This window comes from Cryobacterium sp., from assembly GCF_025463825.1.
Lineage (GTDB): Bacteria > Actinomycetota > Actinomycetes > Actinomycetales > Microbacteriaceae > Cryobacterium.
The window spans coordinates 1-56,918 of record NZ_JAODBG010000064.1 but is presented as its reverse complement, the minus strand read 5'-3'; the positions used below and the strand labels follow the sequence as shown (position 1 = coordinate 56,918).

General features: G+C 68.1%; 50 protein-coding genes (1 of these 50 running past the window's edge). 17 read left to right on the top strand and 33 right to left on the bottom strand.

Annotation, left to right across the window (positions count from 1 at the left end; translation table 11 throughout):
• The 7 genes from chvE to JWP54_RS08295 form a co-directional block, all read right to left on the bottom strand.
• Nucleotides 1–220 carry the 5' end (the start) of a multiple monosaccharide ABC transporter substrate-binding protein gene (gene chvE, locus JWP54_RS08325; RefSeq protein ID WP_297370194.1) on the bottom strand. The gene continues 911 nt to the left of window position 1, outside the view, so only the first 220 of its 1,131 coding nucleotides appear in the window; its start codon is at nt 218–220; its stop codon lies beyond the left edge, outside the window.
• Nucleotides 221–430: 210 nt separating this feature from the next.
• On the bottom strand, nt 431–1,141 hold the full coding sequence (locus tag JWP54_RS08320; protein ID WP_297370192.1) for an L-ribulose-5-phosphate 4-epimerase: 711 nt from the start codon (nt 1,139–1,141) through the stop codon (nt 431–433).
• A gap of 225 nt (nt 1,142–1,366) precedes the next feature.
• On the bottom strand, nt 1,367–2,386 hold the full coding sequence (locus JWP54_RS08315) for a LacI family DNA-binding transcriptional regulator (RefSeq protein WP_297370189.1): 1,020 nt from the start codon (nt 2,384–2,386) through the stop codon (nt 1,367–1,369).
• Nucleotides 2,387–2,523: 137 nt separating this feature from the next.
• Nucleotides 2,524–3,540: a LacI family DNA-binding transcriptional regulator gene (locus JWP54_RS08310; protein ID WP_297370186.1), complete on the bottom strand. Its 1,017-nt coding sequence runs from the start codon at nt 3,538–3,540 to the stop codon at nt 2,524–2,526.
• A 19-nt stretch (nt 3,541–3,559) separates the two neighbouring features.
• On the bottom strand, nt 3,560–4,465 hold the full coding sequence (locus tag JWP54_RS08305; protein WP_297370183.1) for a carbohydrate ABC transporter permease: 906 nt from the start codon (nt 4,463–4,465) through the stop codon (nt 3,560–3,562).
• Between the two features lie 3 nt (nt 4,466–4,468).
• Nucleotides 4,469–5,338 (bottom strand): carbohydrate ABC transporter permease, encoded by an 870-nt coding sequence (locus JWP54_RS08300; RefSeq protein WP_297370257.1) that lies wholly within the window; start codon nt 5,336–5,338, stop codon nt 4,469–4,471.
• Between the two features lie 183 nt (nt 5,339–5,521).
• Entirely contained in the window at nt 5,522–6,823 is a 1,302-nt protein-coding gene (locus JWP54_RS08295; protein ID WP_297370180.1) for an ABC transporter substrate-binding protein, read from the bottom strand.
• Nucleotides 6,824–7,057: 234 nt separating this feature from the next.
• Here JWP54_RS08295 and JWP54_RS08290 point away from each other — a divergent pair, with 234 nt between their 5' ends.
• Nucleotides 7,058–9,049 (top strand): beta-galactosidase, encoded by a 1,992-nt coding sequence (locus tag JWP54_RS08290; RefSeq protein ID WP_297370253.1) that lies wholly within the window; start codon nt 7,058–7,060, stop codon nt 9,047–9,049.
• A gap of 99 nt (nt 9,050–9,148) precedes the next feature.
• Here JWP54_RS08290 and JWP54_RS08285 read toward each other — a convergent pair whose 3' ends face one another.
• From JWP54_RS08285 to JWP54_RS08275, 3 genes are all read right to left on the bottom strand, one after another.
• Nucleotides 9,149–9,817, bottom strand: a complete 669-nt coding sequence (locus JWP54_RS08285; protein ID WP_297370177.1) for a cyclase family protein — start codon at nt 9,815–9,817, stop codon at nt 9,149–9,151.
• Between the two features lie 114 nt (nt 9,818–9,931).
• Nucleotides 9,932–11,092 carry a cystathionine gamma-synthase gene (locus JWP54_RS08280; protein WP_297370174.1) on the bottom strand — a complete coding sequence of 387 codons (1,161 nt, stop codon included), beginning with the start codon at nt 11,090–11,092 and terminating at the stop codon, nt 9,932–9,934.
• Between the two features lie 70 nt (nt 11,093–11,162).
• The gene (locus JWP54_RS08275) at nt 11,163–12,527 is read right to left on the bottom strand and encodes a cystathionine beta-synthase (protein ID WP_297370172.1); all 1,365 of its coding nucleotides are present in this window, start codon (nt 12,525–12,527) and stop codon (nt 11,163–11,165) included.
• 275 nt (nt 12,528–12,802) lie between these two features.
• Between JWP54_RS08275 and JWP54_RS08270 the strand changes: the two genes are divergently transcribed.
• Both JWP54_RS08270 and JWP54_RS08265 read left to right on the top strand, forming a co-directional pair.
• Nucleotides 12,803–13,489 (top strand): DUF3105 domain-containing protein, encoded by a 687-nt coding sequence (locus JWP54_RS08270; RefSeq protein WP_297370169.1) that lies wholly within the window; start codon nt 12,803–12,805, stop codon nt 13,487–13,489.
• The gene (locus tag JWP54_RS08265; protein ID WP_297370166.1) at nt 13,470–14,126 is read left to right on the top strand and encodes a DUF305 domain-containing protein; all 657 of its coding nucleotides are present in this window, start codon (nt 13,470–13,472) and stop codon (nt 14,124–14,126) included. The genes JWP54_RS08270 and JWP54_RS08265 overlap by 20 nt, the downstream gene beginning before the upstream one ends.
• A gap of 9 nt (nt 14,127–14,135) precedes the next feature.
• Here JWP54_RS08265 and JWP54_RS08260 read toward each other — a convergent pair whose 3' ends face one another.
• The 4 genes from JWP54_RS08260 to JWP54_RS08245 form a co-directional block, all read right to left on the bottom strand.
• Nucleotides 14,136–15,995, bottom strand: coding sequence for an ABC transporter ATP-binding protein (locus JWP54_RS08260; RefSeq protein WP_297370249.1), 1,860 nt, complete (start codon nt 15,993–15,995; stop codon nt 14,136–14,138).
• Between the two features lie 79 nt (nt 15,996–16,074).
• Nucleotides 16,075–16,986 carry a carbohydrate ABC transporter permease gene (locus JWP54_RS08255; RefSeq protein ID WP_297370246.1) on the bottom strand — a complete coding sequence of 304 codons (912 nt, stop codon included), beginning with the start codon at nt 16,984–16,986 and terminating at the stop codon, nt 16,075–16,077.
• Between the two features lie 68 nt (nt 16,987–17,054).
• On the bottom strand, nt 17,055–18,026 hold the full coding sequence (locus JWP54_RS08250; RefSeq protein WP_297370163.1) for a carbohydrate ABC transporter permease: 972 nt from the start codon (nt 18,024–18,026) through the stop codon (nt 17,055–17,057).
• A 103-nt stretch (nt 18,027–18,129) separates the two neighbouring features.
• Nucleotides 18,130–19,491: an ABC transporter substrate-binding protein gene (locus JWP54_RS08245; protein WP_297370160.1), complete on the bottom strand. Its 1,362-nt coding sequence runs from the start codon at nt 19,489–19,491 to the stop codon at nt 18,130–18,132.
• A gap of 307 nt (nt 19,492–19,798) precedes the next feature.
• On the opposite strand from JWP54_RS08245, the gene JWP54_RS08240 reads away from it, so the two are divergent.
• Together JWP54_RS08240 and JWP54_RS08235 are read left to right on the top strand one after the other, a co-directional pair.
• The gene (locus JWP54_RS08240) at nt 19,799–20,809 is read left to right on the top strand and encodes a LacI family DNA-binding transcriptional regulator (RefSeq protein WP_297370157.1); all 1,011 of its coding nucleotides are present in this window, start codon (nt 19,799–19,801) and stop codon (nt 20,807–20,809) included.
• Between the two features lie 89 nt (nt 20,810–20,898).
• Nucleotides 20,899–21,816, top strand: coding sequence for a DNA-3-methyladenine glycosylase 2 family protein (locus JWP54_RS08235; protein ID WP_297370155.1), 918 nt, complete (start codon nt 20,899–20,901; stop codon nt 21,814–21,816).
• 1 nt (nt 21,817) lies between these two features.
• On the opposite strand, the gene JWP54_RS08230 is transcribed toward JWP54_RS08235, so the two are convergent.
• From JWP54_RS08230 to rplJ, 7 genes are all read right to left on the bottom strand, one after another.
• Entirely contained in the window at nt 21,818–22,747 is a 930-nt protein-coding gene (locus JWP54_RS08230) for a carbohydrate ABC transporter permease (RefSeq protein ID WP_297370153.1), read from the bottom strand.
• On the bottom strand, nt 22,744–24,117 hold the full coding sequence (locus JWP54_RS08225) for an ABC transporter permease subunit (RefSeq protein WP_297370148.1): 1,374 nt from the start codon (nt 24,115–24,117) through the stop codon (nt 22,744–22,746). The genes JWP54_RS08230 and JWP54_RS08225 overlap by 4 nt, the downstream gene beginning before the upstream one ends.
• A gap of 29 nt (nt 24,118–24,146) precedes the next feature.
• A complete protein-coding gene (locus JWP54_RS08220; RefSeq protein WP_297370145.1) occupies nt 24,147–25,460 on the bottom strand; it encodes an ABC transporter substrate-binding protein in 1,314 nt (437 codons plus the stop codon).
• Between the two features lie 167 nt (nt 25,461–25,627).
• The gene (locus JWP54_RS08215) at nt 25,628–26,899 is read right to left on the bottom strand and encodes an MFS transporter (protein WP_297370142.1); all 1,272 of its coding nucleotides are present in this window, start codon (nt 26,897–26,899) and stop codon (nt 25,628–25,630) included.
• The gene (locus JWP54_RS08210; protein WP_297370139.1) at nt 26,896–27,393 is read right to left on the bottom strand and encodes a MarR family transcriptional regulator; all 498 of its coding nucleotides are present in this window, start codon (nt 27,391–27,393) and stop codon (nt 26,896–26,898) included. Before JWP54_RS08210 ends, JWP54_RS08215 begins: the two co-directional genes overlap by 4 nt.
• Before the next feature lie 240 nt (nt 27,394–27,633).
• Nucleotides 27,634–28,017, bottom strand: coding sequence for a 50S ribosomal protein L7/L12 (gene rplL / locus JWP54_RS08205; protein WP_297370136.1), 384 nt, complete (start codon nt 28,015–28,017; stop codon nt 27,634–27,636).
• Between the two features lie 51 nt (nt 28,018–28,068).
• Nucleotides 28,069–28,584, bottom strand: coding sequence for a 50S ribosomal protein L10 (gene rplJ / locus JWP54_RS08200; RefSeq protein WP_297370133.1), 516 nt, complete (start codon nt 28,582–28,584; stop codon nt 28,069–28,071).
• A 375-nt stretch (nt 28,585–28,959) separates the two neighbouring features.
• Here rplJ and JWP54_RS08195 point away from each other — a divergent pair, with 375 nt between their 5' ends.
• From JWP54_RS08195 to JWP54_RS08185, 3 genes are all read left to right on the top strand, one after another.
• On the top strand, nt 28,960–30,672 hold the full coding sequence (locus tag JWP54_RS08195) for an MDR family MFS transporter (protein ID WP_297370243.1): 1,713 nt from the start codon (nt 28,960–28,962) through the stop codon (nt 30,670–30,672).
• A 10-nt stretch (nt 30,673–30,682) separates the two neighbouring features.
• Nucleotides 30,683–31,144 carry a MarR family winged helix-turn-helix transcriptional regulator gene (locus JWP54_RS08190; protein WP_297370131.1) on the top strand — a complete coding sequence of 154 codons (462 nt, stop codon included), beginning with the start codon at nt 30,683–30,685 and terminating at the stop codon, nt 31,142–31,144.
• A gap of 89 nt (nt 31,145–31,233) precedes the next feature.
• Nucleotides 31,234–33,084 (top strand): glycoside hydrolase family 2 protein, encoded by a 1,851-nt coding sequence (locus JWP54_RS08185; RefSeq protein ID WP_297370128.1) that lies wholly within the window; start codon nt 31,234–31,236, stop codon nt 33,082–33,084.
• A 6-nt stretch (nt 33,085–33,090) separates the two neighbouring features.
• On the opposite strand, the gene JWP54_RS08180 is transcribed toward JWP54_RS08185, so the two are convergent.
• Both JWP54_RS08180 and JWP54_RS08175 read right to left on the bottom strand, forming a co-directional pair.
• A complete protein-coding gene (locus JWP54_RS08180) occupies nt 33,091–34,617 on the bottom strand; it encodes a HAMP domain-containing sensor histidine kinase (protein ID WP_297370124.1) in 1,527 nt (508 codons plus the stop codon).
• Nucleotides 34,617–35,363 (bottom strand): response regulator transcription factor, encoded by a 747-nt coding sequence (locus JWP54_RS08175; protein WP_297370121.1) that lies wholly within the window; start codon nt 35,361–35,363, stop codon nt 34,617–34,619. The genes JWP54_RS08180 and JWP54_RS08175 overlap by 1 nt, the downstream gene beginning before the upstream one ends.
• 178 nt (nt 35,364–35,541) lie before the next feature.
• On the opposite strand from JWP54_RS08175, the gene JWP54_RS08170 reads away from it, so the two are divergent.
• Nucleotides 35,542–37,014 (top strand): ABC transporter permease, encoded by a 1,473-nt coding sequence (locus JWP54_RS08170; RefSeq protein WP_297370118.1) that lies wholly within the window; start codon nt 35,542–35,544, stop codon nt 37,012–37,014.
• A gap of 46 nt (nt 37,015–37,060) precedes the next feature.
• Nucleotides 37,061–37,732, top strand: a complete 672-nt coding sequence (locus JWP54_RS08165; protein WP_297370114.1) for an ABC transporter ATP-binding protein — start codon at nt 37,061–37,063, stop codon at nt 37,730–37,732.
• Nucleotides 37,733–37,816: 84 nt separating this feature from the next.
• On the opposite strand, the gene JWP54_RS08160 is transcribed toward JWP54_RS08165, so the two are convergent.
• Nucleotides 37,817–37,969: a hypothetical protein gene (locus JWP54_RS08160; RefSeq protein WP_297370112.1), complete on the bottom strand. Its 153-nt coding sequence runs from the start codon at nt 37,967–37,969 to the stop codon at nt 37,817–37,819.
• Between the two features lie 170 nt (nt 37,970–38,139).
• Between JWP54_RS08160 and JWP54_RS08155 the strand changes: the two genes are divergently transcribed.
• Both JWP54_RS08155 and JWP54_RS08150 read left to right on the top strand, forming a co-directional pair.
• Nucleotides 38,140–38,790, top strand: a complete 651-nt coding sequence (locus JWP54_RS08155; RefSeq protein ID WP_297370239.1) for a YqaJ viral recombinase family protein — start codon at nt 38,140–38,142, stop codon at nt 38,788–38,790.
• Between the two features lie 66 nt (nt 38,791–38,856).
• Nucleotides 38,857–40,071, top strand: a complete 1,215-nt coding sequence (locus JWP54_RS08150; RefSeq protein ID WP_297370109.1) for an ROK family transcriptional regulator — start codon at nt 38,857–38,859, stop codon at nt 40,069–40,071.
• 11 nt (nt 40,072–40,082) lie between these two features.
• Here the strand turns inward: JWP54_RS08150 and JWP54_RS08145 are convergent, their stop codons facing one another.
• The 3 genes from JWP54_RS08145 to JWP54_RS08135 form a co-directional block, all read right to left on the bottom strand.
• Nucleotides 40,083–41,084, bottom strand: coding sequence for a sugar phosphate isomerase/epimerase (locus JWP54_RS08145; protein ID WP_297370106.1), 1,002 nt, complete (start codon nt 41,082–41,084; stop codon nt 40,083–40,085).
• Between the two features lie 27 nt (nt 41,085–41,111).
• Complete coding sequence (locus JWP54_RS08140) at nt 41,112–42,290, bottom strand: Gfo/Idh/MocA family oxidoreductase (protein ID WP_297370236.1); 1,179 nt, start codon at nt 42,288–42,290, stop codon at nt 41,112–41,114.
• A 107-nt stretch (nt 42,291–42,397) separates the two neighbouring features.
• A complete protein-coding gene (locus tag JWP54_RS08135; RefSeq protein WP_297370103.1) occupies nt 42,398–43,447 on the bottom strand; it encodes a substrate-binding domain-containing protein in 1,050 nt (349 codons plus the stop codon).
• A 174-nt stretch (nt 43,448–43,621) separates the two neighbouring features.
• Here JWP54_RS08135 and JWP54_RS08130 point away from each other — a divergent pair, with 174 nt between their 5' ends.
• The 4 genes from JWP54_RS08130 to JWP54_RS08115 all read left to right on the top strand — a co-directional run bounded on the left by JWP54_RS08130 (nt 43,622) and on the right by JWP54_RS08115 (nt 48,734).
• Nucleotides 43,622–45,142 carry a sugar ABC transporter ATP-binding protein gene (locus JWP54_RS08130; protein WP_297370100.1) on the top strand — a complete coding sequence of 507 codons (1,521 nt, stop codon included), beginning with the start codon at nt 43,622–43,624 and terminating at the stop codon, nt 45,140–45,142.
• Nucleotides 45,143–45,225: 83 nt separating this feature from the next.
• Nucleotides 45,226–46,185, top strand: coding sequence for an ABC transporter permease (locus tag JWP54_RS08125; protein ID WP_297370233.1), 960 nt, complete (start codon nt 45,226–45,228; stop codon nt 46,183–46,185).
• A 66-nt stretch (nt 46,186–46,251) separates the two neighbouring features.
• Nucleotides 46,252–47,304, top strand: a complete 1,053-nt coding sequence (locus tag JWP54_RS08120; protein WP_297370097.1) for an NADP-dependent oxidoreductase — start codon at nt 46,252–46,254, stop codon at nt 47,302–47,304.
• Complete coding sequence (locus JWP54_RS08115) at nt 47,301–48,734, top strand: deoxyribodipyrimidine photo-lyase (RefSeq protein WP_297370094.1); 1,434 nt, start codon at nt 47,301–47,303, stop codon at nt 48,732–48,734. The genes JWP54_RS08120 and JWP54_RS08115 overlap by 4 nt, the downstream gene beginning before the upstream one ends.
• Before the next feature lie 87 nt (nt 48,735–48,821).
• Here the strand turns inward: JWP54_RS08115 and JWP54_RS08110 are convergent, their stop codons facing one another.
• The 3 genes from JWP54_RS08110 to aceA form a co-directional block, all read right to left on the bottom strand.
• Nucleotides 48,822–49,385, bottom strand: a complete 564-nt coding sequence (locus JWP54_RS08110) for a GNAT family N-acetyltransferase (protein ID WP_297370091.1) — start codon at nt 49,383–49,385, stop codon at nt 48,822–48,824.
• Between the two features lie 82 nt (nt 49,386–49,467).
• Nucleotides 49,468–51,216, bottom strand: a complete 1,749-nt coding sequence (gene aceB, locus JWP54_RS08105) for a malate synthase A (RefSeq protein ID WP_297370087.1) — start codon at nt 51,214–51,216, stop codon at nt 49,468–49,470.
• Between the two features lie 46 nt (nt 51,217–51,262).
• A complete protein-coding gene (gene aceA, locus JWP54_RS08100) occupies nt 51,263–52,609 on the bottom strand; it encodes an isocitrate lyase (protein WP_297370084.1) in 1,347 nt (448 codons plus the stop codon).
• 186 nt (nt 52,610–52,795) lie between these two features.
• On the opposite strand from aceA, the gene JWP54_RS08095 reads away from it, so the two are divergent.
• Nucleotides 52,796–54,310, top strand: coding sequence for a helix-turn-helix transcriptional regulator (locus JWP54_RS08095; RefSeq protein WP_297370081.1), 1,515 nt, complete (start codon nt 52,796–52,798; stop codon nt 54,308–54,310).
• A 134-nt stretch (nt 54,311–54,444) separates the two neighbouring features.
• Here JWP54_RS08095 and JWP54_RS08090 read toward each other — a convergent pair whose 3' ends face one another.
• From JWP54_RS08090 to JWP54_RS08080, 3 genes are all read right to left on the bottom strand, one after another.
• The gene (locus JWP54_RS08090; RefSeq protein ID WP_297370078.1) at nt 54,445–54,906 is read right to left on the bottom strand and encodes a MarR family transcriptional regulator; all 462 of its coding nucleotides are present in this window, start codon (nt 54,904–54,906) and stop codon (nt 54,445–54,447) included.
• 89 nt (nt 54,907–54,995) lie between these two features.
• Nucleotides 54,996–55,838, bottom strand: a complete 843-nt coding sequence (locus tag JWP54_RS08085; protein ID WP_297370076.1) for a transglutaminase family protein — start codon at nt 55,836–55,838, stop codon at nt 54,996–54,998.
• Nucleotides 55,835–56,764 (bottom strand): alpha-E domain-containing protein, encoded by a 930-nt coding sequence (locus JWP54_RS08080; RefSeq protein ID WP_297370073.1) that lies wholly within the window; start codon nt 56,762–56,764, stop codon nt 55,835–55,837. Before JWP54_RS08080 ends, JWP54_RS08085 begins: the two co-directional genes overlap by 4 nt.
• Nucleotides 56,765–56,918: the final 154 nt, after the last annotated feature.

Here is a 56,918-nt window from a genome sequence, read left to right as displayed (position 1 = left end):
GGTCGACCTTGAAGCCCTCGGCTTCGAGCTGCTCCTTGACGGCGTTACCGTCGTTGATCCAGCGCTCGGAGGACTTGGTGGGCATCGCGACGCCGACCAGTCCGCCGTCGCCGGCGCCGGCGCCGGCGCCGTCTGCGGAGTCTCCGCCGCTGGAGCATGCTGCCAGGGACACAACCATGGCTCCGGCAGCCAGTGTCGCGAGGAATGCTTTCTTCTTCACTGTGGTTCCTTTCGTATTTTCAATCGACTTTGATGTCAAATCTGTGAATCGGGGGTGGTGCGTGTGATTACAGGCCGTGCACCAGGCGGCGATGCGCCTGGGTCCAATGCACTCCGTGGGTGGATGCCCGCGGGGTGGTGGTCTTCTCGGTCACGAGACCGGTGCGAGCGGCTCGTGCGAAATCGTGGGGACGTGCGCCGGCGGGCGCCACTACTTCAGGGCTCCCTGCGGGGCTTGTCCGTAAACGTTCTGGTAACGGTTGAAGAGGCTGTCGATCGCTTCCTGCGGGATGGGTAGGAGGTCCCCGCCCTGACGGGCGATCTGCACGGTGCGGGCGACGTCTTCGACCATGACCGCGGCCTTGACGGCGTCGCGGGCGTCGGAGCCGATGGTGAAAGGTCCGTGGTTCTGCATCAGCACCGCTCGGGAGCGGTGTCCGGAAAGGGCCTCGACGATGCCCTGGCCGATGGTGTCGTCCCCGATGATCGCGAACCGGCCGACCGGGATCGGACCGCCGAACTCGTCCGCCATGGCCGTGATGACGCAGGGAATCTCTTCGCCGCGGGCAGCCCACGCGGTGGCATAGGTGGAGTGGGTGTGCACGACGCCGCCGACCTCCGGCATGTGCCGGTACACGTAGGCGTGCGCGGCGGTGTCGCTGGACGGTGACCGGTCGGATCCGGGTGTCTCCGGGATGACGCGGCCGTCGAGGTCGCACAGGATCATGTTCTCGGGCGCGAGGGCGGCGTAGTCGACGCCGGAGGGCTTGATCACGAACAGGTCGGCACCCGGCACGCGGCCGGAGACGTTGCCTCCGGTCCAGACGACCAGGCCGTTGCTGGTCAATTCGCCGTGCAGGCGGGCGATGTCGGCGCGAACCCGGGCGATGGCGACCTCGATCTGCGGGCCGAAGGTGCTCATGCGCGTACCGGCACAGTCATGGCGTCGGCGCTGGGCTGCGCGGTCATCATGCTCACAGATCGACTTCCTTGTCTGAGGTGCTGCGGTTGGTGCAGAAGGAGAAATTAATGTGAACGGTCACATTGTCCTCATGTTAGCCGCATCCGGCAAACTTCTGTCAAGTCCGGTTTGTCACTTTTGGGTAACGCCGCCGCGAAGCTCCTGCTGGAGGGGTCCCGTCGCGAATCAGAAAGCGGGCGGACCCGTGGAGGCGCGCACGATGAGCGCGGGAATGATGGGGCTGCGGTCGTGGGCCGGACCGGCGGCGATGTCATCGAGCAGCAGGGCCATGCAGCGCCGGCCGAGTTCGGCGAAGTCCTGGCGCACCGTGGTCAGAGGCGGCCAGAAGTGTGCCGACTCCGGGATGTCGTCGTAGCCGACCACGCTGATGTCGCCGGGGATGTCCAGCCCGGCGTCCCGGATGGCATGCATCAGGCCCAGCGCCATCTGGTCGTTGGAACAGAAGATCGCGGTGAAGTCCCGCACCCGGAGGAGTTCCCGGCCGGCGTAGTAACCGAAGTCAGCGGTCCAGTCGCCCAGAATGGGTGCCGTCGTCGGCACGTCCATGGCACTCATTTCGTCGAGGAAGCCGCGCATCCGCGCCTCGGCCTCGATCCAGTCCTGGGGCCCGGCAAGGTGATAGATATCGCGGTGCCCGAGGTCGATCAGGTGCCGGGTCGCCAGCCGGGCGCCGGCGATCTGGTCGACCGAGAGCCCGTGGTCGGTCATTCCCCCGGTGGATTGCAGGGCCACGTACGGCACGGAGATCGACAGCGACTCGAGGACCTCGAAGACCCGGGCCTGCGGAGCGATCACGACGATGCCCTCCACGGACTGCAGCATTAGGTGGTCGAGGGCCGCTTCGATGGAGTCGGGGTCGGCCGAGGTGATGTTGGCTGTGTTCACGTAGTAGCCGGCGTCCCGCGCCGCATCCTGGATGGCCGCGATGCTGCTGGCCGGGCCGTACTGCGAACTGGATGCCGAGAGCACGCCGATCGTGCGCGAGGTGCCGCGGGAGAGTGCCCTGGCCGCGCGGTTGGGCCGATATTGTAGCTCCTCCATCACCTGCTGCACCCGGGCCTTGGTGGACTCGCGAATGCTGGGGTGGTTGTTCAGCACCCGGGAGACGGTCTGGTGCGACACCCCGGCAAGGCGCGCCACATCCCGGATGCTGGGTGCGCGACTCTTGGGCAATTCAGCTGACACGGGGATGGCCTCGATCGGATGTGCACGGTCACAATTGGGGCCGCAGGTCAATTATGCACACACCGTGTGACTGTCACATCCCCCGATCACGCGAATGTGACTGTCACATGCCGGGGCGGATGACGGCCACCGATCTCTCAGGCGCTGTCGCGCACCACGAGGTCGGTGGGCAGCACGACGGCAGCCGGACGCTCGCCGTCGATGACCTGCAGCAGCAACCGCACCATTTCCTCGCTGATCCGCTCGAACGGCTGGTGCATGGTGGTCAGCGCCGGCGTGGTGGTGGTCGCCACCGGCGCGTCGTCGAAGCCGCCGACCGCCACGTCCTCGGGCACGCGGCGGCCGGAGGCCAGCAGCACGTCGATGGCTCCGGCGGCCATCACGTCGTTCGCTGCGAAGACGGCGTCCAGGTCGGGATGCCGCGCCAGCAGTTCGGTCATGGCCGCGGCGCCGCTCCCGCGGCTGTAGTCGCCGCGGGCCACGTAGCTCTCGTCCAGAGCATCGCCGAGCGCGTCCGCATAGGCCTGGTAGCGACGCATGCCGCCCGAGGTATCTTCCGGGCCGGCAATGGTGGCCACCCGGGACCGGCCGAGTCCCTGCAGGTAGCGCAGCATCTCCCGGGCACCGTCGTAGTCATCCGCCGCCACGTAGCCCATCTTGCGTTCGAATCCCAGGGGCACCCCGCAGGCGATGGCGGGAACCCCGGCTGCGATGATCTCGGAGATCAGGCCGCGGCGACCGCTGTGCGAGGAGACCAGCAGCACGCCGTCGACGTGACCGGCGGTGATGAACTCCGTCGCCCGCCGCTGTTCGTCTTCGTTGCCCGCCATGATCAGCACCAGGGAAATGTCGTGAGCCGACAACGCCCGCGACGCTCCACGCATCAGCACCGCGAAGTTCGGGTCTTCGAACAGTCGGTCATGGGACTCGGTGAGCAGAAAGGCGACCGAGTTTGCCCGACTGGTGGCCAGACTGCGCGCGTGCGGGTTGACCCGGTAACCGGTCTTCTTGATGGCGGTGTTCACCGAGGCCAGGGAGTCCGGACTCACCCAGTGGCCGCCGTTGAGCACCCGGGACACCGTGCCGCGGGACACGCCGGCGGCAGCGGCGACATCATCGATTGTCGGCCGGCGCTTGGCTGGGGGCGGGGTCACGAGTGAATCCTAGCGACCGTCAGGCCTTGACCGCACCGGCTGCCAGGTCGACCTTCCAGTACCGCTGCAGCACGAGGAACATGATGATGAGGGGGATGATCGACAGCAGCGCGCCCGTGATCACCAGTGTGTACATCGACGGTGCGCTGGCGCCCTGGTTGAGCAGGCCGCTCAGGCCGACCGTCACCGGGAAAAGCTGGTCGTCGCCGAGCATGATGTAGGGAAGCATGAAGTTGTTCCAGACCGCGACGAACTGGAACAGGAAGATCGTCACCAGGCCCGGCCCCATCATCGGCAGGGCGATGCGGTTGAAGATGTACAGCTCTCCGGCACCCTCGGTGCGGGACGCCTCGATGACCTCGGTGGGAACTGAAGCCGCCGCGTAGATGCGGGCGAGGTAGATGCCGTACGGGCTGATGATCTGGGGCAGCAGCACCGACCACATGGTGTTAGTCAGTCCCACTTCGGCCAGCAGGAAGTACTGCGGGATGGCGAGGATGACGCCGGGGACCAGCACGCCCATCAGCAGGATCGAGAAGACGATCTTCTTGCCGGGGAACTCGAACTTGGCCAGCACGTAACCGCAGATAGCCGAGATCCAGGTGGACGCCAAGGCGCCGACACCGGCGTAAATCGCCGTGTTGAGCACCCAGCGCCAGAACAGACCGTCCCGGTACTGGCTGAGCTCGATGATGTTGTCCCACAGGTGGGTGCTGGGCATCAGGGTGAAGGTGGAGAACAGCTCGGAACTATCCTTGCTCGACGCCATCAGCACCCAGAAGACCGGGAACAGGCAGTAGATGGCGCCGATGATGAGGATGCCGGTGGAGACCGGGCTGGCCTTCTGCCGGAAGACGCGGGCGGAGTCGCGGGCGGCTTTGCGCTGGGCGCGGTCCGGCCGGATAAGAGTGGTGGCGATGCTCATGGGTCAGTCCTCCTGGCCGAAGGCACGTTTCTGCACGACGCGCAGGAACAGGAATGAGAAGGCGAAGGTCACCAGGGCGATGACGATCGAGGTGGCGGCGGCCGAGTAGATGTCGTCGCGGGTGAAGGCATCCCGGTAGACGAGCATCAGCGGCGACCAGCTGGTGGACAGCGAGTTGGTCAGCGGGCGCAGGGTGGTCGGTTCGGCGAAGACCTGCAGGGTGGCGACCATCGAGAACAGCGCCGTCATCACGATCGCCGGGGCGATGATGGGGACCTTGATGCGCAACGCGATCTGCACCTCACTGGCGCCGTCGAGCTTGGCCGCCTCGTAGATGTCGGAGGGCACCGACTTGAGCGAGGTGTACATCACGATCATGTTGAAGCCCACGCCGCCCCAGAGGGCGATGTTTGCGATGGCGAAGGTGACTCCGCCGGCCGAAAGCAGCGAAGGCACGTCCCAGCCGAGCGTGTCGAACACGAAGTAGAACGGGCTGACGGCCGGCAGGTACAGGAAGCCCCAGAGCAGCGAGCTGATCACGGCCGGCACGGCGTACGGCAGGAAGATCGCGGTGCGGGAGAATCCGGCGGCGCGGGTGCGCCGGGAGTCAAGCAGCAATGCGAAGAGCAGCGCGAGGCCGAGCATCAGTGGGATCAGGATGAAGCCGTAGAGGAGCACGCGGCCGACGCTGGCTCCGAACTCGGTGTTCGTGAGGGTGGTGACGTAATTGTCGATCCCGGCGAAAACGGTGCTGCGGGCGCCGGCGCCCAGACCGAGGCCGGACACCTTGGTCTTCTGGAAGCTTAGGAAGAGCGTGTACACGATGGGCGCGGCCATGAAGGCCACGAAGAGGATGATGCCGGGCGCGAGCATGGCGTACGGCACGAGCACCCTCGTGCGAAAGGTGCCGCGTCCCCGGCGAACCGGCGGCGTGCTGCTCCTGGTGGCCACGGGGGCCTCTGTCACTGTCACGGGTTGTCCTCAATCGACGCGAGTGTGGTGGGGGGAATTGGACCGCTCGGGGGCGTCGGCCAGCAGGCCGACGCCCCGTTGGTGCTACTTGACGGTGAATCCGCTCTTCTTCATGTCGGCGGTGGTGATCTCCTGCATGGCTTCGACGGCAGCCAGGAACGCGCTCTGCGTCTTGGCCTCTGCGGCCTTGGCGAACTCGTCGTTGTAGGCGCTGTAGGCGACGTTCACGTTCGGGCCATAGGTGAACGGGCTCACCGTTGCGGCCACGTCGGCGGCGATGTCGTAGAACTCCGGCTGGTTGCTGAAGAACTCCGGCGGAGCGGTGAGGACAGCCTTGGCCTGTGCGGCGTCGGCGGGGTAGATGCCCGAGGTGGTGACCAAGGCCTGTACGGCTTCCTCGTCCGTGTTCAGCCAGGTGGCGAACTCGGTGGCGGCCTCCTGGTGCTTGGACTGAGTGGTGACGGCGGTGGACGAGCCACCCCAGTTGCCGGTTGCGGGAGCGTCGACGTCCCACTGGGGCATGGGCGCGGCCTTCCAGAGGCCCGTGGTGTCGGCGGCGTTGCCGCCGAGTACGCCGGGAGCCCAGACGGCACTCAACCAGCCGACCTGCTCGCCGTTGTTGAGTCCGGCGTTCCACTCCGGGGTGTACATCGGCTTGTTGTCGATGACGCCCTCTTCAACCAGTCCGCCCCAGTAGCCCGCGACGGTCTCGGTGGGGGTCTGGGCGATGTCGACGCTCCAGGCCTCGCCGTCGATGCCCCACCAGGAGGCACCGGCCTGCTGCGCCATGCCGGTGAACCAGCCGGCGTCGTTCGAGGAGAACGTGCCGAGATACTTGGCCGGGTCGGCGGCGTGCACCGCACGGGCGACCTCGGCGTACTCGTCCCAGGTGGTGGGCACGGCGAGGCCGAGCTCCTCGAAGATGTCGGCACGGTAGTAGAACATCATGGGGCCGCTGTCCTGCGGGATGGCGTAAATCGCGTCGGAGCCGAGGGTGACGGAATCCCAGACACCGGCAGCGAACGAATCCTCGATGTCATCGGCGCCGTACTCGGACAGGTCGGCGAGAGCGTCGGAGGACACCAGGGTGGGGATCTTCTGGTACTCGGCCTGGATCAGGTCGGGGGCACCGCTGCCGGCCTTGATGGCAGTGAGAAGCTTCGTGATGGCGGGGTCGCCACCATCCTGCTTTTGTACCGTCACCTGGATGTCGGGGTTTTTTTCGTTCCAGATGTCGACGACCTTTTCGAGGTTCGGCGCCCACGCCCAGTAGTTCAGCTTCACCGGTCCGTCGTCACCTCCGCCCGCAGTTGCCGAACAACCTGACATGAGCAGGGTGGCGGCAGTGGCCATGGCCAGTGCCCCGACTCGAATCGACGTGCGCATCTCGTCCTCCTTGATGAATGCTGGTGCTGTGAGTGGCGTCCCCGGCAGTCTCGTCGCGGTATTCGCATCGGCAACTGGGAGCGGTACTAGTAATCCATACATCAATTGCTTTGTCAACATGGGACATTCGTCTGGCGAGTGTGGTTTTACTGTGTTAGAACTGGGAGCGCACACAGTAAAAGGAGCCTTTGACCAATGCCGATCCAGACCCCACTTCCCGCCGATTCCCCCGCGATGCAGCGGCTGCTGCACGGAACCACCGGAATCCGCTACGGCGGCGACTACAACCCCGAACAGTGGCCGCGTGCCACCTGGGTCGAAGACATCGAGCTGATGAAACAGGCCGGGATCAACCTGGTCAGTGTCGCCATCTTCGCCTGGGGCCTCCTGGAACCGCGCGAGGGCGAATACGACTTCCGTCAACTGGACGACATCATCGACCTGCTGCACAAGGCCGGCATCGACGTCGACCTTGCGACCCCCACCGCCGCCCCGCCGGCCTGGTTCTGGAAGAAGTACCCGGATTCCCGCCCCGTCACCCGGGACGGAATCACCCTGGGCAACGGCTCCCGCGGCATGGTCAGCCCATCGAGCCCCGACTACCGCCGCGCCGCCGCCGCGATCACCGAGCAACTCGCCCGCCGGTACGCCAACCACCCCGCGCTGGTGCTGTGGCACGTGCACAACGAATACGGCGCACCGATCAGCGACTCCTACGACGACGACTCCGTCGCCGCGTTCCGGGTCTGGCTGCAGAACCGCTATGGCACCCTCGACACCCTCAACGAGAAGTGGGGCACGACCTTCTGGGGCCAGGTTTACGGCGAATGGGACGAGATCGACGCGCCCCGCCAGTCGGCCTCGGTGACCAACCAGGCGCAGCGCCTGGATTTCCACCGGTTCACCTCCGACGCGCTGCTGGAGTGCTATATCAACGAGCGCGACGTCATCCGGCGCTTCACCCCGGACATCCCCGTCACCACGAACTTTATGGCCACCAACTGCCTCTCAGCCGACTACTGGCGCTGGAGCCAGGAGGTGGACGTCGTCGCCAACGACCACTATCTCGTGGCCGAACGCGCCGACAACCACGTGCTCCTGGCACTGGATGCCGACCTCACCCGGTCGCTGGCCGGCGGGGCGCCGTGGATCCTGATGGAGCACTCCACCGGTGCGGTCAACTGGCAGCCGCGCAACATCGCCAAGCGCCCCGGCGAACTGGCCCGCAACTCGCTCTCCCACCTCGCCAGGGGCGCTGACGGAATCCTGTTCTTCCAGTTCCGCGCCTCGCGGTTCGGGGTGGAGAAGTTCCACTCGGCGATGCTGCCCCACGCCGGCGCCGAGACGCGCATCTGGCGCGAGGTCGTCGCGCTCGGCCAGTCCCTCGGATCACTTGCGCCCGTGCGTTCCTCTCGGGTCACGGCCTGCGTGGCGCTGGTCTGGGACACCGAATCGTTCTGGGCGCAGGACTTCGAGTGGCGTCCGAGCGCGGAGCTTGGTCACCGGGAACGCATCGAGGCCTTTTACACGGTGCTCTGGAATCGCAACGTGACGGTGGACTTCGTGCACCCCACCAGTGAGCTCAGCGGGTACGAGCTGGTCATCGCGCCCAGCCTGTATCTCGCCGGGCCGGCCGCATCGGAGAACCTCACCGGGTTCGTGCGGGACGGCGGCCATCTGTTGGTCTCCTACTTCTCCGGCATCGTCGACCTGAACGATACCGTCTACCCCGGTGCGGCGCCCGGCGCCCTGCGTGAGGTCCTTGGCCTCACCATCCCCGAGTTCCTACCCCTGCACGAGGCCGAGACGGTCACCCTCAGCGACTCCCGCACCGGTACCGCCTGGACCGACGACATCGAGGTGTCGACAGCCGAGGTCCTGGCCAGGTACGTCGACGGCCCCGCAGTGAACGGGCCGGCCATCACCCGCAATTCCTTCGGCGCCGGCACGGCCTGGTACGTCTCCACCAAGCTCGACGGCGACGACCTGGACTCCCTGCTCCTGGACGTGCTCAACACGGCCGGCATCGACGCGGCCCGCGGCGTGACCGGGGTGGAGGCCATCACCCGCTCCACCGATACCGACGACTTCCTCTTCTTGATCAACCACACGGATGCCGAGCAGGCCATGTCCGCCACCGGCACCGAGTTGCTCACGAACACCGCTGTCGACGGCACCGTGCTCGTGCCCGCCGGTCTCACCCGGGTCGTGCACTCCGCCCGCTGACGCGACCAACTGGATCCCGTGCGGACAACTGGTCCCGGCACACCGGGTGCACTTGTCCGCACGGGCGACAGTTGGCGGGCCGGGCCGGCGGGCCGGGCGTCAGGGCAGCCGGGCGTAGGCGCGCACCGGGAAAGTGCCGAAGTCGCGCACGCGCGGCGGCACCGCGCTGAAGGAGGCTCCGCGGTCGGGAAGCCCGCCCAGCCCGGTGAGGTGCTCGACCACCGGGATGCCGGCGGCCAGCAGGATCGAATGGGCCGGCCGCGTACCGCCGGACTCCGTGTCGTCGATGTTGAGCGAGTCGATGCCCACCAGCGTCACCCCCGCGGCCACCAGCACCTGGGCGCCGGCCTCGGTGAGGAACGGCGCGCCCGCGACATAGGCGGAGGTGCCGAAATGCCGGTCCCAGCCGGTGTGCAGCAGCACCGCCGTGCCGGCGAGATCCTGGCCGGTGAACGCCTCGGCACCGATCCCCCGCTCGAACGACTGGTGGAAGAGGCGGGCGGGAAGGTCCACGAGGATTTCCAGCGGTAACGCCGCCAGGTCGGCGCCGCCCTGGTAGCGGTGGAACGGGCTGTCGAGGTAGGTTCCGGTGTTGCCGATCATCGTGATGGTGTCCAGCGCGAATTCGGTGCCGGCCGCGTAGTGGCTGCGAGACTCCGCCCGGCTGAGGTGCGGGGTGATCACCGGGGCGGGCAGGCCGGGGTAGGTCACCAGTCCCGCACTGATCTCGTGGCTGAGTTCGACCAGGCGGGAGGTGGGAGCGAGCATGCGGGTTCTCTTTTCGGCAGCGGACGGCTGGGGACACTCTCATCGTGCCCGTACCGAGAACCCGGCGGGGTGGCAGAAACGACATTGTCTGTCGCATTACTGCCATCTCACGGGTCAGCTGGTGGGCAGGGCCTGATCGAGGTCGGCGAGCAGGTCGTCGATGTCTTCGATGCCCACCGACAGCCGCACGATGTTCGTGGCGACCTCCAGTTCGGTGCCGCGCACCGAAGCGTGCGTCATCTCGGACGGGTAGTTCACCAGGGATTCGACACCGCCGAGCGATTCCGCCAGCTGGAAGAGGTGCATCGACTCGGCGAACCGGCGGGCGGCGGTCTCTCCGCCCGAGAACGCGACCGACAGCATCCCGCCGAAGGCGCTCATCTGCGCCTTGGCCAATTCGTGGCCCGGGTGGCTTTCCAGACCGGGGTAGTAGACGGTCTCGATAGCCGGGTGGGAGTCGAGGAACCGGGCGATGGTGAGGGCGTTGCTGCTGTGCCGTTCCATGCGCACGGCGAGGGTCTTGATGCCGCGCACGGTCAGCCAGGCGTCCAACGGCGCGGAGACCGGTCCGGCTGCGAACTGGATGAATGCGGTCTTCTCGGCGAGCTCGTCGTCGTTGATGACCAGTCCGCCGCCGATGACGTCGGAGTGGCCGCCGAGGTATTTGGTGGTCGAGTGCACGATGACGTCGGCGCCGAGGGAGAGGGGCTGCTGCAGGGCGGGCGACGCGAAGGTGTTGTCCACGACCACGATCACCCCGTGCCGGTGGCCGATCTCGACCAGACCCGCGATGTCGCTGATCTTCATCAACGGGTTGCTGGGCGTCTCCACCCAGAGGATCTTCGTTTCCCCTGGCAGGATCGCCGCTTCGACGGCGGCGAGATCGCTCATCTCCACGGTGGTGTTGCGCACGCCCCAGGCGCCGTGCACCCGGTTGATCAGCCGGTGGGTGCCGCCGTAGACGTCGTTGCCGAGCACCACGTGGTCGCCGGGCACCAGGATCGCGCGCAGCAGGCTGTCTTCGGCGGCGAGGCCGCTGGCGAACGACAGACCGTGCTTGCCGCCCTCGAGCGCGGCGAGCATGGTCTCCAGAGACGTGCGGGTGGGGTTGCCGCCGCGGCTGTACTCGTAGCCGCCGCGGAGGTTGCCGATGCCGTCCTGCACGTAGGTGGAGGTCTGGTAGATCGGCGGGATGACCGCGCCGGTGGTCGGGTCGAACTCCTGGCCGGCGTGGATGGCGATGGTGCTGAACTTCTGGTTCTCGGTCGTGCTCATGATGCGGTCTCTTTCGGAAGAAGTCGTGCGGGGGACCCTGCGGGGCGGCCGCGCGGGCCGGCGGGCAGGGCTAAACGCTCAGGTAGGTGAGGAGGTCGTGGCGGGTGATCACACCGAGCGGCTTGCCACCGTCGGTGACGAGCAGGGCGTCGTGATCTGCGAACGCGGCGCGGGCGGAGCCGACCGGCTCGTTCACGCCGATCAACGCCAGCGCGTGGCCGATGATGGAGCCGACCTTGTCGGTGAGCTTGGTCTCGCCGGAGAACACCCGGCCCATCAGGCTGCGCTCGTCGAGCGCGCCGAGCACCTCGCCCATCACGACGGGCGGCTTGGCCGCGAGCACCAACAGCTGCGACACACTGGCTGCCGTCATCGTCTCGATCGCGTCGCGCACGGTGTCATTGGGGTGCACGTAGACGAACGCCGGGAGTGCCCCGGTCTTCGACTGCAGCAGGTCGGCGACTGTGTGGCCGGCGGGAGCGTTGGAGAACCCGTAGCTTCGCATCCAGCCGTCGTTGAAGATCTTGCCCAGATAACCGCGGCCGCCGTCGGGCAGCAGCACCACCACGACGGCGTCGGCTGGCAGGTCCTTCGCGGCCCGGAGGGCCGCGACGACGGCCATTCCGCTGGAGCCGCCCACGAGGATTCCCTCTTCGAGTGCGAGGCGGCGGGTCATGGCAAAGGAGTCCGCGTCGGAGACGGCGATGATCTCGTGCGGCACGGCCGGGTCGTAGGCGGTCGGCCAGAAGTCCTCGCCGACCCCCTCGACGAGGTATGGGCGGCCGGTACCGCCCGAGTACACCGATCCTTCGGGGTCCGCGCCGATGATGCGCACGGCGTCGTTCGACACCTCGCGCAGGTAGCGGCCGGTGCCGGTGATGGTGCCGCCGGTGCCGACGCCGGCGACGAAATGGGTGACGGTGCCGTCGGTGTCGCGCCAGATTTCCGGGCCGGTGGTCTCGTAGTGGCTGAGCGGCCCGTTGATGTTGGCGTACTGGTTGGGCTTGAACGCGCCGGGAATCTCGCGGGCCAGCCGGTCCGAGACGCTGTAGTAGGACTCCGGGTCGTCCGGCGCCACGGAGGTCGGCGTCACGACGATCTCGGCGCCGTAGGCGGTGAGCACGTTGCGCTTGTCTTCGCCCACCTTGTCCGGCAGCACGAACACGCACCTGTAGCCCCGCTGCTGAGCCACGAGGGCCAGGCCGACTCCGGTGTTTCCCGACGTGGGTTCGACGATGGTGCCGCCAGGCAACAACTGCCCCTCACGCTCGGCGGCATCGATGATGTTGACCGCGATGCGGTCCTTGGCCGAGCCGCCCGGGTTGAGGTACTCGAGCTTGACCAAGACGGTGGCGGAGAGGCCGTCGGTGACCTTGTGCAGCTTGACCAGGGGCGTGTTGCCGATGAGGTCGAGGATGGTGTCAGCGATTTTCATGATGATCCTTCGTCTGGGAGACGTGCTGCGGCCCGGGGCGAGTGGTGCCGCTGTGTGGGGTGGACGGTCCTGGAACCGAAAAGGAAGGCGTGTGCGAGTCGGCTAGTGAAAGCAGCAACAGGGACACGGCGTCAGGATGATCACACCCTCACTCTAGTCCGCGGTCGGGGAACGGGGCCAGAGCCTGTGAACCAACTGTGAAACCGGGTTGCGGGGAAGAGTCCATTCATCTCCATACGTTCGAATAAGAGAACAGCAACTGAAAGAGGCCCTCGTTGACCCCTGCCCCGCCCACCGGTCCGTCCGGATCGTCCTCGGCCAAGCCCGGTGTGAAACAACAGCGTGCCCAGCAGCGCGCCCAGAAGCTCGAGCAGTACCACCGAGAGCAGAAGCGCAGCGCCCGCAACCGGCGGATCGGCCTCATCGCGGGGATCACGGCCGGAGTCGCTGTCGTCGGCATCCTGGTCACCTCCATTGTGCTCACCCCGCAGAGCGTGAGTTACTCCGCAGGCGGCGACGGCACCTCGATCGATGGCGTGGAGACGTTCGAGAACGCCTCCCTGCACGTCGAGACACCGGTGACGTATCCGCAGACGCCACCGGCCGGCGGCGAGCACAACCCCACCTGGCTCAACTGCGGCGTGTACACGGAAGCGGTGCCGAACGAGAACGCGGTCCATTCCCTCGAGCACGGCGCCCTCTGGGTCACCTATGACCCGGCCATCTCCGACGCCGAGCTCGCCACCCTCAAGGCGGTGCTGCCCTCCACCTACCTGATCCTGTCGCCCTTCGAGGGCCTGCCCTCCCCCATCGTCGTGAGCGGCTGGAACACCCAGCTGCAGGTCGAGTCGGCCGACGACGAGCGCGTGGCCGCGTTCATCGAGGAGTATTGGAAGAGCAACGACGTGCCCGAACCCGGCGCACTGTGCACCGGCGCCTACGATGCCCCTGGCAAGGTCTAGCCTGGGCGCCCGCCGCGTTGCACTGATCCTCGCCGCGGCCGTCGCGGCCATCGCGGTGGGGGTCGTCGGGTTCTCGGTTGGCCGGCTGAGTACCCTGGACGACCCTGCCCCCACGTCGACGAGCGCTGAGGCCGGGTTCGCCCGGGATATGCAGGTGCACCACCTGCAGGGCGTCGAACTGGCCATGATCATCCGGGACCGCACCGATGACGAGGCCGTGCGCCTGCTCGGCTACGACATCGCCACCACCCAGGCGCAGCAGGCCGGCCAGCTGTACGGCTGGCTCACCGAGTGGGACCTGTCCCAGGCCGGCCCCGAGCCGTCGATGACCTGGATGACCCGGCCCGGCCGTACGGATGACGCGCACACGCACACCGACGGCGCGCACACGCCGGGCGAGCCCATGCCGGGCCTGGCCACGGATGCGCAGATCGCCGCGCTCACCGCCGCGACCGGTGTGGCTGCCGAGCGCCAGTTCCTCACCCTGATGATTGCGCACCACCTGGGCGCCGTCGAGATGGCCGAGGCCGTGCAGGACCGGGCTGTGAACACGTCGGTGCTGGGCTTCGCGAACTCGGTGATCATCTCCCAGGAGGCCGAGATCACCCTGATGGAAGACATGCTCGCTGCCCGCTGACCGGTCGACCTAGGGGAGCTGTTCGGCGTACAGCTCGGCGTAGGTGCCGCCGGCGGCGAGGAGCTCCAGGTGGGTGCCCCGCTCCACCACGCGGCCGCCGTCGACCACGAAGATGACGTCGGCGGTCACGATGGTCGATAGCCGATGCGCGATCGCGATGGTCGTGCGCCCTCGGGATGCCGTGTCCAGGGCCGCCTGCACCACCCGCTCCGAGATGACGTCGAGGGCGCTGGTGGCCTCGTCGAGGATCAGCACCTCGGGATCCTTCAGCAGGACCCGGGCGATCGCCACGCGCTGTTTCTCGCCGCCGGAGAGCCGGTAACCGCGTTCGCCGACCACGGTGTCGTACCCGTCCGGGAACGAGGCGATGGTGTCGTGGATGTTGGCGGCGCGCGCGGCGGCCTCGAGCTGGGCGGCCGTGGCCTCCGGTTTTGCGTACCGGAGGTTCTCGGCGATGGTCGCGTGGAAGAGGTAGGTCTCCTGGCTGACGATACCGATGTGCGAGACCAGGGATTCCTGGGCCAGGTCGCGCACGTCGATGCCGGAGAACAGCACCCGGCCGCCGGACGCCTCGTAGAACCGCGGGATCAGGTACGACACCGTGGTCTTGCCCGCGCCGCTCGGCCCGACGAAGGCGGCGAACTCGCCCGGTTCGATCACGAAGGAGACGGCGTCGAGGGTCGGCCGGGCGTCGGCCGGGGCGTCCGGGTAGGCGAAGGTGACCGCGTCGAACTGCACCCGGCCGGTCACGTCGGGAACCGGCCTGGCGCCCGGTGCATTCCTGATCGCCGGGACCAGGTCGAGGTATTGGAAGATCCGGGCGAACAGGGCGCTGGAGGTCTGCAGGTCCAGCGCCACCCGCATGAGGCCCAGCAGTGGGAACAGCAACCGCGCCTGCACCGTGGTGAAGGCCACCACGGTGCCCGCGGTGATGTCAGTGGCTCCGTTGGTGAGCAGCACGCCGGCGACGAGGTACACGATCGCCGGGATGCTGGAGAGGAAGATGCTGACCATGGCGAAGAACCACTGCCCACTCATCTGCTGGCTGACCTGCAGCCGCACCTGGTTGTCGTTCTCGTCCGAGTAGCGGGCGATCTCGGTGCGCTGCCGGGTGAAGCTCTTCGACAACAGGATGCCCGACACGCTGAGCGTCTCCTGCGTGATCGCTGTCATGTCCGAGAGCGATTCCTGCGTCTTGGCCGCGATGCGCGCGCGCACCTGGCCCACCCGTCTCTGCGCGAAGACCAGGATGGGCATCAGGATCACCGCCACGATCGCCAGCTGCCAGTTGAGCAGCACCATGGCCACGAACGCGGCGATCACGGTGACGGAGTTGCCGAGCACGCTGGAGACGGTGTTGGTGAGCACGTTGGCGACCCCGCCGACGTCGTTCTGCAGCCGGGACTGGATCACGCCGGTCTTGGTGCGGGTGAAGAAGCTCAGCTCCATGGCCTGCAGGTGGGTGAACAGCCGCACCCGCAGGGCGCCCATCACCGAGTTGCCCACGGTGGCGGTGAGCCAGGTCTGCCACACGCCCAGCAGCGCGGTTGTGAGGTACGCGGCGATCATCAGCCCCACCAGAACGGCCAGGGCGGGCAGGTTGGGGCCGCCGGATGGGGGGAACAGCCCATCGTCGAACGCCCGCTGGATCAGCAGCGGGGGCAGCACCGACAACCCGGCGGAGAGGAGCACCAGGATGACCGTGACGGTGAGCTTGCGGCCGTGGGGCGCGAACAAACCCCGGATGCGGCGGAGCAAGTTGGGAATCTCCGGCGCTTCGGCGTTCTGTGCCCGCTGGGCCTCCGTGTCGCCGGACCGGATGCGGCCACCCCGGAACTGTTCTACGGGGCGGGCTCCCCCGCCGTGCATTCCGCTCATTGTTTCACTCTAAGACAGCGGGCCGACCCCACAACTCCGGGGCCGGTCCGTCAGCGTCTGTCGTCAGGAGTCAACCCTTGGTGGACCCGGCCAGCAGGCCGCGCACGAAGTAACGCTGCAGGCTGAAGAACACGATCAACGGAACGACCAGCGACACGAACGCGGCAGCGGTCAGGCGTTGCCAGTCCTGGCCCCTGGTGCCGGTGAGCTCGGCCAATCGCTGGGTCAACGGCGCGACGTCCTGGGTGCCGCCGGAGAAGATCAGGGCCACCAGCAGGTCGTTCCAGACCCAGAGGAACTGGAAGATCGCGAAGGACGCCAGCGCGGGAACCGCCAGCGGCAGGACGATCCGGAAGAAGACCTGGCCGTGGCTGGCCCCATCCACGCGGGCCGCTTCGATGACCTCGCCGGGGATCTCCGAGATGAAGTTGTGCAGCAGGAAGATCGCCAGCGGCAGGGCGAAGATCGTGTGCGCAATCCAGACCGGCAGGTAACCCTGCTCCGGGATCATCGGGATGATGCTGTGGACCCATTCCTGGCCGGGGCGCAGCAGTTGGGTGAACATCTGCAGCAGCGGGATCAGGGCGAGCTGCAACGGCACGATCTGCAGTGCGAAGATCAGCACGAACAGGGCGCCGCTGCCCTTGAACTTGATCCACGCGAAGGCGTACGCGGCCATCGCGGCGATCACCAGCGGGAACAGGGTGGCCGGGATGGCGATGGCCAGCGAGTTCACGAAGTAGGCGCCCAGCTGCGGCGAGGACTGCGAGGTGCTGAACAGCACTTCCTGGTAGTTGCCCAGGGTGAAGCCGGGGTTCTGGAAGATCGTCCACCAGCCGGTGGTGCTGATCAGGCCCGCCGGTCGAAACGACGAGATGAAGAGCCCGAACGTCGGCAGAGTCCACAGAACCGCGATGACCAGGGCCACCACCGTCGCCGTGCGGGACGTCAGCCGCCGTTTCACCCGGGTGGCCTTGCCCATCACCTCGGCGGTGGTGTCGGTCTTCGACGTCTTGATACCCGGAACGGGCAGGTCGACAACATTGTCGCTCATCGGATCTCCCTCTGCTGGCGCAGGATACGTACGTTGTAGATGACGATCGGCAGCACCAGGAGGAACAGCACGATCGCCAGTGCGGCGCCTCGACCCTGCTCACCGGCCCGGAAGGCCTGCGTGTACATTTCGTTGGCGATGACGCTGGTGTTGAAGTTTCCGGCGGTCATGGTGCGCACGATGTCGAACACCTTGAGGGTGGCGATGGAGATGGTGGTGATCACCACGACCAGCGACCCACGGATGCCCGGCAGGGTCACGTTGGTGAACCGCTGCCACGGGTTGGTGCCGTCCAGCTGCGCGGCCTCGATCTGCTCGGTGGGCACGCCCTTGATCGCGGCGGAGCAGATGACCATGGCGAACCCGGTCTGGATCCAGATCATCACGATGATCAGCAGGAACGTGTTGATCGGTGAGGTCTGCAGCCACTGCACGGGTTCGGCGCCGACCCAGACCAGGATCTGGTTGAGCAGGCCGATCTGCGCGTTGTCGCCGGACTTGTAGTCGTAGACGAAGCGCCAGATGATGCCGGCCCCCACGAACGAGATCGCCATGGGCATGAAGACCAGCGCCTTGAAGTACTTCTCGCCGCGGGACTTGTCGATGAACAGCGCGTAGGTCAGGCCGATGATGGTGGAGAGGATCGGCACGACGACGACCCAGATCACGGTGTTGCCGAGGGTGACGAGCGCCGCCGGCTGGGTGAACATCCAGACGAAGTTCTCTCCGCCCACCCATTCGCCCGAGCTGTTGCTGAAGGCCAGCAGCGAGGTGCGGAACGCCGGGTAGATGAGTCCGACCAGCAGCAACAGCACCGCCGGAAGGAGGAAGAAGGCGAGTTGCCAGTAGTCGCGCCCACGCTTGGGCGCCTTGTCGATCAGGAAGAGCACTAGCCCGATCACGAGCGAGAAGGCGGCGAGTGCCGCCACCACCTGAATTATCTTGCCGAGTAGATCCGCGGTCGTCATTGGCCGGACCCTTCTATGGTCTCGAGAGGGGGTGGTACAAAAAGTTGGGGGGGTACTGCGGGGTGGGCCCGCCTCGCGGCGGACCCACCCGGTGGTGCGGTTGCTAGCTCTTCGGCCAGCTGGACTCGATGGTGTCGACGACCTTCTGGGTGTCGTCGCCACTGAGCCAGTTCACGACGCCCTTCCAGAAGGAGTCGGTGCCCACGGCACCCGGCATCAGGTCAGAGCCGTCGAAACGGAAGACCGTGTTCGGGTCCTGCAGGATCTCGACGCTCTGCTTCAGGATGTCGCTCGAGGCGAGCGAGGCGTCCAGGCCGGTGTTGGCGCTGATGACGCCGCCCAGCTCCACGCGGTTGTTCGCCCAGGTGTCGCTGGAGAGGTAGCTGAGCACTGCGGTGATTTCGTCGCTCTCGGCGAAGGCACCAACCAGCTCGCCACCGCCGGTGACGGCCTGCTCTCCGCCGACCTCGGCGGGCGGCAGCAGGAAGGCGTAAACATCGCCGTCGGGAGCAACGGTGACCTTGGACTCGTCCGCGTTCTTCCAGAAGCCCTCGTAGAACGAGGCCTGGTGGTGCAGGGAGCAGCTTCCGTCGAGGATCGGCAGTCCGGCGTCACCGAACTCCGTGGAGATGATCGACGACACGTCGCCGAGACCGGCGTTGACGAATTCGGGGTTCTTCAGGATCTCGCCGACCGAGTCGAACGCGCTGACGATGGCCGGGTCGTTGAACGGGATTTCGTGGCTGACCCACTTGTCGTAGGTTTCCGCGCCGGCCTGGCGAAGGACGTAGTCCTCAACCCAGTCCGTTCCCGGCCAACCGGTGGCGTCACCGGAGCCGATGCCGACACACCACGGCACGTTGCCGTCGGCGACGATCTGCTCGCTGAGCTCGGTCAGTTCACCGAGGGATTCGGGGATCGCGTAGCCCTGTTCTTCGAACCCTGCCGGGGAGTACCACACGTAGCCCTTGATGCTGGCCATCAGCGGTGCGGCGTAGAAGGTGCCGTCGGCAGCGGTGCCGTAGCCCTTCCAGTCGGTGGACCACCACGTGTCGACGTTGGCCTCGACGGCCTCGGGGGCGGCCTTGAGGAAGCCGGCGTCGGCTAGCTTGTTGAACAGTCCGGGCTGCGGGATGATGCCGATGTCCGGAGCGCTGCCGCCCTCGGCGAGAACGGCGATCTGGGCCTCGAACTCTTTGGTTCCCGTGTAGTTCACGGTGATGCCGGTGCAGGCCTGGAAGTCCGCCCAGGAGGAAACGAGGCGGTCGGCCTCGTCGTCCTGGATGGTGCCGCCGATGCTGACCTCGGGGTTGCCCTCGAAGGTGCCGTAGTCGGTGTAGTCCGCGCAGTCGGTGTCTTCCGCGGTCTGGGCGGCGATGTCGCCGGTGCAGCCAGTCAGGGCCAGTCCCAGCACTGCGGCTGCAGCGACCGGGACAAAGAGCCGGCGGTGCTGTTTCACGCTCATGCAAATCCTCCTCGTTGAGTGTTGCTGGTGGCCGTTCGCGGTGTGCCGCTGCGGCCGGAAATGTGATGCTGGTGCTCATGGTGACGGTGCTGGAAACGGTTGCATAAGGAACCGGTTCCACAGCACAAATTACGGCACAGAACCGTTCGCCACAACCCTGAATGATCACAGATTGACAAAAATCGCGCTCTCACGCACTGCGTTCTTCGACGAGGTCACGCTCAGGTCCCAATTTCGGGAACCGGTTCCACTCCGGAAGTAGGCAGCGCTAGGGTGTCTTCAGCGGTTCCAAGGACGGGAGGCTGGCATGAGCGCGATTGCGGATGTCGCACGCCTTGCCGGCGTGGCGAAGGCCACGGCGTCCCGCGCCCTCAGCGGCCGCGGCTATGTCTCCGAGGAAACCCGGCGCAGGGTCGTCGAAGCGGCGGCCCGGATCGGCTACGTCGCCTCCCCCAACGCGGCCAGCCTGGTCACCGGGCGCACCCAGAGTGTCGGCGTCATCATCCCCTTCATCAGTCGGTGGTTCTTTGCGGAGGTTCTCGAAAGCCTCGAGCAGGCGCTGCTCGCCCAGGGCTATGACATGACCCTGTACAACCTGCCAGCGGTCTCCGATGAGCGGGAACGCATTTTCGACTTCTTCCTGGCCCGCAAGCGGTTCGACGGCGTCATCTCGGTCGGTGTCGAGCTCACCGACGCCGAGGTCGACCTGCTGCACCGCCTGGGCCGACCCCTGGTCGGCATCGGCGGCGACATCCCCGGCGCGCGCACCATCGCCATCGACGACGTCGGCGCCGCGCGGCTGGCCACCGAGCACCTGCTGAGCCTGGGCCACACCGACATCCGCCACATCGGCGGCGACCAGGCCGACCAGATGGACTTCGCCGTGCACACCCAGCGCCTCACCGGCTTCAACCGCGCCATGCAGGCGGCCGGACTGCCCATCGACGGCTGCTTCACCCCGTGCGCGTTCACGATCCCCGGCGGCTACGAGGCCGGCCTGGCTCTCTTCGGAGATCCGCGGCGCCGGCCGACGGCGGTGTTCGCGGCGAGCGACGAGATCGCCATCGGCCTGATCATCGCGGCGCGGGACCTCGGCATCCAGGTGCCGAGCGAGCTGTCGGTGATCGGCATCGACGGGCATCCGTACGCCGAGATGTTCCGGCTCACCACCATTGAACAGCACCCGAGGAACCAGGCCCGGATGGCGGTGGAATCCCTGCTGGCCGCGCTGGCGCCCGATGCGGACCCGGCCATGCTTGGCTTGAGGCGCGCACCGACCAACCTGGTCATGCGCTCCAGCACCAGCGCGCCCCGGTAGCCCAGGCCGCGTTGCCCCGGCCGCCGTGACCAGCGCCGGGCACGAACCCGGCCAGCGAGCGCGCTCCTTCCCGGGTTAACCTCTAGGGCATGATTTCCGTTCCCGCCGCGGCTGCCACCCGTTACACGCCGCGACACGCCCTCGACCTGGCGGCCACGATGGCTCCGCACCGCCGCGGCGTCGGCGACCCTACTTTCCGCGTCGACGCCACCGGCCTCTGGCGCGTTCAGGTCACGCCGCTGGGGCCGGTGACCCTGCTGCTGCGGCAAGTGGTCGACGGCAGCGTCGACGCACAGGCCTGGGGGCCGGGAGCCGCGTGGGCCATCGAGCAGGTTCCGGCGCTGCTGGGCCGGCACGATGACTGGTCCGGGCTCGACCTCGGCGCGCACCCCGCCCTGGCGGAGGTGCGCCGTCGCGCGCCCGGCGTTCGGCTGGGCAGCTCCGGTCTGGTCTTCGAGTCGCTGCTCCCGGCCGTCCTCGAGCAGAAGGTCACCATCCTGGAGGCGCACCGCGCCTGGTACCGGTTGATCCGCCGCCATGGTGAGAGCCCGCCGGGACCGGCGCCGGAAGGGATGCTGGTGCCGCCCGGCCCCGAGCGCTGGCGGCTGGTGCCGTCGTGGGGGTGGCACCGGGCCGGCGTCGACCCCCGCCGCTCCCGCACCGCCGTCACGGTGGCCGCCGTCGCCACCTCCCTCGACCGCCCGGTCGACGTGGCCGTGACCGCGCGCCGGCTGCAGTCGCTACCGGGCGTGGGCCGTTGGACTGCCGCCGAGGTGACCCAGCGTTCGCACGGCGACCCGGATTCGGTGAGCGTGGGCGACTATCACCTGGCCGCGCAGGTGGGCTGGGCACTCACCGGATCCCCCGTCGACGACGACGGCATGCTCGAACTGCTCGAGCCCTTCCTCGGCCATCGCCACCGCGTGGTGCGCCTCATCCTGGGCAGCGGCTACCGCGCCCCACGCCGGGGCCCCCGGATGACCATCCAGGATCACCGCTTCCACTGACTCAGCGCTGGGAGCCGGCGAGCAGCGCGGTGACGAAGTAGCGCTGGAAGGCGAAGAACACGATCAGCGGGATGATCATCGACAGGAACGCGCCACTGGAGAGCACGTCGATGTTGGCGCCGAACTGCCGGAGCTGGCCCTGGATGGCGACGGTCACCGGTTGCGAGGACGCGTTGGTGAAGATCAGCGCGATCAGCAGGTCGTTCCACACCCAGAGGAACTGGAAGATCCCCAGTGACGCCACCGCCGGCATGCCCAGCGGCAAGACGATGCGGGAGAAGATCCGCCAGTCGCTGGCCCCGTCCAGGCGGGCGGCTTCCATGAGCTCGCCGGGGATCTGGGTGAAGAAGTTGCGCAGCAGGAAGATCGCGAACGGCAGCCCGAAAGCGGTGTGGAAGATGACGACGCCCGCGATCGAACCGAACAACCCCAGGGTGCCGAACAGGCGGGCGATCGGGATCAGCGCCACCTGCACCGGGACGGCCAGGAGCACGATGACACCGACCAGCAACCAGTCCCGACCCGGGAATTCGACCCACGCGAACGCGTAGCCTGCGAGCGCGCCGATCACGATCACCAGCACCGTCGTGGGGATGGCGATGGCGATCGTGTTCACGAAGGAGCCCACGAACTGCGGATTGCCCAGCAGTTCCGCGTAATTGTCGAAGGTGAGTTGGGCCGGCCGGGTGAACACGGTCCACCAGCCGGACTGGCTGTTGTCGGTGCTGTCGCGCAGCGACGCGATGAACAGGCCGACCGTGGGCACCAGCCAGAAGATGGCCACCAGGGCAAGGACGAGATTGATGACGCTGCTGCCGAGGAAGTCCAGGACCTTCCCGGCGGCGCTGCGCTTGGGCTTGACCAGAGTGAGCTTCGCGGAGGTCGTCGCACTACCGCTGAGGTCGACATCCGCGACGGTATTGGTGGTCATCGTTCCCGGTCCATTCTGAAGCGGCGCACGTTGATGATCATGAAGGGCAGCACCAAAATCAACAGCAGCACGGCGAGGGCCGAACCGAGGCCCTGGTCGTTGCCGCCGCCGAAGGACACCGTCCACATCTGCACCGCGATCACCGTGGCATCCGGCAACGACGACGGTGGTGGAATGACGTAGACCAGGTCGAAGATCTTCAGCACGTTCACGATCAGCGTCACGAACACCACGATCAGCACCGGGGACAGCAACGGAGCCGTGATCCGGCGGAAGACCTGCCACTCGTTGGCGCCGTCCATGCGGGCCGCTTCCTGCAGTGACCGGTCCATGGCCGAGAGGCCGGAGGCGATCATGACCATGGCGAACCCGGCCCAGATCCAGATGTAGCTCAGGATCACGACCGCCGTCACCAGGGCGGGGCCCAGCCAGGACACCCCGGCGTAAGAGGCCGAGAAGTTCGTGGCCGGCAGGGAGAGCGTCAGGTCTTCGGCCGGCAGGCCGGTCAGGGTGTAGGTGCCGTCGGCGGCAGTGCGCGCCGTGGCCACGACCTCGCCGGACGAGTCGAGGGCGGTCACGGTGACATCGGGCAGGCCGACCTTGTCGTCGCCGATCTCACCGGGCGTTCCGCCGCCACCGCGGATGAAGTCGAGCCAGACGGTGCCGCTGATGGCATCGCCGGCAGGGTCATCCGCTGCCACCGCCGATGCCGCGGTCCCGGGGATGTTCGACTCGTTGATCCCGATCAGCGGGAAGTCCGCCACCGAGCCGGCCTGCACGGTCCCGTCGGTCTGAATAGCCCCGTCCGCTTCCGCCAGACCGGCGTCCTCCCGCGGCCGGGCGTTCGGGTAAGCGGAGCTGCCGCCGAAGATGTCGTGCACCCCGACGAGCGCCGCGTTGACCACCCCGAGGTTGGGGTTCTCCTGGAAGGTGGTACGGAAGATGACCCCGGCGGCGACCATGGAGATGGCCATCGGCATGAAAACGATCAGCTTGAAGGCGATCCCCCACTTGATCCGGTCCATCAGCACCGCGAAGATCAGGCCCAGGATGGTGACCGTGACCGGCACCACCAGGACCCAGATCACATTGTTGCGGATGGCGACGAAGGTGGCCGGGTCGGTGAACATCGTGATGTAGTTGCCGAGGCCGAGGAAGTTGCTGCCGGCCGCGTCGAACAGGGACCGGTAGATCGAGTAGATCACCGGGTAGACGACCAGCACACCGAGCAGCACCAGTGCGGGGGCGAGGAAGGCCAGCGCGATGAACAGCCGCCGACCGCCGGCCGCCTTCTGGTGGCGACCGCCGGTGCCGCCGGCCGTCGCCGCCGACTTCGGCGTGGCCGGCGGGTTTCCCACCGCGGTGGTCATCGGTCTCCCCTGCCCTGGACTCGGTCGTCCTAGCCGAACGCGGCGGCCGCGGACTCTTCGAGCTTCTGTTGCGTGCCGGCGATGTCGGTGGGGTTGTTGAAGAAGTCGATCAGGATCTGCCACTCTCCGGTGCCCTTGGTGCCGCCGAACGCGCTCGGCGCCAGGTCGGACATGTCGAACCTGAATGTTTCGGCCGAGACCAGGGACTCAGCGATCTGCCGGCTGGTTTCGTCCGGGTAGGATCCCATATCCACGTTCTTGTTCGGCGAGGTGAAGCCGCCCTCCTGCACCCAGATGGTGGCTGCCTCGGGCGTCGCCAGGTACTGCATCAGCGCCGCTGCGCCCTCGTTGTCGGTGAGCTGCACCGCCACATTGCCGCCGCCGACCACCGAAGGCTCCGAGTCGTTCACCGACGGGAAGTCGTAGAACTTCGCCGTCTCGCCGACGACGGCGGCGGTGTCGCTGGAGATGTTGCCGGCTACGAAGTCGCCCTCGAAGACCGTGCCGGCGGCAGGCGGATCGCCGAAGACCGCGATCACCGAGTCACCGAAGGTGCGTTGGGCGGTGCCGGGCTGGATGAGCGTCGTGTTGCCCCACAGCGTGCCGAGTTCGGTCAGCGCGTCGGCGACGGACGGGTCGGTCCAGGGGATTTCGTGGGTGGAGAGCTGGTCGTACTTCTCACCGCCAGCGGTGCGCAGGTAGACGTTCTCGAACCAGTCCGTCATCGGCCAGCCGGCGTCGGCGCCGATGGAGAGGCCGTACACGCCGGAGTCCGAGATGATCCCGAGTTGGTCATTGAAGTCCTCCCAGGTTTCCGGCACCTCGGCACCGGCGGTGTCGTACACCTCGGTGTTGTACCAGACGGTGGACTTGTTGGCGGCCTTGAACCACACGCCGTAGAGACTGCCGTCGGCGCTGCCGAGGTCGACCCAGTCCTGCGAGTAGTTCGCCTTCACCTCGTCCTGGGTGGCCGAGTCCAGTTCGACGAGGTTGCCGTCCGCGGCCAGCGATTGCAGGAGCCCGGGCTGCGGAATAACCGCCACGTCGGGCGGGTCGCCGCCCTCGACCTTGGTGTTGAGGGTCGTGGCGACGTCGGTGCCGTAACTGGTGTAGTTGACTTTGGCACCGGTGTCGTCCGAGAACTTCTTGAGCACTTTCTCGAAGTTCGTCTGCTCGGCGCCGGACCAGTCGGACGCCACGTTGAGCGTCACGCCGTCCAACTCGCCGGACGCCGGCGAGTCGGTGCCGGTGTCAGAACCACTCGTGCATCCGGCCAGCACCAGCGCGGCCGTTCCGCCGATGGCGACGGTGGCGAGCAGGCGGCGGGGTCGTTGGGATCTCATCATTCCTCCTGGGGTGTGGAGACGTGGCTGTGGAGATCAAAGGGCCGAGTCCTCGTCACCGAGGAATCGGTTCCGCAGGGAAAGATACGCCCGGCCATCCCCTTTTTCAACCTCGGCCGCCCCGCCGCGCGCGCGCGAAGGCGAGCCGCGACTCGCTGGGCCGCAGTTCAGCTGTCGCCGGCCCCGATTGCCTCCGCCTCGTCGAGGGCGTTTTCCACCCCGCCGTCGGCCCGGACCAGGTGGCGCCGGCCGAGCACGATGAGCAGCACTGCCACGAGCACGGATGCCGCGGCCGCATAGAACGGTGTCGCCGAGGTGAACTGGTCCGCCAGCAGCGTCGCGGCCGGCGGCGCGATGGCCCCGCCGAGGAACCGTACCCCGGAGTACGAGGACGAGGCGACGCTGCGCGGCAGGTCGGTGGCCTCCATCACACTCTCGGTGAGCACGGTGTTGAGCACTCCGAGCAGCAGTCCGCCCACGATCACGCAGACCACCAGACCGACCGCGGTGCCGATGAACAGGCCGGCCGCGGCCAGGTCGAGGGCGAGCAGGGGCAGCACCAGCCAGAGTACCCCGCTGCGCCGCATCCGCCGGGTGAGCAGCGGGGCCACCCAGACCGACGTGACCGCCAGCGAGATGCCCCAGCCGAAGAACACCAGGCCCAGGCTGACCGCGCTGCCCAGCCCCAGCGGCACCAGGGCGAACGGCGTGTAGGCCAGAAGCACGAAAAAGCCGATGTTGTAGAACAGGGCGGCGGCAGCGAGGATGCCCAGGCCCGGCCGGGCCAGCGCCCGGAACGGGGCGGAGAGGCGGGTGGGCGCCGGCTTGGGGCCATCCGTCTTGAGCAGCACCACGATGGCGATGAACCCGACGGCCATCAGGGTGGCGCTGCCGAAGAACGGTCCGCGCCAGCTGATGCTGCCGAGCAGCCCGCCCAGCAGTGGCCCGATCGCGATGCCGAGGCCGAGCGCGGCCTCGTAGAGGATGATCGCCGAGGAGGTGCCGCCCGCGGCGGCGCCCACGATGGTGGCCAGCGCGGTGGAGATGAACAGGGCGTTGCCCGGTCCCCAGCCGGCGCGGAAGCCGATGATCGACTCGACGTCCTGCGAGAGCCCGGCGGCGAGGGCGAAGACCACGATCAGGGCCAGGCCGATCAACAGGGTGCGCTTGGCACCGATCCGGCTGGAGAGCCAGCTGGTGAAGAACATCGCGAGGCCGGTGACGAGCAGGTAGCTCGTGAAGAGCATTTCGGTCTCGGTGGGGGTCGCGGCCAGGTCCGCGGCGATGGCCGGCAGGATCGGGTCGACGAGGCCGATGCCCATGAACGCGATCACGCAGGCGAAGGCGACGGCCCACACGGCTCTGGGCTGGTACAGGATGCTCGGCCGGGCCGCGGCAGTGCCGGCGGTGGCGGTCGGCGAGGCGGTGGCGCGGCTCATCGGGCGGCCACCGCGGTGTCGGCGGCCCGGTATCCGGCGGCGGCGCTCGGCGGCGGCGCATCCTGTCGCTCGGTCGCTTCGACCCGGTCGCGCAGGATGGCGACGGCGCGCTCGAGCGTGTCGACGTCGGCGGCGGAAAGGTCGGCGAAGTACGGCAGCAGGGCGGCGGCCAGCTCCGTGCGCCAGGCGATCAGCGCGGCCGTGCCGGCGTCGGTGATGCTGGTGCGGCTGACCCGGGCGTCGGCCGGGTCGCCGGTGCGTTCGATCCAGCCGCGGGCGGCGAGGCCGCCGACGAGCTTGGTCGCCGTCGGCTGCGAGACGCGACTCAGGTCGGCCAGCTCGCCGAGGCGGATGGGACCGCTGGTGAGCAGTACGCTCAGCGTGCGCCACACGGCGGGTGATTCGCTGCCCTGCGCCGCGCGGGCGGCCACGCGGGTCAGACGGTGGTTGACGGAGACCAGGTCCCCAAGGATGTCAGTGAGTTCTGCGGGCATCCACCCACTATATACATAGTCAAGCTATATATCTAGTCTGCCAACCGGGTTCCAAGGATAAAGCGACGAGATAAGGACGGAATTGGACGCAGGGTCCATATTTCCGGCCGTTGTCCTTGTCAACGTTCGTCGGCGGGGTTAACTGCAGCGGGCGCCGCACCCCGGAGGGTGCGACGCCCGTCGCTAGTGAGTCGGCTTGCGCCGTTACACCGGAAGCAACTGCCCCTTGCGGGGATGCGACTACTTGAGGGTGACGGTGGCGCCAGCGGCCTCGAGGGAAGCCTTTGCCTTGTCGGCAGCTTCCTTCGCAACGCCTTCGAGGACGGCCTTCGGCGCGCCATCGACAACGGCCTTGGCCTCGCCGAGGCCCAGGCTGGTGAGCTCGCGCACAACCTTGATGACCTGGATCTTCTTGTCGCCGACGGCGTCAAGGATGACGTCGAATGCGGACTGCTCTTCGACCTCTTCGGCTGCGGCGGCGGGGCCAGCGGCTCCGGCGACGGCGACGGGTGCAGCCGCGGTGACCTCGAAGGTCTCCTCGAATGCCTTGACGAACTCGGAGAGCTCGATGAGGGTGAGGCCCTTGAACTGCTCGAGCAGCTCTTCAGTGGAAAGCTTTGCCATGATTTTTCTCCTATTAGTTTCTTAGTTACTCACCGCGGTACAGGCAGATGCCTAGTTCGCGGACTCCTGCTTTTCACGCAGCGCTTCGATGGTGCGAACAGCCTTCGACAGCGGTGCGTTGAACAGATATGCGGCTCCGAACAGCGAGGCCTTGAAGGCGCCGGCAAGCTTGCCGAGCAGAACTTCACGGGACTCGAGGTCGGCGAGCTTGCCTACCTCTGCGGCGGTCAGGGGGTTACCGTCGAAGTAACCACCCTTGACAACCAGGAGAGGGTTTGCCTTGGTAAAGGCACGCAGCTTCTTCGCGACGGCGACAGGGTCACCGTGTACGAAAGCGATTGCGGACGGGCCAACGAGCTCCTCGTCAAAAGACGTGATGCCGGCGTTGTTGGCCGCAATCTTGGTGAGCGTGTTCTTTACCACGGCGTACGTGGCGTCTTCACTGATGGATGTGCGCAGCTCCTTGAGCTTTGCGACAGTGAGTCCGCGGTACTCGGTGAGCAGAACGGCGGTCGAGCTCTGGAATCTCTCCTGCAGCTCGGCGACCGTTGCTTCCTTGTTCGCCATGGCGCTCCTCTAAATATTCATGTGCCGGTAGCCCGGGGCGCAGACATGAAAAAAGCCCCAGCGCAAGCGCCGGAGCTGAGGCCAGTTGGACTGGCTAACTTCGAACACCTGCGCGGGCCGTTCACGTGAATGAACCTTCGATCGCTTTTCCATTTCTGGGCAGCGACAACCGGCGGTCTTTGGCTGTTGTCCACCCTAGGGGATCCACCGCCCCCGGCGCAAATCGACCACGGGCACCGGCAGCCTGAAAACTAGTTGACAAAAGTCCACTATGTATTCATAGTTGACCTCTGTCAATCATCTAGCTGGAGAGTCATGTCACGCCGATCCCGCACCACCACTTCCCCGAGCCGGGCCATCACGGCCGACGGCTCCATGACGCAACGCCAGGTGCTCGAAGCCCTCTCCGGCCTCCTCCTGGGCATGTTCGTCTCAATCCTCGCCGGCACCGTGGTGAGTACCTCTCTGCCGATCATCATCTCCGACCTCAAGGGCGACCAGTCCGCGTACACCTGGGTCATCACCGCCACCCTGCTGGCCACCACGGTCTCCACGCCCATCTGGGGCAAGTTCGCCGACCTCTTCAACCGCAAGCTGCTCATCCAGCTCGCCCTGGCCACCTTCGTGATCGGCTCGGCCCTGGCCGGTTTCTCCCAGGACACCGGCACCCTCATCGGTTTCCGAGTGCTGCAGGGCCTCGGTGCCGGCGGACTCGCCGCGCTCAGCCAGATCATCATGGCCGACATCATCAGCCCCCGCGACCGCGGCAAGTACGCCGGCCTGTTCGGCGGCGTCATGGCCCTCGGCACCGTCGGCGGCCCGCTGCTCGGCGGCGTGGTGACGGATGCTTTCGGCTGGCGCTGGAACTTCTTCATCGCCCTGCCCGTGGCCATCGTCGCCATCGTGCTCCTGCAGCGCACCCTGCACCTGCCGCCGCGCGTTAAGCGCGTCGTGAAGATCGACTACCTCGGCGCCGTCCTCATCGCCGGTGGCGTTTCGCTGCTGATGATCTGGGTCACCCTGGCCGGCAGCCAGTTCGAGTGGGCCTCCGTCGAGTCCATCGTCATGGTCGCGGCGTCCGCGCTGCTGCTCATCGCCGCCGTGATCGTGGAATTCAAGGTCGCCGAGCCGATCATCCCGCTGACCCTGTTCAAGAACCGCACCTTCACCCTGGCCACCGTCGCCAGCATTTCGGTGGGCGTATCGATGTTCGGCACCTCTGTGTTCCTCAGCCAGTACATGCAGCTGGCCCGGGGTGCGACACCCACCCAGTCCGGCCTGCTGACCATCCCGATGATGGGTGGCCTGCTCATCTCCTCCACCCTGTTCGGTACCGTGATCAGCCGCACCGGCAAGTGGAAGTCGATCATGGTCTCCGGCAGCGTCCTCGTCATCGGCGGCCTGCTCCTGCTGGGTACCCTGCAGTACGACACCAACCTGATCCTGGTCGGCATCTACATGTTCGTCCTCGGCGCCGGCCTGGGCATGGTCATGCAGAACCTCGTCCTCGTGGTGCAGAACTCGATCGAGGTGACCAACCTCGGTGTCGCCACCAGCGCCGTCACCTTTTTCCGCAGCCTCGGCGGCACCGTCGGTGTCTCGGTACTCGGCTCTGTGCTCGGCACCGTCGTCGCCCAGCACATCAAGGACGGCATCGCCGGGCTGAACCCGGCCGATCAGGCCGTGGCGATCAAAACCCTCGGCTCCGGCGTGATCCCTCACGTCAGCAGCCTGCCGCACACCATCCAGGTAGTCGTCGAGTCCGCCTACGGTTCCGGCGTGGGCACCGTGTTCCTGCTCGGTGTACCGCTGGCCGTGATCAGCCTGGTGATGGTCGCTCTGATGCCCAACGCGTCGCTCGGCACCCAGACGGCGATCGACCTGACCCGCGCCAAGGCGGCCCGCGAGGCCGCCGGCAACCAGGAGCCCACCGACCAGCGCGAGCTCGAAAACGCCGAAGACATGCTGATCGAGGTGGGCGCGGCATCCGCCGGACTTGCCCCGGTCGGCCTGGCTCGCCCCACCGGCTCGATCCGGGTGATCCGGGACACCGAGAACCCGTCGGAATCCCCGAGCACGAATCGCTAGTGTGATGGTCATGAGCGAGAACGTCGACCTGCCGCCGGCCGCCGACGCCACCGAGGCGCTGGCCGAGGTCGAAGAGCAGATGATGGAACTGGCGGCACACGTGCGCGGCGCCATCCGCGAGGCGGCGACGAGCATCGACCCGGCCCTGCAGCCCTTCGGCCTCAAGATCCTGCGGATGCTGCGCCGGTGCGGGCCGACCCACGCCAGCGCTCTGGCCGAGTCGATGGACGTGGACCGCAGCGTGATCAGCCGCCAGGCGCGACTGCTCGAGGAGCTCGGCCTGCTCGAACTCGCCGCGGACCCGGCCGACGGGCGGGCCCGGTTCCTCGCGGCAACTCCGCTGGCGATCGAGAAGATGTCGGCAGCGCCCGGCGGCGACAAAAGCTTCATCCACGCCCGCCTCGCCGGCTGGCCCGAAGCCGACCTGCATGAATTCGCGCAGCTGCTCAAACGGCTGAACTCGTCGACATAAGGAAATAGTGGGCTTTCAAGGACGCGGTTGCCGAAAGCATCCCGATAACCTCACTATTTCCTTATTCGCCGGCGGGCATGATGGAGGGCATGAGCATCAGCGCAGAGGCCCTCTCGAGTGATTTCCGTGCCAGCCGACACGGCGGCGACTACCCGCGTCCGCAGCTCGTGCGGCGGGACTGGCACGAGCTGGGCGGCGCGTGGGGGTTCGAGTTCGACGACAACGACGAGGGCGAGGCCGGCCGCTGGCATGCCGACCCCCGGTTCACCCGCACCATCCGCGTGCCGTTCCCGTTCGAGTCGTCGGACTCCGGCATTCACGACACCGGGTTCCACGCCGTCATCTGGTACTCGCGCCAGTTCGGTGCCGACGAGCTCAGTCAGGCGGGATTCGGAGCAGGGGCGCCCGCGCCCAAGCGCCTGCATCTCCGATTCGGCGCCGTCGACTACCGTGCCCGGGTGTGGGTGGATGGCAGCTTCGTCGGCGAACACGAGGGCGGCCAGACCCCATTCTCGTTCGACATCACGGATGTCCTCGACCTCACAGCCACCGAGCACACCGTGGTGGTGCGCGCTGAAGACGATCCGCTGGACGCCGCGCAGCCGCGCGGCAAACAAGATTGGCAGCTCGACCCGCATGTCATCTGGTACCACCGCACCAGCGGCATCTGGCAGCCGGTCTGGTTGGAAGCCACGGCCGCGACAGCCGTGACGGTGCTGCACTGGACTCCGGACCTGGTGGCCGGCACCGTGCGGGTGCGGGTGGATCTGACCCGCCGCCCGCCGGCTGGCAGCACCCTGTCGTACGCGCTCAGCTACGAGGGGACCCCCGTCGCCGCCGCCAGCCACACGATCGCCGAGGCCACCGCCACCGCCGTCATCACCCTGGCCGGGCAGGCCAACGGCCAGGCCCTCGAGGACCTGCTCTGGAGCCCGGAGCACCCGCGACTGCTCGACGCCACGGTGACCCTCTCGATCGGCGGTCACCTCCTGGACGAGGTGCAGTCCTACCTGGGGCTGCGCTCAACTGCCGTCGGCGGGAGCGCCTTCCTCCTCAACGACCGCCCCTACTACCTGCGCTCGGTGCTGCAGCAGGGCTACTGGCCCACCTCGCACCTGGCCAGCCCCAGCGCCGATGCGCTCCGCCGCGACGTCGAGCTGATCAAGGAACTCGGTTTCAACGCCGCCCGCGTGCACCAGAAGATCGAGGATCCGCGGTTCCTCTACTGGGCCGACCGGCTGGGCCTGCTGATCTGGGGCGAGGCTCCCGGCGCGTTCGCCTTCAGCCCGGCGGCCGTGCGGCGCACGACCGCGGAGTGGACGGCAGCGCTCGAACGCGACCACTCGCATCCGTCGATCGTCACCTGGGTGCCCATCAACGAGAGCTGGGGCGTGCCGCACCTCGCCCACGACCCGGCGCAGGCGGCGTTCGCCCGGGCACTGGCCGACCTCACCCGGGCGCTGGACCCGTCCCGCCCGGTCGTCTCCAACGACGGGTGGGAGCACGTGGACTCGGATATCGTGACGGTGCACGACTACGACGCCGACGGTGACACCCTCGGCGCGCGCTACCGCGACCATGCGGCGGTGGCCCGGCTGCTGGCCGGAACCGGCCCGGCGGGGCGCCGGTTGCTGTTGCCCGACCAGGACCCGGCGGGCCGGCCCGTGATGCTCACGGAGTTCGGCGGCATCTCGTTCCCCGGCGAAGACGCGGACGCCGGCTCGTGGGGGTACTCCAGCGCCACCTCGACGGATGACTTCCTGGCCCGCCTCGCCACGGTGGTGGACGCTGCCCGCGGCAGCGGGGTGCTGGCGGGCTTCTGCTACACCCAGCTGACCGACACCTTGCAGGAGACCAACGGGTTGGTCGACGAGAACCGCACGGCCAAGGCTCCGATCGACCGTCTCCGGGCGATCATCACCGGGGACCGCCCGGACTGAGCGGGGTCAGGCCAGCGGCAACGCCACCCGGAAGCTGGTGCGTCCCGGCCGGCTGTCCACGGTGACCTCGCCGTGATGGGCGGCGACGACGGCCTGCACGATGGCCAGGCCGAGGCCGGTGCTGCCGCCGGTGCCCCGGAACCGGGAGCTGTCCCCGCGGGCGAACCTCTCGAACAGGGTCGCCCGCAGGTTCTCCGGGATTCCGGGACCGTTGTCGGTGATGGTGACCACGGCACGGTCGCCCTCGGCGGCCAAGGCCACCTCGACGCGGGTGCCGGGATCGGTGTGCACCCGGGCGTTGGCGAGCAGATTGGCGAACACCTGGTGCAACCGCGGGCCGTCTCCGGCGGCCAGGACCGGCTCCTCGGGCAGGTCGAGGTCCCAGGTGTGGTCGCGGCCCGCCGCATGGGCGTCGCTGACCACGTCGACGAGTAACCGGGTGAGGTCGACCGGTTCGTGCTCCAATTCACGGCCCTCATCGAGGCGTGCGAGCAACAGCAGGTCCTCGACGAGACCGGTCATCCGCACCGACTCGGATTCGATGCGGCCGATGGCGTGGATGGTGTCCGGCGGCAGATCCTGGCCGCTGCGACGCGTGAGCTCGGAGTACCCGCGGATCGACGCGAGCGGCGTACGCAACTCGTGGCTGGCATCCGCCACGAACTGCCGCACTTTCCGCTCGCTGGCCTGACGGGTTTCAAGGGCGAGGTCGACGTGATCGAGCATCCGATTGAGCGCGGAGCCCACCCGGCCCACTTCCGTGCGGGGGTCGGTGTCGGCGGCAGGAACCCGGTCGACCAGCAGCACGTCACCACGGTCCAGGGGAAGTTCGGACACCCGGGTGGCCGTTTCCGTGACGCGTTGCAGCGGGCGCAACGCCAGCCGCACGATCGCCGTCGCGAGGAACACCACGACGATGATGCCGGCCAACGACACCAGGCCGATGATGACGGCCAGCTGGGTTGCGGTCTGGGTGACGCTGGAGACCGGCAGGCCGATGAGGTAGAGCTCCCCGGTCCGGGGGGCGGTCGCTGCGAGGACCCGGTACTCGCCGACGTCGCCGCCCAGGTTCACGCTGAACGGGGCGGAGGTGCCGTCCTGCTGCACGGCAGAGTCGAGTTCGGTGACCAGCTGGGTCACCTGATCGTCGCTGAGAGCCACGACGGTGCCGCTGTCATCGATGTAGCCGGCGGAGACGGAGATGCCGTCGTAGACCAGCGCCAGGGTGCCGGGCGCCTGGCCCGGCCGGTTGAGCACGTCACTGGCGGTGGGGGTCGTGGTGGTGAAGTCGGTGGCTCCGGGCCGGCCGCCGACGACGTCGCTGGAGCGTTGGGCGGCGTTGCCCAGCTGGTCGTCGAGGCCGTCCATCAGGTTGGCGCTGAGGATGGCGACGCTCACCACACCGATCACGAGGCTCACCAGGGCGAGCATCGCGACCATGGCCACGACCAGGCGCCGGCGCAGGGTCCAGGGCGCCCGGCCGCTGCGGGTCGGGATGATCGGCGTCGCCTCCCGGATGCGTCGCGCGACCATCAGGCGATCTTCAACATGTATCCCGCGCCGCGCACGGTGTGGATCATGGGGTCACGGCCGGCGTCGACCTTTTTACGCAGGTAAGAGATGTAGATCTCCACGACGGAGGACTTGCCGCCGAAGTCGTAGCTCCACACCCGGTCGAGGATCTGGGCCTTGCTGAGCACCCGCCGCGGATTGCGCATCAGGAAGCGCAGCAATTCGAACTCGGTGGCGGTCAGTTCGATCTGCTCACCCGCTCGGAACACCTCATAGCTGTCCTCGTCGAGGGTGAGGTCGCCCACGGTAATCCGCGGGTCGCTGGAGTCTGAGACCGCCATGGTGGAGCGCCGGATGAGGCCCCGCAACCGGGCGACGACCTCTTCGAGGCTGACCGGCTTGGTGACGTAGTCGTCACCGCCGGCGGTGAGGCCGGCGATCCGGTCGTCCAGCGAGTCCTTCGCCGTGAGGAAGAGCACCGGCGTCTCGTAGCCGTCCGCCCGCACCCGCTGCAGCACCTGCAGGCCGTCGATGTCGGGGAGCATGATGTCGAGCACGATCGCGTCCGGCCGGAACTCCCGGGCCAGGGTGATCGCCGCCCGGCCCTCACCGGCGGTACGCACCTCCCAACCTTCGTAGCGCAACGCCATCGAGAGCAGATCGGTGAGGGTCGGTTCGTCGTCGACGACGAGCACCCGGATGGGCGATCCGTCTGCCTTGTGGAGGCGGGGACCGTGGGCTGACTGCTCGTTCGTTCGTGTGCTCATGGTGACAGTATCCGTGACCTTCCTATGAACCGGCTATGGGTTATCCACGGCCCGCCTGTGAGGAACAGGCGCCCCCACGCTGGGCAGATTCATAGGCTGGCGATAGTCCGGCCATAGTCATCGTCTCTAGCTTCGGACTCGGAAGGCAGAACAGCCCTGCCACCGGACTGGAGAATCGATGCTTGTCACCTATTTGCGACGCGAGCTGGCGGGTCGCCGCAAGCAGACCGCCATCGTCGCCATCGGCATGGCACTGGCCATTGCCCTGGTCATTGTCGTGAACGCCGTGTCAAGCGGCGTGCAGCTCGCCCAGTCGACCGTGCTCGCCTCGGTGTACGGTGTCGGCACCGACATCACCGTGAGCCAGACCCCCGCGCCCACCGAGGGCGAAGAAGGCGGCGGCCGCCAGGACTTCGACTTCGGCGCGGATGACGGCGCCACCACAGACGGAACCACCACCGTCAGCCAGGCCCGGCTCTCGGTCGAGCGCGGCACCACGTCCTTCGACTCCGCCGCGCTGGACGCCGTGAGCGGCATCGACAACGTCTCCGCCGCCGCCGCGACCCTGTCCCTGAGCAACACCACCTTCGACGGCGCCTTGCCGGAGCGCTCCACCACCGACACCGGCACGGCCCCCACGGACGACGGCACGGCCGGTGGCGGCACCCCGCCCAGCGGCGGACCGGACGGAGCCGGCGGCAGCTCGTTCAGCGTCGATTCCTTCACGATTCTCGGCCTCGACCCGGCCGATGACGCCGTCGGGCCGCTCTCCGCGGTGAGCCTGACCGACGGCCGCAGCCTCGAAAGCACCGACGTGGGGACCGACGTCGCCGTGCTCGACGCCAGCTACGCCACCACGGCCGAGGTCGTCGTCGGCGACACCGTCGCCATCGCCGGAACCGACTTCACCGTCGTCGGCCTGGTCACGGCGTCGTCAGCGGATGCGGCCACCGCCTCCAACGTGTATATTCCGCTCGACGTCGCCCAGACCCTGGCCGGCCTCGACGGCCAGGTCACCGACATCTACGTGCAGGCCGCGTCATCCACCGACATCGTGCAGATCCAGGCCGACGTCGAGTCGGCGCTTCCCGACGCCACCGTGGAAACCCAGGCCGACCTGGCCTCCAGCGTGTCGGGATCGCTCTCCAGCGCCTCAGACCTGGTGAAGAACCTCGGCCTCTGGCTGTCGCTCATCGTGCTCGCGGCGGCGTTCCTGATCGCCATCCTCTTCACCATCTCCGGTGTCACCCGACGCACCCGCGAGTTCGGCACACTCAAGGCGATCGGCTGGTCGAACGGCCGGATCGTGCGCCAGGTAGCCGGCGAGTCCCTCATCCAGGGCCTCATCGGCGGGGTCGTCGGCATCGCCGTCGGGCTGGTCGGCATCCTCGTGATCAACCTGGTAGCCCCCACCCTCACCGCGGGTGCGGCAGCCACCGAGGCCAGCGCCCTGGGCGGCCCCGGCGGCGGCTTCGGCCAGGCGGCGGTGGAAGCGACCACCTCCGACATCGTCCTGCAGGTCCCGGTGACTCTGTCGGTGATCCTGATCGCGGTGGGCCTGGCCGTGCTCGGCGGCCTGCTCGCGGGTGCCATCGGCGGATGGCGCGCCTCGCGCCTGAGCCCGTCCGAAGCGCTTGGCAGCATCGCGTGACCCCGAACCCGTCGACTGACGAACAAACGAATTGAATTGAGTCCTCATGTATGAACTGACGAACGTCACCAAGAAATATGACCAGGGCAAGCGGTCCGTGACCGCCCTCAACAACGTCACGCTGTCGATTCCGGATGGCCAGATGGTCGCCATCCAGGGTCCGACCGGCGGTGGAAAGTCCACGCTGCTGCAGATGCTCGGCGCCCTCGACCGGCCCACCGGTGGCACCGTGCAGCTCGGATCCTCCGACTTGTCCAAGCTCGGCCAGGGTCCGCTTGGCGAGATCCGGGCGCGCGAGATCGGCTTCGTGTTCCAGGGGTTCAACCTGATCCCCACCCTCACGGCGCAGGAAAATGTGGAGACGGCCCTCGCCCCGTCGGGCGTCTCCTCGGCGGATCGCACCTCACGGGCCGCGGCGGCACTGGAATCCGTCGGCCTCGGTGAGCGTGGCAGCCACCTTCCCGCTGAACTGTCCGGTGGCCAACAACAGCGGGTGGCGATTGCCCGCGCCCTGGTGAAGGAGCCGGCTGTGCTCCTGGCCGACGAGCCCACCGGGAACCTCGACGAGCAGACCAGGGACGAGATCATGGACCTGCTCGAAGGCCTGTGGCGGGACCGCGGCCTCACTCTCATCGTGGTCACCCATGACTCCGCCGTGGCCCGGCGGGCTCAACGCCGCCTGCTGATCAAACAGGGCGTGGTCAGGGACGTCGCCTGATTCTTGGATCCTGTCAGACATGACAAGGAGGACACCCCGGGCGACTTTCGCCCGGGGTGTCCTCGTGGGTATGGCCGGTTGGGGTCATGCCCGGCGGGTCCGGCGGGCGATCAGCAGGCTGGCGCCGAGAAGCACTGTCATGAAGCCGCTACCCAGAACGACGCCTGTCCAGCTGGATACGCCGGTCGAGGCGGGTTCGGTGGCGCTGGTCGCGGTGTTGGTGGCCGGCGGCGTCACGCAGAAGGGGGTATCGCCGGTGAACGTCCGGTCATATTTGTGCCCCGCTGCGGTTCTGGCATTACCCGGCGGGGTGTCGGCCGAGGCTGCCGGCACAGACCAGAATGGTTGTTGTGCCCCACTCTCTGCTGTCCCTCTTCGAGCTGGATGAGCAGACCCCGACAGCCCCGATTGCCACACCCGCGATCCCCGACGCCCCGCCTCTCGCGCACCTCGGTCGCATCGTGGCCGATTCCACCGATCGCGTCGCGTGGTTGCGGGCGCGCAGCCAGGGCATCACCGCCACGGATGTCGCCAAGCTGGCCACCGAGAAGTCGGTGCACAACGCGGCTCGGGAGAAGATCAACGGGAGCGGCTTCGGGGGCAACCCCTACACCGACCACGGCCGCGCCAGGGAACCGGAGATCGCGGCCTGGGTACTGGCGAATTATGGCATCGAGCCGAGCACCAGCCTCTTCCACGCTGCGGACCAGCGCCGTCACCTGGCCACCCCCGACGGGCTGGGCCTGGCCGGCAACGGCGTCTTCGAACTCGCCGAGATCAAGACCACCAGCAAGCCGTGGCGCAGCATCCCTCGTTCGTACCTGCGCCAGATCTGGTGGCAGCAGTATGTACTCGGGGCCGACCGCACGCTGCTGGTGTGGGAGGAGCACGATAACTTCGTCCCTCGCTCGGCCGTGCCGGAGTTCCGCTGGATAGACCGGGACGACGATCAGATCAGCATCCTGGTCGGCTTCGCCGACCAGCTCATCGACCTGCTCAACCACCAGCGGGAACGGGAACGGGCCGACGCTCCCCCGCCCTACGACTACGGCCGCTGACCGCTGCCGACGGTCATCGGTTCGCCTTCGACCGATATAAGTCGAATGTTGTGATTTGATGGTGCCATGATCGACATAAGTCGCGGCGACGCGCTGGGCTCGTCCGGTGCCAGCGACCTGTTCCAGATCCTGCGGGACGGTCGATCACGCACACGCACGGAACTGGCCAACCTCACCGGACTCGCCCGGTCCACCATCGCGCTGCGGATCGATTCGCTGGTGAAGCTCGGACTTGTTGGACCGACCGCTGACGCGCCGTCCACGGGTGGACGACCGTCATCGCAGGTCGCCTTGGCGACGGGTATGAAAATCGTGTTGGCCGTGGACATCGGCGCCTCCCACATCCGCTTGGCCGTCAGCGACCTCACCGGCAAACCACTGCACGAGACCGCGACCGAGCTCGCCGTCGCCGAGGGACCGGACGCGGTCCTCGGTTGGGTAGTCGAAGCGGGCGATGCCCTGATCCGCCAGTCCGGCCGGAGTGTCGCTGACCTGCTCGCTATCGGCGTGGGCCTGCCTGGCCCCGTCGAATACAGCAGCGGGCGGCCGATCAACCCGCCGATCATGCCCGGCTGGGATCGGTTCGACGTGCGCGGCACTCTGGACGCGCACTTCCACGTTCCGGTGCTGGTGGACAACGACGTGAACATCTCCGCGCTTGGGGAACGGGAAACGGCCTGGCCGGACGTGGACCACCTGATCTTCGTGAAGGTCGCTACCGGCATCGGGTCGGGGGTGATCTCCGGCGGAATCCTGCAGCGAGGCGCGCAGGGCATCGCCGGCGACATCGGCCACGTGCAGGTTCCGCGCGGCGTCGACGTGCCCTGCCACTGCGGTAACCGGGGCTGCCTCGAGGCGCTGGCCTCCGGACCGGCCCTGCTCTCCGCGCTCCGCCACCTCGGTCTCGACATCGACAGCAACCAGGGTGTGGTGGACCTGGTCAAGCACGGCAACCTCGAGGCGATCCAGGCGGTGCGGCAGGCCGGCCGGGACCTCGGTCAGGTGCTCACGGCGTGTGTCAGCTTGATCAATCCGTCGGTGATCGTGATCGGCGGATCGATGGCGCAAGCCGGCGAGCAGCTGATCGCCGGCGTTCGCGAAGTGGTTTATACCCGCTCCATGCCCCTGGCCACCCAGCACCTCCAGATCGTGCAATCCGGCGCGGGTCCCGACGCGGCCGTGATCGGAGCGGGCATCCTGGCCATTCACCACGCCCTCTCGCCCGCACGCGTCGACGCCATGGTGCTGGACCTGATGGAGTCGGCCGCCCCGGCGAAGTAAATCGGCGTCGGTCAGCGGCTGCTGAATGCTGCGTCGAACGACGCCGTCGGCGCGTCAAACGACAACGACCTCACGAACGCCAGCGCTTCGGGGGCGCCCACCAGCCGGTCCATTCCGGCGTCCTCCCACTCCACCGAGATCGGGCCGTCGTAGCCGATGGTGTTGAGCATCCGGAAGCTGTCCTCCCAGGGCACGTCGCCGTGCCCGGTGGAGATGAAGTCCCAGCCCCGGCGCGGGTCGGCCCAGGCCAGATGCGACCCCAACCGGCCGTTGCGCCCGTTCACCATCCGCCTCTTGGTGTCCTTGCAGTCCACGTGGTAGATCCGGTCCTTGAAGTCCCAGAGGAACCCGACGGGGTCGAGGTCTTGCCAGACGAAGTGGCTGGGATCCCAGTTGAGACCGAACGCCGCCCGATGGCCGATGGCCTCGAGGGTGCGCACGGTGGTCCAATAGTCGTAGGCGATCTCACTGGGGTGCACCTCGTGTGCGAAACGGACCCCCACTTCGTCGAAGACGTCCAGGATCGGATTCCACCGGTCCGCGAAATCCTGGTATCCGGCATCGACAGCCTCCTGGGACACCGGCGGGAACATCGCCACGTACTTCCAGATCGACGAGCCCGTGAAGCCGATCACAGTCTTCACTCCGAGCTTCGCTGCCAGCCGGGCGGTGTGCTTCATCTCCTCCGCGGCCCGCCGCCGCACGCCCTCCGGGTCACCATCGCCCCACACCACGTCCGGCAGGATGTCGTGGTGCCGCTGGTCGATCGGATCGTCGCATACCGCTTGTCCCTTGAGGTGGTTCGAGATCGCGTAGACCGTGAGGTTGTACTTCGCCAGGATCGCCAATCGGTCGGCGATGTACGCTTCGTCATCCCAGCGCCAAGGGTCCAAATGGTCGCCCCAACAGGCGATCTCCAGGCCGTCGTACCCCCAGCCGGAGGCGAGCCGGGCCACTTCTTCGAAGGGAAGGTCGGCCCACTGGCCGGTGAACAGGGTGATGGGACGGGGCATCGATTTCTCCAGACGAGGGTGGATGAATCAGGACGATGGTTCGGGTGCGGTCTCGGGGATCGGCGCGGCGACTGTGGTCCAGGCGCTGCCGGTACCCGCGCTGTGCTCGACAGCGGCGAGCACCCGCTGCACCTGGAGCCCGGCCGCGAACGAGGGTTCCGGTTGTCGTGCGGCCACAATAGCCTCGACGAAGTCCTTCGCCTGGTGCGTGAAGCCGTGCTCGTAGCCGAGCATGTGCCCGGCCGGCCACCACGCCGACAGGTACGGATGCTCGGGCTCGGTGACCAGGATCCGGGTGAAGCCCTGCCGGGGGCCGGGGGCGGTCGCGTCGTAGTAATCGAGCGCGTTCAGGTCTTCCAGGTCGAACGACACGGCACCGTGGGAGCCGGCCACTTCGATTCGAAGCGCGTTCTTCCGCCCGGTGGCCATCCTGGTGGCCTCGAAGGATCCGAGCGCCCCGTTCTCGAACCGGCCGGTGAACAGGGCGATATCATCCACCGTGACGGCGCCCCGCTCGGAGGCGGCCGTGCCGCCCAGCCCCGAGGAGCTCGCCAGCAGCGGCCGCTGCTTCACGAAGGTTTCCATCACCCCGCTCACGCTGGTGAGCCGCTGACCGGTGATGAACTGGGCCAGGTCGACGGCGTGCGCGCCGATGTCGCCGAGCGCCCCCGAACCGGCAAGGTGTTTTTGCAGGCGCCAGGCCAGCGGCACCTCGGGGTCCACCAGCCAGTCCTGCAGGTAGGCGGCGCGCACCTGACGGATCTCGCCGATCGCCCCTTCGGCCACGAGGTCCCGGGCAAGGGTCGCCGCGGGCACCCGACGGTAGGTGAACCCGACCATCGCGAAGACGCCGCTGCTCGCCGCCCGCTGTGCCGCATCCGCCATCGCCTCGGCCTCGTCGGCGGTGTTGGCCAGCGGCTTCTCGCACAGCACGTGCTTTCCCGCCGCGAGCGCCGCGAGGGCGATTTCGACATGGCTGGAACCGGGCGTGACGATGTCGACGATGTCGATGTCGTCCCGGGTCACCGCCGCACGCCAGTCGGTGCTGGTTTCCGCCCAGCCCCATTTCTCGGCGGCGGCAGCGGTGGAGTCGGCGGTGCGGCCAACCAGCAGTGCCATCTGGGGCCGGGCCGGCAGGTCGAAGAACCGGGGCGCGGTTCGCCAGCCCTGGGAGTGCGCCGCTCCCATGAAGCCGTGGCCGATCATGGCGATGCGAAGGCTGGGCGTGTCCACTGGTCCTCTTTCCGGAAAACGGGGAACGTGCAAACGGAAGCGCGGGATGCCCGCGGCCGGGGCCGCGGGCATCCCGATCGTTAGGACTCGAACGCGGACGGCAGGTACTTGTCGACGTTCTCGCTCGTGACCACTGGCGCGTCCAGCACGATCCGGCTGGGCACCTCCACCTCGACGAGGTCGCTCATCGCCTTGTCCTGCACGAGCAGGCGGGCCAGGCGGATGCCGTCGGCGGCCTGCGTGGACGGGTAGATGACCGTGGCCTTGAGCACGCCTTCACCGGACTGGATCTCCCGCATGGCGTTGGCCGAACCCGCACCGCCCACCATGATGAACTCATCCCGGCCCGCGGCCTGGATTGCGGCGAGCACGCCGACACCCTGGTCATCGTCGTGGTTCCAGAGTGCGTCGATCTGCGGGGCCGCGGACAGCAGCTGGGACGCCGCCGCCTCACCACCCTGCACGGTGAAGTCCGCCGCCACCCGGTTCGACACCGACAGCCCGCAGTCGTCGAGGGCGTCAGCGAAGCCCTTGCTGCGGTCCTGGGTCAACGGCAGCGAGTCGATGCCGGCGATCTCGGCCACGATGGCGTCGGGGTTGTCGCCGATTTCCTCGCAGATGTAGGTGCCGGCGCTCACCCCCATGCCGTAGTTGTCGCCGAGGATGGTGGTGCGGGCGGCGAAGGTGCTGGAAAACTCCCGGTCCACGTTGATCACCGGGATCCCCGCCTCCATCGCCTGGATGGCGACCTCGGTCAGTGCGGCGCCATCGGTGGGCAGCAGCACGATGGCGTCGACCTTGTCGTTGATGAAGCCCTCCACCTGGCTGATCTGCAGGTTGGCGTCGTTGGTGCCTTCCGCCACGCGCAGGTCGATATCGGGGTATTTCTCCGCTTCGGCGAGCGCGGCGGAGTTGATCGCGCCGAGCCAGCCGTGGTCGGCGGCGGGGCCGGAGAAGCCGATCACGACGGTGTCGCCGGACTCGGCATTGCCCTCGACCGATGCGCTGGTGGGTGCATCGCTGGTCTCGGTGGTGGAACCGGGCGTGCAGGCCGCCAGCAGTCCAACCACGGCGAGCGAAGCTCCCGTGGCGAAGAGTGTCTTGTGCCGCCGGGTGCGTAGTGCGAGCATGTGGTCCTCCTAATTGGTGAATCGCAGTGTTCGCCAACGAAGAGTCGTGCAGCGCTCCGGCTGGGGTGCATCCCGGGTGCTTGTCAACGTTGACGCGGACACCATAGCAGAAGTAACCCGATTATCGCCGACTTAACCTCGTGCTTCGACGTATGTGTGTGTTATGTTGCCTGCATGATCGATGACGACCATGCGGCGCCCCTTCTGCGAGTGCTCGGAATCACCAAGGCATTCGCCGGCGTGCAAGCGCTCAAGGGCGTCGACCTGGAGGTTCGCGCGGCCGAGGTGCACTGCGTGCTCGGCCAGAACGGCGCCGGCAAGTCCACCCTGATCAAGGTGCTCTCCGGCGTGCACCAGCCCGACGGCGGTGTGATCGTCTGGCAGGGGAACGAAGTCAGCATCAACCATCCGGTCGCCGCCCTCGGCCTCGGCATCGCCACGATGTACCAGGAACTCGACGTCGTGGACGGCCTCACCATCACCGAGAACATCTTTCTGGGCCACGAACGCGCAGCCGGCGGAGTGCTCAAGGTGAGCGAGGCCAACCAGGAGGCCCGCAAACTGCTCGTGCGGCTCGGGCACGGCAACCTCTCGCCGAGCACGGAGGTGGGCCGGCTCTCGGCAGCCAACAAGCAGATCGTCAGCATGGCGCGGGCGCTGTCCCACGACACCAAGCTGATCATCATGGACGAACCCAGTGCGGTGCTCGACTCGGAGGAGGTGCGCAACCTCTTCCGGGTCATCCGCGAACTCACCTCGCAGGGGGTCGCCGTCGTCTACATCTCCCACCGGCTCGAGGAGATCCGGCAGATCGGCGACCGGATCACCGTCATCAAGGACGGCCGCACCATGGCGGTCGGTCTGAGCGCCCAGGAGACTCCGACCGCCGACCTGATCACCCTGATGACCGGGCGGGCCGTCGCGAACGTCTTCCCCGAACGTGTGCCGGTACCTCCGGATGCGCCGGTGTTGATTGACGTGCAGGGCCTGAGCCTGCGTGGACACTTCTCCGACGTGGCCTTCTCGGTGCGCGCGGGCGAGATCGTCGGCCTCGCCGGGCTGGTCGGGTCCGGCCGGTCCGAGATTCTGGAAACCGTCTACGGGGCCAGGAAGGCGTCGTCCGGGGCGGTGACCGTGACCGGCAGCCGGCTCAAGGCAGGTTCGGTGAAGGCCGCCGTGCAGGCGGGCATCGGGTTGGCCCCCGAGGAGCGCAAGAGCCAGGGCCTGATCCTGGACGAGCCGGTCTACCGCAATGTCACCCTGTCGACCTTCGCCCGGTTCGCCCGCGGCGGGTTCCTCGACGAGCGCCGAGAACGGCAGGTTTCGCTCGAACAGATGCAGGCGCTCGAACTGCGACCGGCCAGCCCGGAACGGGCCACCCGCACTCTCTCGGGCGGGAACCAGCAGAAGGTGCTGCTGGCCCGTTGGCTGGTCCACGGCACCAAGGTATTGCTGCTCGACGAGCCGACCCGGGGTGTCGACGTCGGCGCCCGCGCCGAGATCTACGCCCTCATCCGACGCCTCGCCGCCGCCGGCACCGCCATCGTCCTGGTGTCCAGCGAGATCGAGGAAGTCATCGGCCTGGCCGACCGGGTGCTCGTCATCGGCGATGGTGAGGTGCTCAAGACCACGAACGCCCGCGACATAGACGAGCACGGCGTGCTCGATCTGGTCATGAAAGGAGCTGCCGCGTGAGCGAACAGAACGGCGCCGTCGCCGCCCGGGCCGAGGAAATTCCCCCAGCCCCTGGGCAGAATCGTCCCGGCGTCGTCCGGCGGATCCTCAGCGGATCGGTCGGCCGCAACCTGGGGTTGGTCATCGCCCTCCTGATCCTGGTGATCGTGGGCACCATCACCGCCGGGGACAGGTTCGCCAGCTACGACAATCTCCTCACCATCATCCGTTTCGCCTCGATCATCGGTGTGATCAGCATCGGCCTGACCTTCGTGATCACGGCGGGCGGCATCGACCTCTCCGTCGGGTCGGTCATGGGGCTGGCCACCGTGGTCGCGAGCCTCGCGGCCGTGCAGGCGGCCGCAACCCAGAGCTCCTGGGTGCTGATGATCCTGATTCCGCTCGGCGTGGGCATCGCGGCCGGGTTGGTGAACGGGATCGTGATCGCCTACGGCAATGTCGTGGCGTTCATGGCCACCTTGGCGATGCTCGTCGCCGCCCGCGGGCTGGCCGAACTGATCTCGGGCCGACGCACGCAGATCGTGATCGAGACCGGGTTCCTGCAGTTCACCCGCTCCAGCATCATCGGCGTTCCGCTGCTGATCTGGATCTTCCTCATCGTCGCGATCATCGCCTGGTTCCTGCTGAACCGCACCACCTTCGGCCGCCGCACCGTGGCGATCGGCGGCAACCGGGAGGCCTCTCGCCTGGCCGGCATCCGGGTGAAGCGGCACCTGGTCTACGTCTACGTGCTGAGCGGCCTGACCGCGGGAATCGCCGGCATCATGATGCTCGGCCGCACCACCGCCGGAACCTCGACGCACGGCACGCTCTACGAACTCGACGCCATCGCCGCGGTTGTGGTCGGCGGCACCCTGCTCGTCGGCGGGCGAGGCACCATCGTGGGCACGGTGCTGGGCGTGCTGATCTTCAGCACCCTCACCAACGTGTTCACCCAGAACAACCTGGACACCTCGGTGCAGGCCGTCACCAAGGGCCTCATCATCGTGGTGGCGGTGCTGCTGCAACAGCGATTCGCCACCCGTGGCCCGAGCGGCACCTGACCGTGACCCGGCTTCGGTGCACCGAGCCGCCTGGGAGCTGTCAGTCTCGTGATCCAGAATGGGACCATGCCCATGAACCCGGTCCTGCCCACGCACATGCGCGCCCTCGTCATCGATCGGGCTGGCGGCCCGGACGAGCTGCATCTGGCGGAGCTGCCGCTGCCCCTCGCAGTCGGTGACGAACTGCTCGTCCGTGTCGTGGCTGCGGGCATCAACCCCATCGACGCCAAGACCCGGGCGGGCTCCGGCCCCGCCGCCGTGATCCCCGGCTTCCCGGCCGTGCTCGGCAACGACTTCAGCGGCGTCGTCGTGCGGGCGCCCTACGACTCTTTCCCGTTGCAGCCCGGCGACGCCGTCTACGGCATGGCCCGGGCCCCCCGCATCGCGGGCAGCTACGCCGAGTACCTGGCGGTGTCGAGCCTGTCGGTCGCCCGGAAGCCCTCCGCGATCAGCCATATCGAGGCCGCAGGCATCCCGTTGGCCGCCCTGACGGCCTGGGGAATGGTGACCCTCGCGCAGGCGGGTCCCGGTCAGCGGATGCTGGTGCACGCCGGCAGCGGCGGCGTCGGCCACTTCGCGGTGCAGTTCGCCCGGCACCTCGGCGCCCACGTCACCGCGACCGGCTCCACCGCGTCGGTCGAGTTCCTTCGCCGGCTCGGCGCGCACGATGTGATCGACTACACGAGCACCCGCTTCGACGACGAACTGCGGGGCATCGACAGCGTCATCGACCTGATCGGCAACGTGCACGACAACACCGGCACCCGGTCGCTCAGCGTGTTGCGGCCGAATGGCCTGCTCGTGAACGCACCCACCGGCAGCTGGCCGACCATGCAGGAAGAGGCCGCGGCGGCGGGCGTGCGCGCCACCGGCTACAAGGTGCCCGCTGACGGCCGGGTGCTCGACGCCATCTCCGCGCTCATCGACAACGGCACCGTGCGGGTGAACATCGACCAGGTCTTCGACCTCGCCGACGGCGCCGCCGCCCACCGGGCCCTCGAGGGCGGGCACACGCGGGGCAAGATCGTGCTGCGGGTCACCGACCTCGAGCAGGACGCCGCTCGCGTCACTGACGACGCCGAACGGGCCGCCACCGGCGACGCCGAGAGCGCAGCATGACCGCCACCGCCACCACTGGGGCCACTCCCCAGCCCGCTCGGCCGGACGGCCCCTCCCTGGTCTGGCTCCGCGACGACCTCCGCCTGGGCGACAACCCGGCGCTCACCGCAGCGGTGGAGCGCGGCCGCCCGGTGGCGCTGGTCTACATCCTCGACGAGGTGTCTCCCGGCATCCGTCCACTCGGCGGCGCCGCGCACTGGTGGCTGCACCAGAGCCTGGCCTCCCTCGCTGCCGATGCCGCCGCCCGTGGCGCCCGCCTGGTGCTGCGCCGCGGAGCCGCTGAGCCCCTGATCGGCGCGCTGGCCGAGGAGCTCGGTGCGGGCGCGGTGTTCTGGAACCGCCGCTACGGCGCCGCCGAGCGGGACGTGGACACCGCCATCAAGGCCAACCTCACCGACGCCGGGATCGTGGCCCACAGTTTCGCTGGCTCCCTGCTCTTCGAGCCGTGGACCATCCGCACCGGCGGCGGCACGCCGTACACGGTGTTCACCCCGTTCTGGCGGGCGTGCACGGCCGGGCCGCCGCCGCGGGCGCCCTATCCGGCGCCGGAAGAACTCGACGACGCCGCCCGCGGGCTGGGCAGCGACGACCTCACCGGCTGGGCGCTTGAGCCCACCCGCCCGGACTGGGCCGGCGGCCTCCGCGAAGCGTGGTCGCCGGGCGAGGCATCCGCCCACGAGTCCCTTGCCACCTTCCTCGACGAGGCCCTGCCGCCGTACGGCACCGAGCGAGATCTGCCCGCGCAGCAGGCCACGTCGCGGATGTCCCCGCACCTGCGTTGGGGGGAGATCAGCCCGCACCAGATCTGGCACGCCACCGACGTCGCCCGCCGGGGCCTCACCGGCGCGGCGGCGACCAGCGCCACCCGGTTCCTCACCGAGATCGGCTGGCGGGAATTCGCCTACCACGTGCTGTTCCACGCCCCCGATCTGGCCACCGCCAATCTGCGCGCCGGCTTCGACGCGTTCCCCTGGCCGCCGCTCGACGCCGAAGCCCTCACCGCGTGGCAGCAGGGCCGCACCGGCTTCCGCCTGGTGGACGCCGGCATGCGCGAACTCTGGCGCACCGGCAGCATGCACAACCGGATCCGCATGGTGACCGCGTCATTCCTGATCAAGAACCTGCTGATCGACTGGCGGCAGGGCGAGCAGTGGTTCTGGGACACCCTCGTCGACGCCGACCCGGCCAGCAACCCGTTCAATTGGCAGTGGGTGGCGGGCTCCGGCGCGGACGCCGCACCGTACTTCCGGGTCTTCAACCCGGAGCTGCAGGCAACCAAGTTCGACCCGAACAACGAGTACGTGCGCCAGAACGTGCCCGAGTGGGGCACCGACACCTATCCGGCACCGATCGTGGACCTTGGTGAGACCCGCCGGGCCGCCCTCGCCGCCTACGACCAGGTGAAGGCCGCCCGCCCCGACCCGGCCTAGCCCCGCAACTGTTGCCCGTGCGGACAATTGCGTCCGGCACACCGGGACCATTTGTCCGCTTCGGCAACAGTTGCGGCGTGAGCCGGGCTAGAGCGCGCGCTCGAGGACGTAGTCGTCCTCGTAGCGCTCGCCCACGAGGAAGCGCTTGATGCCCACCCGCTCGTAGCCGTGCTTGCCGTAGAAGCGCAACGCCCGATCGTTCTCCTGGTTCACCCCGAGCCAGGAGCCGGTCGCACCACGCTCCCGGGCGGCGTCGAGGGTGGCGGCCATCAGGGCGCCGGCGGCGCCGGTGCCATGCGCTTCGGCGCGCACATAACATTTGCTGAGTTCGGCGGTGGGGCGGATGCGGATCGCGTCGGCGGCATCCGCGTCGTGCGGCTCACCGAAGACCAGCATCGTGTAGCCCATGAGCGTGACCGCGTCGTTCTCGGCCACCAGGAGTAGCCGCTCCGGGTCGGCGAGGAAGACCTCGAAGTTGGCCGGGGCCAGCACGTCGCGCAGGAACGCGGCGATGGCGTCGGCGCTGGTGTGCGGTGGGCAGGCCAGCGCGAAGGTGGCGGCTGCCAGCTCGGCGAGCGCGGCGGCCTCGCCGGGGCGTGCGGGGCGCACCCGCACCTCGGTGACGGGCCCGGCGGGCGGGGAATCGGTCATTGGTCCAGCTTCACATCCCGGGCCCGCGCAAGCAAACGGCCCCGTCGGGGTGCCGACGGGGCCGTTCTGAAGAGCCGGGCGCCTACAGGTAGCGGGCGTACGCGGCGACGGTGAGGAAGGTCGGGAATTCGGGTTCGAGGGCCGACGCCCGGAACACCTCGAGCGCATCGTCGAACCGGTCGCCGGCGGCGCGGGGCAGCGCCGCCAGCTCCTCGGCGAGCACCTCCGTGACCCAGGCGGCGTCGATCCGACGGCCGTCCGCGGTGGCGGTGCCCTGGTGGATCCACTGCCAGACCTGCGACCGGGAGATCTCCGCGGTCGCGGCGTCCTCCATCAGGTTATCGATGGCGGCCGCTCCCACCCCGCGCAGCCAGGACTCGATGTATCGAAGCGCGATGCGAACGTTGTCGCGCACGCCGGCCTCGGTGACCTGCCCGCCGGCCGAGGCCACGTCCAGCAGCTCCGCGGCGGTGACGCTCACCTCGTCGCGGGTGCGCTCGAGCTGGTTGGCCCGGTCGCCGAGCACCGCGTCGAACTCGGCGCGCGCGGTGGGGATCAGGTCGGGGTGGGCGACCCAGGTGCCGTCGAAACCGTCGCCGGCCTCACGGCGCTTGTCGGCGGCGACCTGCTCCAAGGCCCGTTCAGTGACGGCGGGGTCCCGCCGGTTGGGGATGAAGGCGCTCATCCCGCCGATGGCATACGCCCCGCGCCGGTGGCAGGTGGCCACGAGCAGCTCGGTGTACGAGCGCATGAACGGCACCGTCATGGTGATCGCCTTACGGTCGGGCAGCACGAAACGGCTTCCCCGGGCGCGGAAGGTCTTGATGATGCTGAAGATGTAGTCCCAGCGGCCGGCGTTCAGGCCCGCGCAGTGGTCGCGCAGCTCGTAGAGGATCTCGTCCATCTCGAACGCGGCCTGGATCGTTTCGATCAGCACCGTGGCCCGGATGGTGCCGTGCCCGAGATCGAGATGGTCTTCGGTGTGACTGAAAATGTCGTTCCACAGCCGCGCCTCGAGGTGGCTCTCCAGCTTGGGCAGGTAGAAGTACGCTCCGGAGCCGCTCTCGACCAGCCGGTGCGCGTTGTGGAACGCGTAGAGGCCGAAGTCCACCAGGCTGCCGGAGGCAGGCATCCGCCGGTTCGCCCGGTCGACGAAGGTGAGGTTCTTTTCCACCAGGTGCCAGCCGCGCGGTCGCATCACGATGGTCGGCGTCGACCCGGCCCGCGGGCCGGTCGGAGCACCGGTGACCCGGTATGCCTTGCCGTCCGGGCCGTCGAAGGTGAGGGTGCCGCGCACCGCGTCGTACAGGGTGAGCTGGCCCTCGACCACGTTGGCCCAGGTGGGGCTGGTGGCGTCCTCCTGGTCGGCCAGCCACACGGCGGCTCCGGAGTTGAGCGCGTTGATGGCCATCTTGCGGTCGGTCGGCCCGGTGATCTCCACCCGGCGGTCGGTCAATCCCGGGCCGGGGCCGGCGACCCGCCAGGTGTGGTCGTCTCTGATGTGAGCGGTCTCCGGCAGGAACCGGGGGTCGCGGCCGTTGGCGGCATCCACCCGGGTCTGCAACCGGGCGGCCAGCAGGTCGTGCCGGGTGCCGGCGAACCGGTCGTGCAGTTCGGCGAGGAAGTCCAGCGCCGCCGGGGTGAGGATCTCGTCGTACCGGTCGCCGAGCGACCCGGTGATCGTGAGGTGCGGGCGGATGGTGGCGAAGCTGCCGGTGCTGGTCTCACCGAAAGCTCGGGCGGGGCGCGGGGCGGCGGTGGCGCGGGGCCCGGTGCTGGTCGGAACCCCCTGAGCGGTGGTCGGCGCCGTGGGCAGCGGTGGAGTGGTCATGATCGTGTTCTCCTTCTTAGCGTGCGGATGTCTGGGCCGGGCCGGGCTAGAACTGTTCGGCCTCGGTCGACCCGGCCAGGGCGAGGGTGGCGCTGGTCGGGTTGAGCGCGGTGGCGATCCGGTCGAAGTAGCCGGTGCCGACCTCCCGCTGGTGGCGGGTGGCGGTGTAGCCGTCGGCCTCCGAGGCGAATTCGGCCTCCTGCAGGTCGACGTATGCGCTCATCTGACGCTCGGAGTAGTCCTTGGCCAGCGTGAACATGGAGTGGTTGAGGGCGTGGAAGCCAGCCAGGGTGATGAACTGGAAGGCGTAACCGCAGGCGGCGAGTTCGCGCTGGAACGCGGCGATCTGCTCGTCGCCCAAGTGGGATTTCCAGTTGAACGACGGGGAGCAGTTGTACGCGAGCTTCTTGCCCGGGAACTGCGCGTGGATCTCTGTGGCGAAACGCTGCGCGAGCTCGAGGTCGGGCTCGCTGCTCTCCACCCAGAGCAGGTCCGCGTACGGCGCGTAGGCGAGTCCCCTGGCGATCACGACGTCCGGGCCGTTGGCGGTGTCGTAGAACCCCTCGGCGGTGCGGCCGCCGGTGAGGAACGCACCGTCGCGTTCGTCGATGTCGCTCGTGATGAGGGTGGCCGCGAGCGAGTCGGTGCGGGCGATGATGATCGTGGGCACGCCAGCGACATCCGCCGCGAGCCGGGCCGCGTTGAGGGTGCGGATGTGCTGGCCGGTGGGCACCAGCACCTTGCCGCCCATGTGGCCGCACTTCTTCTCGCTGGCCAGCTGGTCTTCCCAGTGCACGCCGGCCGCGCCGGCCTCGATCATGGAGGCCATCAGCTCGTAGGCGTTCAGCGGGCCGCCGAAGCCGGCTTCGGCGTCGGCGACAATGGGGGCCATCCAGTCGATTCCCGGTTCCGCGCCGGATGCTGCCGCCTCCGCGCCCTCGATCTGGCCGGCCCGCAGCAGCGCGTTGTTGATGCGCCGGACGACGGCCGGCACCGAGTTCGCGGGGTACAGGGACTGGTCGGGGTAGGTCTGGCCCGAGAGGTTCGCGTCGGCGGCGACCTGCCAGCCGGACAGGTAAATGGCCTTGAGGCCGGCGCGCACCTGCTGCACGGCCTGGTTGCCGGTGAGCGCGCCGAGCGCGGACACCCATTCGGGCTTCTCAGGCGTGCCGTTCTCGTGAATGAGGTCCCAGAGCTTTTCCGCGCCACGGCGGGCCAGGGTGCGCTCTTCCCGCACGGCACCGCGCAGGGCGATCACGTCGTCGGCGGTGTAGTCGCGGCGCACGCCCTCCCACCGGGGGTCGGCCGCCCATTCGAGGGCGAGCTCTGCGGCCGTCTGGGTCTGGTCGCCGGTGCGGGCTCCGGTTGGGCCGGATGCGGTCGGGTTCGTCATGGTGTTCTCCTCGGTTGGCGTCATTGCGTTCCTGGTGCGGAAGATCCGGTGCTCCGGCGATGGCCGGTCGTTCGTGTGTCTGCACCCACTCTGCGGCGCACCGCCGCCCGTGCCCCAGACCCGATCCGAAGAAGAAGACGGGTTCTTCCGGTTGTGGGAACATTGGCGTCATGTGACCATGAGCACATGGTCACCGTCGATCGCGTCCCGTCACTCGCCAGTTCGCCCACGTCGCTCTCCAGCGCCGCCGACGGCTCAGAAGCCCCCGAGAGCGGCCTCGACGCGATCACCCTGGGGCGCCGGATCCGCGCTCACCGGCACCGGCTCGGCCTCACCCTCGACATCCTCGCCGCGGCCGTGGACCGGGCGCCGTCGCAGATCTCGATGATCGAGAACGGCAAACGGGAACCCCGCCTGTCGATGCTGCGACTGATCGCCGCCGCCCTCGGCACCACGGTCGACGAGCTGCTGCGCGCCGACGCGCCCAGCCCGCGGGCGGCGCTAGAGATCGCGGTGGAACGCGCCCAGCGGGGACCGGTGTTCACGGCCCTCGGCCTGCCCCGTTTCCGGGTCGGGCCCGGCCAGCCGGACGACACCCTGCAGACCATCCTCACGCTGCACAACGAGATCGAACGGCTGCACCGGGAGCGGGCGGCCACCCCGGAGGAGGCCCGGCGCGCCAATGCGCAGCTGCGCGGCGAAATGCGCGCCAGGGACAATTACTTCCCGGAACTGGAGGCGCAGGCACGTGAGCTCCTCACCGCCGTCGGGCATTCCGGCGGTCCGGTGTCGCAGCGGGTGGTCGCGGACATGGCCGCGCACCTCGGGTTCTCGTTGCATTACGTCGGCGACCTGCCGCACTCCACCCGGTCGGTGACCGACAAGCGGAACGGCCGAATTTATCTGCCCACCGAGCAGGCGGTGTCCCGGGACAGCCGTTCGCCGATCCTCCAGGCGTTCGCCAGCCACCTCTGCGGGCACGCCGAGCCGGGAAATTACGCGGAATTTCTGCGGCAACGGGTGGAGACGAATTATCTCACCGCGGCCATCCTGTTGCCGGAAACCGACACCCTGCGGCTGCTGAACGAGGCCAAGGCGGCGCACCGCATCTCGCTCGAGGACCTGCGGGATGCGTTCGCGGTGTCTTACGAGACCGCCGCGCACCGGTTCACCAACCTCGCCACCGCCCGGCTCGGCATCCCGGTGCATTTCATGAAGGTGCACGAGTCCGGCACCATCATCAAGGCCTACGAGAACGACGATGTGCGATTCCCCAGCGACGCCCTCGGCGCCGTGGAGGGCAGCACCGTGTGCCGCAGCTGGACGGCGCGCACGGTCTTCGACGTGCCGGACCGGTTCAGTCCCTGGTACCAGTACACCGACGCCCCCGCCGGCACCTTCTGGTGCACCTCCCGCATCGAGAAGGCCAAGGAGGGCGACTACTCGGTGAGCGTGGGGGTGCCGTTCGCGCACGTCAACTGGTTCCGTGGCCGGGAGACCGCCAACCGGGCGGTGTCCACCTGCCCGGACGAGTCCTGCTGCCGTCGCGCGCCCGACGAGCTCTCCGGCCGGTGGGAGGGCCAGTCCTGGCCGGTCGCGCGCACCCCCACAAGCCTGCTCGCCGCCCTGCCCACGGGTACCTTCCCCGGCGTCGACCCCACCGAGGTCTACGAGTTCCTCGAGGCCCACGCCCCCGCCTAGAATCCCGACCCGTTGCATCCACCACTTGACTTTGCCGCCCCTGAAGAGGCGCTATGCAGCAACTCGCGATGGAACGCAGGCCAGCGCAGGCAGGCGGGACGAGCGGTGTGCGGGTGCGGGTGCGGCGGGCGAGTCTAGACGGCGGCTCGGGTCGGGTCGGGCAGGCGCTGCAGGGCGTCGACGAGGGGGCCGAGCTCCGGCTCCTCCTCCGCCGCCGCGAGGGCGCCGGCCAGGGCCTGGTCGTAGACCGGGCGGGCGCGGGCGAGCAGCGCCTTGCCGGCCTCGGTGAGTTCCGTGTAGATGCCGCGCCGGTCGTCGGCGCAGAGGATGCGGGTGAGCAGCGCCCGGTCTTCCAACCGGTTCACCAGGCGGGTCGTCGCGCTGCTCGAGAGCGCTGCTGCGCGGGCGAGTTGCTGCATCCGCATGTGCCAGCCGTGCTGGCGGCTCAGGGCGTCGAGCACGGTGAACTCCACCACCGAGAGGTCGACACCGGACTGCAGGGCGCGTTCGAGCACGGTTTCAATCCGTCCGTGCAGGGCGGCCAGTGTGCGCCAGCCCTGTGCCCGAACCTCAACGGCGTCGTCCTCGATGCTCATCCCGTGTCGCTCCCTCGAAAAGATGGTGCAAGTATACCGCGCTTGCAACTACCAGCGTAGACAGGGCGCACCCGCAAGTACAGGGCGGCTCAGGACTCCCGGGTAATCTCCACCTTCACGAACAGTTGCGATCCGCCCGAGCCGGCGTAGACCCCGCGCAAGGGCGCGATGTCGTTGTAGTCGCGGCCCCGCCCCACGCCGACGTGCCGGTCGCCGATGTCGATCAGGTTGGTGGGGTCGTAGCCGCGCCACTCACCGCAGAACCACTCCACCCAGGCGTGCGATTCACCGGTGACGGTCTCACCGATCGCCGCTTGGGGCTTGGGGTGCAGGTAGCCGGACACGTAGCGGGCCGGGATGCCCACCGAGCGCAGTGCACCCAGGGCCACGTGGGTGATGTCCTGGCAGACCCCGCGCCTGTCGGCCCAGGCCTCCATCGCGTTGGTCTTGACCCCGGTGACACCCTGCACGTAGGCCATGTTCTCGCCGACGAACCGGCAGATCGCCAGGGCCGCTTCACACGGATCGAGCCTGGCCGCGATCTCAGCGGCGCTGGCGACCACATCCGCCGGGGGTTCGGTGAGGGGCGTCTGCCAGGACTGCTCCACCGAAGACGTCGACCGGGCCACCGAGGCGGCGAGGTCTTCCCACGGCATCGGATGCAGCGGGTGGTCGCGCGGCGACACCTCCACGAGGCTGTTGGCGGTGAGGGTGAGCTCGGCGTGCGGGGTGAGCACCTCGAACGACGACACCCGGGTGCCCCAGTAGTCCAGGTAGTTGTGGTTGCTCGACACCGGGCTGATGTCGAGGTTGGAATACAACACGAACTGGTCGGGCGAGGTGACCGGCAGCATCCGGGCCTCGTTGTAGGAGGTGGCCACCTCGCCGTTATAGCGGTAGCCGGTGGTGTGTCGAATCCGCAGGCGCTTCATGAGGCCTCCCCCGTCCAGGTCGGGACCGCGCTGGTCGGGAAGTACCGTTGCCCGATCGATTCAGAGGCGGTGCTGGTCGCGTCCTGCACCATGTCCATGTGTTTGGGCAGGTCGTTCAGGATCTCCATGATCGGCCGGTACTCGAGTTGGCTGCGAATCTGGCCGAGGATCCGCTGCGACGAATCGGACACTCCCACCCGGTCGGTGCGCGGTTCGAGTTCCTGCAGGCACTGTTCGGCCCGGGAGATCGAGAAGACGATCGAGCGGGGGAAGAGGCGGTCCAGCAGCAGGAATTCGGCGGCGTTCCGGGCCGACGGCACGCCCCGGTAGGTGCGCAGGTACGATTCGTAGGCCCCGCAGGAGCGCAGGATCGTGGTCCACGACGGCCCACTGTTCTCGGTCAGCGACCGGGTGGCGAGGAGCCTGGCGGTCATGTCCGCCTGCTCGAGGCTCCGACCGAGGGTGAAGAAGTGCCAGGCGTCGTCACGGCTGGCGCTGGACTCCACGATGCCGACGGCGAGCGCGGCACGTTCCCGCACCCAGCCGAAGAAATCGTGGGTCTTGGCGCTGGCGATGTTCTTGGGCATCTTCGTGTAGGTCGTGTTCAGGCACTCCCACAGCTCGGTGGAGACGATCTCCCTGGCCCGGCGGGCGTTCTCCCGGGCGGCCCCGAGCGAATAGGCGATCGACGCCGGATGCGCGCGGTCGGCCGCCAGGGTCGCCAGAACGTCCTTGCGGGTGAGGTCGCGGTTGGGCGGGACCGGGCTGCCCATCAGGTGCAGCAGCGACCTGCAGGCGAGGTTCTCCTCGATCCACGGGTCTTCGAGCAGTAGCTGCAGGTGCACATCCAGGATGCGCGCGGTGCCGTCGCTGCGTTCGATGTAGCGGCCGATCCAGAAGAGGCTCTCGGCGATGCGGCTCAGCATTCGAGGGTCCTTTCGGTCGGAGTGGCGTTCTGCTGTTGCTGTTGCTGCTGTTCCTGATCCTGATCGCCGCCCGGCGGGATGTCCTGCGGGGAATGGTCCACGCTGCGGGCCGTGATGATCGAGATCGACTGGGTGTTCGCAGCCTGGTCGGCCA

Bases quoted from the DNA above. Each gene is read 5' to 3' on its own strand.
- JWP54_RS08320 (WP_297370192.1), bottom strand. From the start codon at position 1,141: ATGAGCACCTTCGGCCCGCAGATCGAGGTCGCCATCGCCCGGGTTCGC.
- JWP54_RS08305 (WP_297370183.1), bottom strand. From the start codon at position 4,465: ATGAGCATCGCCACCACTCTTATCCGGCCGGACCGCGCCCAGCGCAAA.
- JWP54_RS08080 (WP_297370073.1), bottom strand. From the start codon at position 56,764: ATGCTGAGCCGCATCGCCGAGAGCCTCTTCTGGATCGGCCGCTACATC.
- JWP54_RS08110 (WP_297370091.1), bottom strand. From the start codon at position 49,385: ATGACCGATTCCCCGCCCGCCGGGCCCGTCACCGAGGTGCGGGTGCGC.
- JWP54_RS08120 (WP_297370097.1), top strand. From the start codon at position 46,252: ATGCCCATGAACCCGGTCCTGCCCACGCACATGCGCGCCCTCGTCATC.
- JWP54_RS08165 (WP_297370114.1), top strand. From the start codon at position 37,061: ATGTATGAACTGACGAACGTCACCAAGAAATATGACCAGGGCAAGCGG.
- JWP54_RS08175 (WP_297370121.1), bottom strand. From the start codon at position 35,363: ATGAGCACACGAACGAACGAGCAGTCAGCCCACGGTCCCCGCCTCCAC.
- JWP54_RS08235 (WP_297370155.1), top strand. From the start codon at position 20,899: ATGATTTCCGTTCCCGCCGCGGCTGCCACCCGTTACACGCCGCGACAC.
- JWP54_RS08115 (WP_297370094.1), top strand. From the start codon at position 47,301: ATGACCGCCACCGCCACCACTGGGGCCACTCCCCAGCCCGCTCGGCCG.
- JWP54_RS08150 (WP_297370109.1), top strand. From the start codon at position 38,857: ATGATCGACATAAGTCGCGGCGACGCGCTGGGCTCGTCCGGTGCCAGC.
- JWP54_RS08095 (WP_297370081.1), top strand. From the start codon at position 52,796: ATGGTCACCGTCGATCGCGTCCCGTCACTCGCCAGTTCGCCCACGTCG.
- JWP54_RS08300 (WP_297370257.1), bottom strand. From the start codon at position 5,338: ATGCTCGCGCCCGGCATCATCCTCTTCGTGGCCTTCATGGCCGCGCCC.
- JWP54_RS08255 (WP_297370246.1), bottom strand. From the start codon at position 16,986: ATGGGCAAGGCCACCCGGGTGAAACGGCGGCTGACGTCCCGCACGGCG.
- JWP54_RS08090 (WP_297370078.1), bottom strand. From the start codon at position 54,906: ATGAGCATCGAGGACGACGCCGTTGAGGTTCGGGCACAGGGCTGGCGC.
- JWP54_RS08260 (WP_297370249.1), bottom strand. From the start codon at position 15,995: ATGCACGGCGGGGGAGCCCGCCCCGTAGAACAGTTCCGGGGTGGCCGC.
- JWP54_RS08140 (WP_297370236.1), bottom strand. From the start codon at position 42,290: ATGATCGGCCACGGCTTCATGGGAGCGGCGCACTCCCAGGGCTGGCGA.
- JWP54_RS08220 (WP_297370145.1), bottom strand. From the start codon at position 25,460: ATGAGATCCCAACGACCCCGCCGCCTGCTCGCCACCGTCGCCATCGGC.
- JWP54_RS08185 (WP_297370128.1), top strand. From the start codon at position 31,234: ATGAGCATCAGCGCAGAGGCCCTCTCGAGTGATTTCCGTGCCAGCCGA.
- JWP54_RS08265 (WP_297370166.1), top strand. From the start codon at position 13,470: ATGCCCCTGGCAAGGTCTAGCCTGGGCGCCCGCCGCGTTGCACTGATC.
- JWP54_RS08295 (WP_297370180.1), bottom strand. From the start codon at position 6,823: ATGCGCACGTCGATTCGAGTCGGGGCACTGGCCATGGCCACTGCCGCC.
- JWP54_RS08190 (WP_297370131.1), top strand. From the start codon at position 30,683: ATGAGCGAGAACGTCGACCTGCCGCCGGCCGCCGACGCCACCGAGGCG.
- JWP54_RS08170 (WP_297370118.1), top strand. From the start codon at position 35,542: ATGCTTGTCACCTATTTGCGACGCGAGCTGGCGGGTCGCCGCAAGCAG.
- JWP54_RS08210 (WP_297370139.1), bottom strand. From the start codon at position 27,393: ATGCCCGCAGAACTCACTGACATCCTTGGGGACCTGGTCTCCGTCAAC.
- JWP54_RS08280 (WP_297370174.1), bottom strand. From the start codon at position 11,092: ATGAGCACGACCGAGAACCAGAAGTTCAGCACCATCGCCATCCACGCC.
- JWP54_RS08130 (WP_297370100.1), top strand. From the start codon at position 43,622: ATGATCGATGACGACCATGCGGCGCCCCTTCTGCGAGTGCTCGGAATC.
- JWP54_RS08135 (WP_297370103.1), bottom strand. From the start codon at position 43,447: ATGCTCGCACTACGCACCCGGCGGCACAAGACACTCTTCGCCACGGGA.
- JWP54_RS08285 (WP_297370177.1), bottom strand. From the start codon at position 9,817: ATGCTCGCTCCCACCTCCCGCCTGGTCGAACTCAGCCACGAGATCAGT.
- JWP54_RS08240 (WP_297370157.1), top strand. From the start codon at position 19,799: ATGAGCGCGATTGCGGATGTCGCACGCCTTGCCGGCGTGGCGAAGGCC.
- JWP54_RS08275 (WP_297370172.1), bottom strand. From the start codon at position 12,527: ATGAAAATCGCTGACACCATCCTCGACCTCATCGGCAACACGCCCCTG.
- JWP54_RS08145 (WP_297370106.1), bottom strand. From the start codon at position 41,084: ATGCCCCGTCCCATCACCCTGTTCACCGGCCAGTGGGCCGACCTTCCC.
- JWP54_RS08230 (WP_297370153.1), bottom strand. From the start codon at position 22,747: ATGACCACCAATACCGTCGCGGATGTCGACCTCAGCGGTAGTGCGACG.
- JWP54_RS08085 (WP_297370076.1), bottom strand. From the start codon at position 55,838: ATGAAGCGCCTGCGGATTCGACACACCACCGGCTACCGCTATAACGGC.
- JWP54_RS08250 (WP_297370163.1), bottom strand. From the start codon at position 18,026: ATGACGACCGCGGATCTACTCGGCAAGATAATTCAGGTGGTGGCGGCA.
- JWP54_RS08245 (WP_297370160.1), bottom strand. From the start codon at position 19,491: ATGAGCGTGAAACAGCACCGCCGGCTCTTTGTCCCGGTCGCTGCAGCC.
- rplL (WP_297370136.1), bottom strand. From the start codon at position 28,017: ATGGCAAAGCTTTCCACTGAAGAGCTGCTCGAGCAGTTCAAGGGCCTC.
- JWP54_RS08290 (WP_297370253.1), top strand. From the start codon at position 7,058: ATGCAGCGGCTGCTGCACGGAACCACCGGAATCCGCTACGGCGGCGAC.
- JWP54_RS08195 (WP_297370243.1), top strand. From the start codon at position 28,960: ATGACGCAACGCCAGGTGCTCGAAGCCCTCTCCGGCCTCCTCCTGGGC.
- rplJ (WP_297370133.1), bottom strand. From the start codon at position 28,584: ATGGCGAACAAGGAAGCAACGGTCGCCGAGCTGCAGGAGAGATTCCAG.
- JWP54_RS08180 (WP_297370124.1), bottom strand. From the start codon at position 34,617: ATGGTCGCGCGACGCATCCGGGAGGCGACGCCGATCATCCCGACCCGC.
- aceB (WP_297370087.1), bottom strand. From the start codon at position 51,216: ATGACCACTCCACCGCTGCCCACGGCGCCGACCACCGCTCAGGGGGTT.
- JWP54_RS08225 (WP_297370148.1), bottom strand. From the start codon at position 24,117: ATGACCACCGCGGTGGGAAACCCGCCGGCCACGCCGAAGTCGGCGGCG.
- aceA (WP_297370084.1), bottom strand. From the start codon at position 52,609: ATGACGAACCCGACCGCATCCGGCCCAACCGGAGCCCGCACCGGCGAC.
- JWP54_RS08215 (WP_297370142.1), bottom strand. From the start codon at position 26,899: ATGAGCCGCGCCACCGCCTCGCCGACCGCCACCGCCGGCACTGCCGCG.